Annotated in this window: 55 protein-coding genes and 6 tRNA genes (1 of these 61 cut by a window edge); 27 read left to right on the top strand and 34 right to left on the bottom strand. The window is 63.1% G+C overall.

Annotation, left to right across the window (positions count from 1 at the left end; genetic code table 11):
• Nucleotides 1–195: 195 nt before the first annotated feature.
• From GR158_RS19905 to GR158_RS19890, 4 genes are all read left to right on the top strand, one after another.
• Entirely contained in the window at nucleotides 196–1,842 is a 1,647-nt protein-coding gene (locus GR158_RS19905; protein WP_160872297.1) for a Na/Pi cotransporter family protein, read from the top strand.
• Nucleotides 1,843–1,920: 78 nt separating this feature from the next.
• Entirely contained in the window at nucleotides 1,921–3,300 is a 1,380-nt protein-coding gene (glmU, locus tag GR158_RS19900; protein WP_160872296.1) for a bifunctional UDP-N-acetylglucosamine diphosphorylase/glucosamine-1-phosphate N-acetyltransferase GlmU, read from the top strand.
• Between the two features lie 123 nt (nucleotides 3,301–3,423).
• Nucleotides 3,424–5,250, top strand: a complete 1,827-nt coding sequence (gene glmS / locus GR158_RS19895; RefSeq protein ID WP_160872295.1) for a glutamine--fructose-6-phosphate transaminase (isomerizing) — start codon at nucleotides 3,424–3,426, stop codon at nucleotides 5,248–5,250.
• Nucleotides 5,251–5,437: 187 nt separating this feature from the next.
• Nucleotides 5,438–6,142, top strand: a complete 705-nt coding sequence (locus tag GR158_RS19890; RefSeq protein WP_160872294.1) for a DUF502 domain-containing protein — start codon at nucleotides 5,438–5,440, stop codon at nucleotides 6,140–6,142.
• 125 nt (nucleotides 6,143–6,267) lie between these two features.
• Here the strand turns inward: GR158_RS19890 and GR158_RS19885 are convergent, their stop codons facing one another.
• Together GR158_RS19885 and recG are read right to left on the bottom strand one after the other, a co-directional pair.
• Nucleotides 6,268–6,480 carry a hypothetical protein gene (locus GR158_RS19885; protein WP_160872293.1) on the bottom strand — a complete coding sequence of 71 codons (213 nt, stop codon included), beginning with the start codon at nucleotides 6,478–6,480 and terminating at the stop codon, nucleotides 6,268–6,270.
• Between the two features lie 75 nt (nucleotides 6,481–6,555).
• Complete coding sequence (gene recG / locus GR158_RS19880; RefSeq protein WP_160872292.1) at nucleotides 6,556–8,661, bottom strand: ATP-dependent DNA helicase RecG; 2,106 nt, start codon at nucleotides 8,659–8,661, stop codon at nucleotides 6,556–6,558.
• Between the two features lie 109 nt (nucleotides 8,662–8,770).
• Between recG and GR158_RS19875 the strand changes: the two genes are divergently transcribed.
• The 3 genes from GR158_RS19875 to GR158_RS19865 are packed head-to-tail and all read left to right on the top strand — an operon-like array spanning nucleotide 8,771 to nucleotide 13,256.
• Complete coding sequence (locus tag GR158_RS19875) at nucleotides 8,771–9,079, top strand: succinate dehydrogenase assembly factor 2 (protein WP_134649161.1); 309 nt, start codon at nucleotides 8,771–8,773, stop codon at nucleotides 9,077–9,079.
• Nucleotides 9,076–12,591 (top strand): transcription-repair coupling factor, encoded by a 3,516-nt coding sequence (gene mfd, locus GR158_RS19870; RefSeq protein ID WP_160872291.1) that lies wholly within the window; start codon nucleotides 9,076–9,078, stop codon nucleotides 12,589–12,591. The genes GR158_RS19875 and mfd overlap by 4 nt, the downstream gene beginning before the upstream one ends.
• A gap of 23 nt (nucleotides 12,592–12,614) precedes the next feature.
• The gene (locus GR158_RS19865) at nucleotides 12,615–13,256 is read left to right on the top strand and encodes a glutathione S-transferase family protein (protein ID WP_160872312.1); all 642 of its coding nucleotides are present in this window, start codon (nucleotides 12,615–12,617) and stop codon (nucleotides 13,254–13,256) included.
• Between the two features lie 6 nt (nucleotides 13,257–13,262).
• On the opposite strand, the gene GR158_RS19860 is transcribed toward GR158_RS19865, so the two are convergent.
• Together GR158_RS19860 and GR158_RS19855 are read right to left on the bottom strand one after the other, a co-directional pair.
• Nucleotides 13,263–13,934, bottom strand: a complete 672-nt coding sequence (locus tag GR158_RS19860; protein ID WP_134649164.1) for a DsbA family oxidoreductase — start codon at nucleotides 13,932–13,934, stop codon at nucleotides 13,263–13,265.
• Between the two features lie 113 nt (nucleotides 13,935–14,047).
• Nucleotides 14,048–15,853, bottom strand: coding sequence for an extracellular solute-binding protein (locus tag GR158_RS19855; protein ID WP_371731767.1), 1,806 nt, complete (start codon nucleotides 15,851–15,853; stop codon nucleotides 14,048–14,050).
• A 285-nt stretch (nucleotides 15,854–16,138) separates the two neighbouring features.
• Here GR158_RS19855 and GR158_RS19850 point away from each other — a divergent pair, with 285 nt between their 5' ends.
• Nucleotides 16,139–16,765 (top strand): invasion associated locus B family protein, encoded by a 627-nt coding sequence (locus GR158_RS19850; protein WP_134649166.1) that lies wholly within the window; start codon nucleotides 16,139–16,141, stop codon nucleotides 16,763–16,765.
• Nucleotides 16,766–16,925: 160 nt separating this feature from the next.
• The gene (locus tag GR158_RS19845) at nucleotides 16,926–17,669 is read left to right on the top strand and encodes a FadR/GntR family transcriptional regulator (RefSeq protein WP_230640081.1); all 744 of its coding nucleotides are present in this window, start codon (nucleotides 16,926–16,928) and stop codon (nucleotides 17,667–17,669) included.
• Between the two features lie 70 nt (nucleotides 17,670–17,739).
• Here GR158_RS19845 and GR158_RS19840 read toward each other — a convergent pair whose 3' ends face one another.
• The 15 genes from GR158_RS19840 to phaC form a co-directional block, all read right to left on the bottom strand.
• On the bottom strand, nucleotides 17,740–18,111 hold the full coding sequence (locus GR158_RS19840; RefSeq protein ID WP_134649168.1) for a hypothetical protein: 372 nt from the start codon (nucleotides 18,109–18,111) through the stop codon (nucleotides 17,740–17,742).
• Nucleotides 18,111–18,371: a hypothetical protein gene (locus GR158_RS19835; protein ID WP_134649169.1), complete on the bottom strand. Its 261-nt coding sequence runs from the start codon at nucleotides 18,369–18,371 to the stop codon at nucleotides 18,111–18,113. The genes GR158_RS19840 and GR158_RS19835 overlap by 1 nt, the downstream gene beginning before the upstream one ends.
• 86 nt (nucleotides 18,372–18,457) lie before the next feature.
• Entirely contained in the window at nucleotides 18,458–18,982 is a 525-nt protein-coding gene (locus GR158_RS19830) for a DUF992 domain-containing protein (protein WP_134649170.1), read from the bottom strand.
• A 423-nt stretch (nucleotides 18,983–19,405) separates the two neighbouring features.
• Nucleotides 19,406–19,495 (bottom strand) — tRNA-Ser (locus tag GR158_RS19825).
• Between the two features lie 139 nt (nucleotides 19,496–19,634).
• Entirely contained in the window at nucleotides 19,635–19,811 is a 177-nt protein-coding gene (locus tag GR158_RS25200) for a hypothetical protein (protein ID WP_202402369.1), read from the bottom strand.
• A gap of 7 nt (nucleotides 19,812–19,818) precedes the next feature.
• On the bottom strand, nucleotides 19,819–19,944 hold the full coding sequence (locus GR158_RS25535) for a hypothetical protein (protein WP_256365823.1): 126 nt from the start codon (nucleotides 19,942–19,944) through the stop codon (nucleotides 19,819–19,821).
• Nucleotides 19,945–20,045: 101 nt separating this feature from the next.
• Nucleotides 20,046–20,309, bottom strand: coding sequence for a hypothetical protein (locus GR158_RS19820; protein WP_134649171.1), 264 nt, complete (start codon nucleotides 20,307–20,309; stop codon nucleotides 20,046–20,048).
• Between the two features lie 207 nt (nucleotides 20,310–20,516).
• Nucleotides 20,517–20,593 (bottom strand) — tRNA-Arg (locus GR158_RS19815).
• A 9-nt stretch (nucleotides 20,594–20,602) separates the two neighbouring features.
• Nucleotides 20,603–20,908, bottom strand: a complete 306-nt coding sequence (locus tag GR158_RS19810) for an ETC complex I subunit (RefSeq protein WP_134649172.1) — start codon at nucleotides 20,906–20,908, stop codon at nucleotides 20,603–20,605.
• Nucleotides 20,905–21,183: a hypothetical protein gene (locus tag GR158_RS19805; protein WP_160872289.1), complete on the bottom strand. Its 279-nt coding sequence runs from the start codon at nucleotides 21,181–21,183 to the stop codon at nucleotides 20,905–20,907. Before GR158_RS19805 ends, GR158_RS19810 begins: the two co-directional genes overlap by 4 nt.
• 66 nt (nucleotides 21,184–21,249) lie before the next feature.
• Nucleotides 21,250–22,656: a Si-specific NAD(P)(+) transhydrogenase gene (gene sthA / locus GR158_RS19800; protein WP_160872288.1), complete on the bottom strand. Its 1,407-nt coding sequence runs from the start codon at nucleotides 22,654–22,656 to the stop codon at nucleotides 21,250–21,252.
• A gap of 136 nt (nucleotides 22,657–22,792) precedes the next feature.
• Entirely contained in the window at nucleotides 22,793–23,602 is an 810-nt protein-coding gene (gene radC, locus GR158_RS19795; RefSeq protein WP_230640085.1) for a DNA repair protein RadC, read from the bottom strand.
• Between the two features lie 29 nt (nucleotides 23,603–23,631).
• Nucleotides 23,632–24,459, bottom strand: a complete 828-nt coding sequence (map, locus tag GR158_RS19790; RefSeq protein ID WP_134649175.1) for a type I methionyl aminopeptidase — start codon at nucleotides 24,457–24,459, stop codon at nucleotides 23,632–23,634.
• A 30-nt stretch (nucleotides 24,460–24,489) separates the two neighbouring features.
• Nucleotides 24,490–25,209, bottom strand: coding sequence for a DNA/RNA nuclease SfsA (gene sfsA, locus GR158_RS19785; protein ID WP_160872287.1), 720 nt, complete (start codon nucleotides 25,207–25,209; stop codon nucleotides 24,490–24,492).
• A 15-nt stretch (nucleotides 25,210–25,224) separates the two neighbouring features.
• Complete coding sequence (phaC, locus tag GR158_RS19780; protein ID WP_160872286.1) at nucleotides 25,225–27,081, bottom strand: poly(3-hydroxyalkanoate) polymerase subunit PhaC; 1,857 nt, start codon at nucleotides 27,079–27,081, stop codon at nucleotides 25,225–25,227.
• A gap of 126 nt (nucleotides 27,082–27,207) precedes the next feature.
• On the opposite strand from phaC, the gene GR158_RS19775 reads away from it, so the two are divergent.
• The 4 genes from GR158_RS19775 (at nucleotide 27,208) to recJ (ending at nucleotide 32,358) form a co-directional block, all read left to right on the top strand.
• The gene (locus tag GR158_RS19775; RefSeq protein WP_134649178.1) at nucleotides 27,208–27,546 is read left to right on the top strand and encodes a hypothetical protein; all 339 of its coding nucleotides are present in this window, start codon (nucleotides 27,208–27,210) and stop codon (nucleotides 27,544–27,546) included.
• A 274-nt stretch (nucleotides 27,547–27,820) separates the two neighbouring features.
• The gene (locus tag GR158_RS19770; RefSeq protein ID WP_160872285.1) at nucleotides 27,821–29,041 is read left to right on the top strand and encodes an LL-diaminopimelate aminotransferase; all 1,221 of its coding nucleotides are present in this window, start codon (nucleotides 27,821–27,823) and stop codon (nucleotides 29,039–29,041) included.
• A 54-nt stretch (nucleotides 29,042–29,095) separates the two neighbouring features.
• Nucleotides 29,096–30,418: a homoserine dehydrogenase gene (locus GR158_RS19765; protein WP_134649180.1), complete on the top strand. Its 1,323-nt coding sequence runs from the start codon at nucleotides 29,096–29,098 to the stop codon at nucleotides 30,416–30,418.
• A gap of 137 nt (nucleotides 30,419–30,555) precedes the next feature.
• Nucleotides 30,556–32,358, top strand: a complete 1,803-nt coding sequence (gene recJ / locus GR158_RS19760) for a single-stranded-DNA-specific exonuclease RecJ (RefSeq protein WP_160872311.1) — start codon at nucleotides 30,556–30,558, stop codon at nucleotides 32,356–32,358.
• 34 nt (nucleotides 32,359–32,392) lie between these two features.
• Here the strand turns inward: recJ and GR158_RS19755 are convergent.
• The 5 genes from GR158_RS19755 to GR158_RS19735 form a co-directional block, all read right to left on the bottom strand.
• Nucleotides 32,393–32,467: transfer RNA gene (locus tag GR158_RS19755), tRNA-Glu, on the bottom strand.
• 140 nt (nucleotides 32,468–32,607) lie between these two features.
• Nucleotides 32,608–32,682: transfer RNA gene (locus tag GR158_RS19750), tRNA-Glu, on the bottom strand.
• A 137-nt stretch (nucleotides 32,683–32,819) separates the two neighbouring features.
• Nucleotides 32,820–32,894: transfer RNA gene (locus GR158_RS19745), tRNA-Glu, on the bottom strand.
• Nucleotides 32,895–33,038: 144 nt separating this feature from the next.
• Entirely contained in the window at nucleotides 33,039–34,304 is a 1,266-nt protein-coding gene (locus tag GR158_RS19740) for a YcbK family protein (protein ID WP_160872284.1), read from the bottom strand.
• Nucleotides 34,305–34,642: 338 nt separating this feature from the next.
• Complete coding sequence (locus GR158_RS19735) at nucleotides 34,643–35,083, bottom strand: VOC family protein (RefSeq protein WP_134649183.1); 441 nt, start codon at nucleotides 35,081–35,083, stop codon at nucleotides 34,643–34,645.
• A 195-nt stretch (nucleotides 35,084–35,278) separates the two neighbouring features.
• Between GR158_RS19735 and GR158_RS19730 the strand changes: the two genes are divergently transcribed.
• From GR158_RS19730 to GR158_RS19680, 11 genes are all read left to right on the top strand, one after another.
• Entirely contained in the window at nucleotides 35,279–35,857 is a 579-nt protein-coding gene (locus tag GR158_RS19730) for a cold-shock protein (protein ID WP_134649184.1), read from the top strand.
• 17 nt (nucleotides 35,858–35,874) lie between these two features.
• Complete coding sequence (locus GR158_RS19725; RefSeq protein ID WP_160872283.1) at nucleotides 35,875–36,360, top strand: DUF192 domain-containing protein; 486 nt, start codon at nucleotides 35,875–35,877, stop codon at nucleotides 36,358–36,360.
• A 102-nt stretch (nucleotides 36,361–36,462) separates the two neighbouring features.
• Nucleotides 36,463–36,539 (top strand) — tRNA-Pro (locus GR158_RS19720).
• Nucleotides 36,540–36,949: 410 nt separating this feature from the next.
• A complete protein-coding gene (locus GR158_RS19715; RefSeq protein WP_160872282.1) occupies nucleotides 36,950–37,309 on the top strand; it encodes a hypothetical protein in 360 nt (119 codons plus the stop codon).
• Nucleotides 37,310–37,592: 283 nt separating this feature from the next.
• On the top strand, nucleotides 37,593–38,591 hold the full coding sequence (locus GR158_RS25575) for a septal ring lytic transglycosylase RlpA family protein (RefSeq protein WP_160872310.1): 999 nt from the start codon (nucleotides 37,593–37,595) through the stop codon (nucleotides 38,589–38,591).
• 71 nt (nucleotides 38,592–38,662) lie between these two features.
• Nucleotides 38,663–39,826 (top strand): D-alanyl-D-alanine carboxypeptidase family protein, encoded by a 1,164-nt coding sequence (locus GR158_RS19705; RefSeq protein ID WP_160872281.1) that lies wholly within the window; start codon nucleotides 38,663–38,665, stop codon nucleotides 39,824–39,826.
• A 128-nt stretch (nucleotides 39,827–39,954) separates the two neighbouring features.
• On the top strand, nucleotides 39,955–40,638 hold the full coding sequence (tmk, locus tag GR158_RS19700) for a dTMP kinase (RefSeq protein WP_160872280.1): 684 nt from the start codon (nucleotides 39,955–39,957) through the stop codon (nucleotides 40,636–40,638).
• The gene (locus GR158_RS19695) at nucleotides 40,635–41,666 is read left to right on the top strand and encodes a DNA polymerase III subunit delta' (RefSeq protein ID WP_160872279.1); all 1,032 of its coding nucleotides are present in this window, start codon (nucleotides 40,635–40,637) and stop codon (nucleotides 41,664–41,666) included. Before tmk ends, GR158_RS19695 begins: the two co-directional genes overlap by 4 nt.
• 80 nt (nucleotides 41,667–41,746) lie before the next feature.
• On the top strand, nucleotides 41,747–43,297 hold the full coding sequence (gene metG / locus GR158_RS19690) for a methionine--tRNA ligase (RefSeq protein WP_160872278.1): 1,551 nt from the start codon (nucleotides 41,747–41,749) through the stop codon (nucleotides 43,295–43,297).
• A gap of 7 nt (nucleotides 43,298–43,304) precedes the next feature.
• A complete protein-coding gene (locus tag GR158_RS19685) occupies nucleotides 43,305–44,084 on the top strand; it encodes a TatD family hydrolase (protein ID WP_160872277.1) in 780 nt (259 codons plus the stop codon).
• A gap of 2 nt (nucleotides 44,085–44,086) precedes the next feature.
• Nucleotides 44,087–44,914, top strand: coding sequence for an MBL fold metallo-hydrolase (locus GR158_RS19680; RefSeq protein WP_160872276.1), 828 nt, complete (start codon nucleotides 44,087–44,089; stop codon nucleotides 44,912–44,914).
• On the opposite strand, the gene GR158_RS19675 is transcribed toward GR158_RS19680, so the two are convergent.
• Both GR158_RS19675 and GR158_RS19670 read right to left on the bottom strand, forming a co-directional pair.
• The gene (locus tag GR158_RS19675) at nucleotides 44,902–45,846 is read right to left on the bottom strand and encodes a phosphoribosylaminoimidazolesuccinocarboxamide synthase (protein ID WP_160872309.1); all 945 of its coding nucleotides are present in this window, start codon (nucleotides 45,844–45,846) and stop codon (nucleotides 44,902–44,904) included. The genes GR158_RS19680 and GR158_RS19675 overlap by 13 nt on opposite strands.
• A gap of 172 nt (nucleotides 45,847–46,018) precedes the next feature.
• Nucleotides 46,019–46,417 carry a GFA family protein gene (locus GR158_RS19670; protein WP_160872275.1) on the bottom strand — a complete coding sequence of 133 codons (399 nt, stop codon included), beginning with the start codon at nucleotides 46,415–46,417 and terminating at the stop codon, nucleotides 46,019–46,021.
• A 271-nt stretch (nucleotides 46,418–46,688) separates the two neighbouring features.
• Here GR158_RS19670 and GR158_RS19665 point away from each other — a divergent pair, with 271 nt between their 5' ends.
• Nucleotides 46,689–47,111, top strand: a complete 423-nt coding sequence (locus GR158_RS19665; protein WP_160872274.1) for a DUF4864 domain-containing protein — start codon at nucleotides 46,689–46,691, stop codon at nucleotides 47,109–47,111.
• A gap of 12 nt (nucleotides 47,112–47,123) precedes the next feature.
• Here the strand turns inward: GR158_RS19665 and tgt are convergent, their stop codons facing one another.
• The 6 genes from tgt to coaD form a co-directional block, all read right to left on the bottom strand.
• Nucleotides 47,124–48,254: a tRNA guanosine(34) transglycosylase Tgt gene (gene tgt / locus GR158_RS19660; protein WP_160872273.1), complete on the bottom strand. Its 1,131-nt coding sequence runs from the start codon at nucleotides 48,252–48,254 to the stop codon at nucleotides 47,124–47,126.
• Nucleotides 48,251–49,309, bottom strand: coding sequence for a tRNA preQ1(34) S-adenosylmethionine ribosyltransferase-isomerase QueA (gene queA, locus GR158_RS19655; RefSeq protein WP_160872272.1), 1,059 nt, complete (start codon nucleotides 49,307–49,309; stop codon nucleotides 48,251–48,253). Before queA ends, tgt begins: the two co-directional genes overlap by 4 nt.
• A gap of 7 nt (nucleotides 49,310–49,316) precedes the next feature.
• Complete coding sequence (locus GR158_RS19650; RefSeq protein WP_134649197.1) at nucleotides 49,317–49,766, bottom strand: DMT family transporter; 450 nt, start codon at nucleotides 49,764–49,766, stop codon at nucleotides 49,317–49,319.
• A gap of 76 nt (nucleotides 49,767–49,842) precedes the next feature.
• Nucleotides 49,843–50,358 (bottom strand): peptidylprolyl isomerase, encoded by a 516-nt coding sequence (locus GR158_RS19645; protein WP_134649198.1) that lies wholly within the window; start codon nucleotides 50,356–50,358, stop codon nucleotides 49,843–49,845.
• 80 nt (nucleotides 50,359–50,438) lie between these two features.
• Entirely contained in the window at nucleotides 50,439–51,005 is a 567-nt protein-coding gene (locus GR158_RS19640) for a peptidylprolyl isomerase (RefSeq protein ID WP_160872271.1), read from the bottom strand.
• A gap of 33 nt (nucleotides 51,006–51,038) precedes the next feature.
• Entirely contained in the window at nucleotides 51,039–51,533 is a 495-nt protein-coding gene (coaD, locus tag GR158_RS19635) for a pantetheine-phosphate adenylyltransferase (protein ID WP_160872270.1), read from the bottom strand.
• A 372-nt stretch (nucleotides 51,534–51,905) separates the two neighbouring features.
• Between coaD and GR158_RS19630 the strand changes: the two genes are divergently transcribed.
• Nucleotides 51,906–52,070, top strand: a complete 165-nt coding sequence (locus tag GR158_RS19630) for a hypothetical protein (RefSeq protein ID WP_167719054.1) — start codon at nucleotides 51,906–51,908, stop codon at nucleotides 52,068–52,070.
• Nucleotides 52,071–52,193: 123 nt separating this feature from the next.
• Here the strand turns inward: GR158_RS19630 and gyrA are convergent, their stop codons facing one another.
• Nucleotides 52,194–54,983: a DNA gyrase subunit A gene (gyrA, locus tag GR158_RS19625; RefSeq protein ID WP_160872268.1), complete on the bottom strand. Its 2,790-nt coding sequence runs from the start codon at nucleotides 54,981–54,983 to the stop codon at nucleotides 52,194–52,196.
• Between the two features lie 238 nt (nucleotides 54,984–55,221).
• On the opposite strand from gyrA, the gene GR158_RS19620 reads away from it, so the two are divergent.
• Nucleotides 55,222–55,851 carry a MarC family protein gene (locus tag GR158_RS19620; protein WP_134649201.1) on the top strand — a complete coding sequence of 210 codons (630 nt, stop codon included), beginning with the start codon at nucleotides 55,222–55,224 and terminating at the stop codon, nucleotides 55,849–55,851.
• Between the two features lie 8 nt (nucleotides 55,852–55,859).
• Here the strand turns inward: GR158_RS19620 and GR158_RS19615 are convergent, their stop codons facing one another.
• Nucleotides 55,860–55,935: the 3' end of a GNAT family N-acetyltransferase gene (locus GR158_RS19615; protein WP_160872267.1), read on the bottom strand. The gene runs 491 nt beyond the window's last position; 76 of the gene's 567 nt are visible here — the last part of the coding sequence; its start codon lies beyond the right edge, outside the window; the stop codon is at nucleotides 55,860–55,862.

Here is a 55,935-nt window from a genome sequence, read left to right as displayed (position 1 = left end):
GCAATTCCAGGCAAAATCGACCGATGGCGCAAATCGGCGCGACACTGTCGATATTCTTCGCCGGCAAAATAAAATTTCCTGAAATTATTAGCGGATTCAGGCCGGATTGCGCTGTCATAATCGAAAGATTCGTGTTCGGATGCATGATCGGTCCGGCTATTCCCGCAATCCCCGGGCTGCAAGGAGACGGAAGACGTGGAATCCACGATCGTCATGATCAACCTTTTCGGCGCCGTCGCGCTGCTTCTCTTCGGCCTCGCTCTGGTCAAGGACGGCATGACGCGGGCGTTCGGCGTCAAGCTGCGCTCGGGGCTGGCGCTCGGCACGCGCGGTCCCTTCCGCTCCTTCTTCGCCGGTTTTGTGGCGACCGTCGCGCTGCAGAGTTCGACGGCGACGGCATTGATGATCGCCTCCTTTGTCGAGAAGAACCTGGTTCGCGCGCGCATGGCGCAGATCGTGCTGCTCGGCGCCAATGTCGGCACCGCCGTCACGGCCTGGCTGGTTGCGACCGGGATAGAGTCGATCTCGCCGCTGATCATTCTCGTCGGCGTCGTGTTCTACAAATCCACGGGATCGACGGCGCGGCAGGGCCTGGGATCGGCGCTGGTCGGCATCGGCCTCATGCTGCTGTCGCTCCATCTTCTCAGCCTTGCGACGGAGCCGATGCGCCAGTCGCCGGCGCTCGCGGCTTTCCTGACGCTGCTGGATGGTGCATGGCCCGCGGCGCTGGCATTCTCCACCGTGCTCGCGATCATTTCCTCCTCCAGCCTTGCGGTCGTCGTGCTCATCCTGTCGCTGGCGGCGATGGGCATCCTGTCGCCGGCACTGACGGTTATCCTCGTGCTGGGCGCCAATCTCGGCGGCGCCGTGCCGCCGGTCATCGCGACGCTGCGGGCTGCCGCCTCCGCACGGCGCGTGACGCTCGGGAACCTGCTGGTGCGCGGTGCGGGATGCCTCGTCGTCCTGCCGTTCGCCGGTCAGGTGGCGGATCTGCTTGCGCTGCTGCCCGTGCCGGCCGCCAAGTTGCCGGTGGACGTGCACCTTGCCTTCAACCTCGTCGTGGCGCTGGTGCTCTGGCCGCTGTCCGGACCGCTCTCGCGGCTGATGGAAAAGCTGGTGCCGGATGACAAGCCGGAGGAAAGCGGGCCGAAATATCTGGAGGATTCCGCGCTCTCCAGCCCGGTCGTCGCGCTGTCGGGCGCGACCCGCGAGGTGCTGCGTGTCGGCGACCTGATCGAGGCCATGCTGATCCGCACCATGCGCGCCTTCAACGATAACAATCTGGCGCCGCTCAAGGATATCGGCGACCTCGAACAGCAGGTCGACGGCCTCCAGCAGGAGGTGAAGATATACCTTTCCCGGCTCGGTCGTCAGGGTGTCGACGGCGAGTGCGCGGCGCGGTCGATCGTCATCATCGACTATGCGATCAATCTGGAACATGTCGGCGATATCATCGAGAAGGGATTGCAGGACCAGGTCCGCAAGAAGGTCGTCAACGGCCTGAAATTCTCCGAGGACGGCTACAAGGAACTGGCCAATCTCTTCAATCTGACCATCGAGAACCTGCGCATCGCCCAGACCATCTTCGTGACGCGCGATTCCGCGCTGGCGCGCCAGTTGGTCGAGGTCAAGGTCGATGTGCGCCGCATGGAAAAGCAGTCTTCCGAGCGCCATCTGGAGCGCCTGCGCGACGGCCGTCTCGACAGCCTCCAGACGAGTTCGCTGCATCTCGACATGCTGCGCGACCTCAAGCGCGTCAACGCGCACCTCGTTTCGGTCGCCTATCCGATCCTGGATGAAAACGGATTGCTGACGGAAAGCCGCCTGCGCAGCACCAGCTGATCGTGCGAAATCCTTTTGTGTCTTATCACCGCTTTTTGCTAAGGAACGCCATCGAAGACGCCTGAACGAGGGATTCCCATGACCGCAGACCGGACGAAGCGCACTTGCCTGGCCGTCATCCTGGCCGCCGGCGAAAGCACGAGGATGAAGTCCTCGAAGTCCAAGGTGCTGCATCCGGTCGCCAACCGCCCGATGATCGCCCATGTCGTTGACGCGCTCGCGCGGGCCGGGATCGCCGATATCGCGCTGGTGCTGGGCCGCGACGCGGAAAAGGTCGAGGCCGCGGCGAAGAACGCGGCGGTTAAAAGCACCGTGCATATCCAGACGGAGCGCCTCGGCACGGCACATGCCGTGCTGGCCGCCCGCGAGGCGATCGCACGCGGTTATGACGACCTGCTCGTCGTCTTCGGCGATACCCCGCTCATCACCGAAGCGCCGTTGATCGCGGCCCGGGAAGGGCTGGCCGACGGGGCCGATGTCGTCGTCATCGGTTTCGAAACCGCCGATCCGACAGGTTACGGCCGCCTCATCGTGGAAAACGGCGAATTGCTGGCGATCCGCGAACACAAGGATGCCAGCGAAGCCGAGCGCGCCATCACCTATTGCAACGGCGGCCTGATGGCGATCGACGGTCGCAAGGCGCTCGACCTGATCGGCCGCATCGGCAATGAAAACGCCAAGGGCGAGTACTACCTGACCGATATCGTGGAAGTCGCGCGTGCGTCCGGTGGCCGCGCCATCGCAGTGGCGGCGCCCGAGGAGGAACTGACCGGCTGCAATACCCGCGCCGAGCTTGCCGTCATCGAGCGGCTTTGGCAGCAGCGCCGCCGTCACGCCATGATGATCGAGGGCGTTTCGATGATCGCACCCGAAACGGTCTTCCTTTCCTATGACACCGAGATCGGCCGCGATGCGACCATCGAACCGAACGTCGTCTTCGGTCCGGGCGTGACGGTGGAGAGCGGCGCGGTCATCCATTCCTTCTCGCATCTCGAAGGCGCGCATGTCGGCGCGGATGCAGAGATCGGCCCCTATGCGCGCCTGCGGCCCGGCGCGAAGCTGGGAGATGGCTCCAAGGTCGGCAATTTCACCGAGATCAAGAAGGCCGAGGTCGGCGCGGGCGCCAAGGTCAATCACCTCAGCTATATCGGTGACGCCTTTATCGGCGCGCACACCAATGTCGGTGCCGGCACGATCACCTGTAACTATGACGGCATCAACAAGCACATCACGCGCATCGGTTCGGATGCCTTCATCGGCTCCAACACGTCGCTCGTCGCGCCCGTGACGGTCGGCAACGGCGCCTATATCGCGTCGGGCAGCGTCATCACCGCCGATGTGCCTGACGACGCTGTCGCCTTCGGCCGAGCGCGCCAGGAAAACAAGGAGGGCAGGGCCGTTCTGATCCGCGAGCGCAACCAGGCGATCAAGGACGCGAAGAAGAAGGACGCCCGCTGACGCGCATGTGGGCGCGCCCACATTAACGATTGCAATCGAAAGTGAGTGCGCGTCTGTTGCGCCGCGACGAAAAAACACTACGACAAGCGCAATCGAAGCATCTCTAGAACGCGGAGCGGGGCCATGTGCGGAATTGTCGGTATCGTCGGAAATCAGCCTGTCGCGGGCCGGCTGGTCGATGCCTTGAAGCGCCTTGAATACCGGGGTTACGATTCCGCCGGCGTTGCGACCATCGTCGATGGCGCGCTTGCCCGTCGCCGTGCCGAGGGCAAGCTGTTCAACCTGGAGAAGCGCCTTGCCGAGGAGCCGCTCGCCGGTACGATCGGCATCGCGCACACGCGCTGGGCCACGCATGGCGCGCCGACCGAAGGCAATGCCCATCCGCATTTCGTGGACGGCGTCGCGGTCGTCCATAACGGCATCATCGAAAACTTCTCGGAGCTCAAGGACGAGCTGATCGCCGACGGCGCGACCTTCTCCACGCAGACGGATACGGAAGTCGTCGCCCAGCTGCTGGCGAAGTATCGCCGCGACGGCCTTGGCCGCCGTGAGGCGATGCATGCCATGCTGCGACGGGTGACCGGCGCCTATGCCCTTGCCGTGATCTTCGCGGACGATCCGTCCACCATCATGGCGGCCCGCAGCGGCCCGCCGCTGGCGATCGGCCATGGCCATGGGGAGATGTTCCTGGGGTCCGACGCCATCGCGCTTGCCCCCTTCACCAACGAGATCAGCTATCTCGTCGATGGCGACTGGGCGATCCTCGGTCGGGACGGCGCCCACATCTTCGATATGGACGGCAACCGCGTCGAACGTCCGAAGCAGGTTTCCTCGGCGGCCGCTTATCTCATCGACAAGGGCAACCACCGCCACTTCATGGAGAAGGAGATCCATGAGCAGCCGGAGGCCATCTCGCACGCGCTCGGTCATTACGTCGATTTCCTGGAGCATGCGGTTCGCCCGGTGGCGGGCAGCATCGATTTCGCCAAGGTGCCGAGCCTTGCCATTTCCGCCTGCGGCACGGCCTATCTGGCAGGCCTCGTCGGCAAGTACTGGTTCGAGCGTTACGCGCGCCTGCCGGTCGAGATCGACGTCGCCTCGGAGTTCCGCTATCGCGAAATCCCGCTGAACCCGGCATCCGCCGCCCTCTTCATCTCGCAGTCCGGAGAGACCGCCGACACGCTCGCCTCGCTGCGTTACTGCAAGGAGCATGGCCTGAAGATCGGCGCGGTGGTGAATACGAGGGAATCGAGCATCGCCCGCGAATCGGACGCCGTGTTTCCGATCCTCGCCGGCCCGGAGATCGGCGTCGCCTCGACCAAGGCCTTCACCTGCCAGCTGACGGTGCTCGCCGCACTCGCGATCGGTGCCGGCAAGGCGCGCGGAACGCTCACGGCGGCCGACGAAAAGGCCCTCGTGCGCCACCTCGCCGAGATGCCGCGCGTCATGGCCGGCGTGCTCAACACCATCCAGCCGTCCATCGAACAGCTGGCGCGCGATCTCTCCAAGTGCAAGGACGTGCTCTATCTCGGCCGCGGCACCAGTTATCCGCTCGCCATGGAAGGCGCGCTGAAGCTCAAGGAAATCTCCTATATCCATGCCGAAGGCTATGCCGCGGGTGAGCTGAAGCATGGGCCGATCGCGCTGATCGACGAAAACATGCCCGTCATCGTCATCGCCCCGCACGACCGCTTCTTCGAGAAGACGGTGTCGAACATGCAGGAAGTGGCGGCCCGTGGCGGTCGCATCATCTTCATCACCGATGCGAAGGGGGCCGCGGCTTCCAAGCTGGAGACGATGGCGACGATCGTGCTGCCGGATGTGGACGAGGTGATCGCACCGATGATCTATTCGCTGCCTATCCAGCTGCTCGCCTACCACACGGCCGTCTTCATGGGGACGGATGTCGACCAGCCGCGCAACCTCGCCAAATCCGTGACGGTGGAATGACCGTCAGGCCGGAGCGGCCCGCCGATGTCGGCTTGGAGGCAGATCGCGCCTCGTGGCTCGATGGCGCGCCGCCCGAGTATTTCCTGCGTCCGGCGTTTTCACAGGTTTACGGAGGCGGAACGGTTTCCTATCATCCGGCATTCTATGGCTGAGCGGCCTCCCGCGCTCGCCACACGCTGGATATTCGATGACCGAACCCCTCCCGAGACCGTCGCTGCCCACGCGGCTGCGCAACAATTTCCTGACCGGCCTGGTCATCTGCGCGCCCATCGCCATCACCATATGGCTGACCTGGACGTTCATTCACTGGGCGGATAGTTGGGTCAAACCCTATATTCCCGCGCGCTACAATCCTGAAAGCTACCTTCAGTTCGCCATTCCCGGCTTCGGTCTGCTGATCGCGCTGGTACTGATCACGCTGATAGGCTTCCTCGGCAAGAACCTCATCGGGCGCTCCATCGTCGAGTTCGGCGACGGGCTGTTCAACCGCACGCCACTGGTGCGCACGGTCCACAAGAGCCTCAAGCAGATTTTCGAGACGGTTCTGAAGGACAAGGGCACATCCTTCAACAAGGCGGCGATGATCGAGTATCCGAGCGCGGGCCTCTGGTCGATCGTCTTCGTGGCCACGGATGCGCGCGGCGAGATCGCCACCAAGTTCCGCTCGATGGGCAAGGACATGGTGGCCTGCTTCCTGCCGCCGACCCCGTTCCCGACCGCCGGCTGGCTGGTTTACATTCCAAGAGAGAAGATCGTGCCGCTCGACATGAGCGCGGAGGACGCCGCAAAACTCGTCATCTCCGTCGGCCTTGTCACGCCGCCGGAAGGCGCATTGCTTCCGGCCGTGAAGCCGGAGAGCAAGACGAAGTCGAAGGATCGCAAGAAAGGCTGAGGCATGCGCCAGTCGACCTCAACCAATGGTCCGCGGCGTAACCGGATAGGCTTAAAGGCGACGATCGTGCCGGCCGGATGATACCGGCCGAACGCGGTCATCGTTTAAGCTGGCCCACGAAAAGCCTATTCCGTGGTCGCGTCCGTACGGTCTTCGACGCGGATCGTATCGGCATCCGCCGGAAGCCGGGATTGCTTTTCCGTCGTGGTGACGCTGGCGGTGGTGATCGTCGTGTCGACATCCGCCGCCGCGGTGGTTTTGTTGTGCCCGGCGCAATCCGCGAAGGCGGCGGATGCCGAAAGCCCGAGTACTGCTGCGACTGCGAGAACTGTCTTCATGGCATTTCTCCTTTTTCGCTTGTGCGGGAGAAGTATGCCCTCACGCGCTTTATCGGCGAAATCACGATTTTGTGGTCAGCCGGCCCTGAGGAAGCGGATCGCCTCGTCGCGACGGTAAAGGTAGAGCAGGGTGCGGATCGCTTCGCCCCGCTCGCTGGTCAGCTCCGGATCGCGCTCCAGGATATAGGCGGCGTCCTTTCGGGCGATCTCCAGGAGGTCGCCGTGGGCTTCCAGGCTCGCGACGATGAAGCCCGGCGTGCCGGACTGCCGTGTTCCCAGCAGTTCGCCTTCGCCGCGCAGCTTCAGGTCCTCCTCGGCGATGCGGAAACCGTCCTCCGTTTCGCGCAGGATGGAAAGCCGCGCCCGGCCATTCTCGCTGAGCGGGCCCTTGTAGAGCAGGATGCAGCTCGACGCCTCGTCGCCGCGGCCCACGCGCCCGCGCAACTGATGGAGCTGGGCGAGGCCGTAGCGTTCGGCATGCTCGATGACCATGATGGAGGCATCCGGCACGTCGACGCCGACTTCCACGACGGTCGTCGCCACCAGAAGACGTGTCTCGCCGCTCTTGAAGGCAAGCATGGCGGCGTCCTTTTCCGGCCCGCTCATGCGTCCATGCACGAGACCCGCCGCGTCGCCGAAGACGCTGGCGAGCGTCGCATGCCGCTCCTCGACGGACATGAGGTCGCTTTCTTCCGATTCCTCGACGAGCGGGCAGATCCAGTAGGCCTTCTTGCCTTCGGCAAGAGCGGCCCGCAGCCGGTCCACGATCTCGCCGACACGCTCCTGCGCGACGACGACGGTCTGGATGGGTTTTCGGCCGGCCGGTTTTTCCGTCAGCTTCGACACGTCCATGTCGCCGAACGCCGCCAGGACGAGCGTTCTGGGGATCGGCGTGGCCGTCATGACCAGCATATGCGGCGAGATGCCCTTGGCGGTCAGGCGCAGGCGCTGGTGCACGCCGAAGCGATGCTGCTCGTCCACGACGGCCAGGACAAGGTCCTTATAGGTGACATTGTCCTGAAAAAGGGCGTGCGTCCCGATGACGATCTGCGTTTCGCCCGAGGCGATGCGCTCCAGGATGGCATCGCGCTCGCGGCCCTTGGTGCGGCCTGTCAGCACGTCTATGGTCAGGCCGGCCGGTGCCGCCATTTTGGACAATGTCGCAAAATGCTGCCGCGCCAGGATTTCGGTCGGGGCCATCAGCACGGCCTGGCCGCCGGATTCGACGGCCGCGAGCATCGCCATCAGCGCCACCGCCGTCTTGCCGGCGCCGACATCGCCCTGCAGGAGCCGCAGCATGCGCTGCTCGCCGGCCATGTCCTTCAGCACCTCACCAATCGCCGCCTGCTGGCTGTTGGTCAGCGAGAAGGGCAGGGCGTCGATGACCGGGCGGCTGAGAGCGCCGGTCGCGATGACAGGCCGGCCCGCGACCTTGCGCAACTTCTGCCGCACCAGCGCGAGCGAAATCTGGCCGGCCAGGAATTCGTCATAGGCGAGCCTGCGGCGGGCCGGCGCCTGCGGGTCGAGGTCGGTTTCGTCGCGCGGGTCGTGCAGCTGGTGGATGGCATCGAAGGCACTGGGAAAATCCTGCCGCTGCGCGAGCGCGGGATCAATCCATTCGGGCAGGTGCGGCACGCGCGCCACCGCCGCCTCCACCGCCTTGCGCAGCACGCGGGAGGTAAGGCCGGCGGTGAGGCCATGCACCGGCTCGACCAAAGGCACGCTGTCGGCCTCGCCGAGCCGCGCCATATAGTCCGGATGCACCATGGAGGCGCGGCCGTTGAACCAGTCGACCTTGCCGCTGACCACGACGGTTTCATCGATCGGCAGCGATTTTTCCAGCCAGTTCCCCTTGGCGCGGAAGAAGGTGAGCGCCAGTTCACCGGTCTCGTCGTGCAGGAAGACGCGGTAAGGCATGTTGGATTTGCCCGGTGGCGGCGGTTGGTGGCGATCCACGCGGCCGGTGATCGTGACGATGACGCCTTGCTGCGCATTGGCGATACCCGGCTGGTTGCGCCGGTCGACGATGGAATGCGGGAAGTGGAAGACGAGGTCGACCACCCGGCAGTCCTCGATGCTTTCCTGCCCGAGCAGGCGCGCGAAGAGTTCGCCCAGCTTCGGCCCGATGCCGGGAAGCGTGGAGAGCGGTGCGAAGAGTGGATCGAGCAGGGCGGGTCTCATGGGGCGCCAAAATCGCCGGAGATGGTGTCTTTGGCAAGGCTGACAAGCGGCTTTTGCCGGTCTATAGAAGCGCGAAATTCTTTGCGATGTCAGAAAGGCGAGGACGATCATGACGGGAACGACGCGCTCGAGTGCCGATATCGACCCGCGCCGCAAGCGCATCCTCTTCCGCTGCTGGCATCGCGGTATCCGCGAAATGGATCTGGTGCTCGGCGCTTTCGCCGACGCGGAGATCGCGACGCTGTCCGATGTCGAGCTGGATGAGCTGGAGCGCATCATGGCCGAAGAAGACAACGACCTCATCAAGTGGGTCACAGGCGAAAGACCCGTGCCCGACGCCTTCCGCGACGGCCTCTTTCCGCGGATCGCCGCCTACCGCCCCGATTTTTCCCCGCTCTTCAAAGACGACCGCGCATGATCCCCGGCTTTTCTCCTGAACGCATCGCGGCTGCCGACAGGCCGCTGACGATCGGCGCGGTGCCATCGGGCGTCGAGCCTCTGATTCTGGCCGATCTGGCGCGCAAGTCCGGACCGCTCGCCTATGTGCTGTCGGATGGCCAGCGCATTTCCGATCTGGAGCAGATGCTGGGGTTTGCGGCGCCGGACATTCCGGTGCTCACGCTGCCCGGCTGGGACTGCCTGCCCTATGACCGCGTTTCGCCCAGTGCGGATGTTTCCGCCCGCCGCCTTTCGGCGCTTTCGGCGCTGATCGCCCACCAGAAGAAGCCGCATGCGGCGATCGTGCTCGTCACCGTCAATGCCATGTTGCAGAAGACGGCGCCGCGCGCGATCATCGAAAGCCTCGCCTTCTCCGCCAAGCCCGGTCAGCAGGTCCGCATGGACGACATCGCCGCGCGGCTGGAGCGCAACGGTTTCGACCGTGTCGCGACCGTGCGCGAGGTGGGCGAATTCGCCGTTCGCGGCGGCATCCTCGACGTTTTCGTGCCCGGCAGCCCGGAACCCGTGCGCCTCGATTTCTTCGGCGATACGCTCGAAAGCATCCGCTCCTTCGATCCGGCGAGCCAGCGCACGACGGGGCAGGCCCGCTCGCTCGACCTCAATCCCATGAGCGAAGTGACGCTGACGCCGGAGACGATTTCGCATTTCCGCAAGCAGTACCTGTCGTCCTTCGGTGCCGCCACGCGCGACGACGCGCTCTACCAGGCCGTATCCGAGGGCCGGCGTTATGCCGGCATGGAACACTGGCTGCCGCTGTTCTACGGCGAGCTGGAAACCACCTTCGACTATCTCGCCGGCTTCCGTATCGTCACGGACCACACCGTACGTGAGGCTGCCGTCGAGCGTTCGCGCCTCGTGCGCGATTATTACGATGCGCGCCTTGCCTCCGCCACGCCCGGCAAGGGGCAGGTGGCGCAGGCGACGCCCTACAAGCCGGTGCCGCCGGGCCAGCTCTATCTCGACGCCGAACGCTTTGCCCGCGAACTCGACGAGCGCGCCGCCATTCGTCTGTCGCCCTTCAACGAGCATGAAGGCGAGGCACGTCAGGTCGTGACCATCGAGGCCCGGCCCGGCCAGCGCTGGGCAAGGCCGGCCGGCAGCGAGGATGCCGACGGCGGTCGCGTCAACGTCTTCGACCAGGCTGTCAAACACATCGCCGACAGGCGCGCGTCCGGCGCCAAGGTGCTGGTCACCGGCTGGTCGGAAGGCTCGCTCGACCGCCTGCTGCAGGTCCTTGCCGAACACGGCCTTGGCAATGTCGTTCCGGTCGAAAAGTTTTCCGATCTGCGCAAGCTGAAGCCGGGCGAGGCGGCGTCGGCCGTTCTCAGCCTGGAAAGCGGCTTCGAAGCGGGCGACATCGTCGTTATCGGCGAGCAGGATATTCTGGGCGACCGCATGGTGCGGCGCGCCAAGCGGCGCAAGCGCGGCGCGGATTTCCTCACCGAGGTTGCCGGCCTCGACGAAGGCTCGATCGTCGTGCATGCCGAGCATGGCATCGGCCGGTTCGTGGGTCTTCGCACCATCGAGGCCGCCGGCGCGCCGCATGCCTGTCTCGAACTGGTCTATGCCGACGACGCGAAACTCTTCCTGCCCGTCGAAAACATCGATCTCCTGTCGCGCTATGGCGGCGAGGGTACCGATGCGCTGCTCGACAAGCTTGGCGGTGTCGCCTGGCAGGCGCGCAAGGCCAAGCTCAAGAAGCGTCTGCTCGATATGGCCGGCGGGCTCATCCAGATCGCCGCCGCGCGCCTCGTGCGCCATGCGCCGGTGCTGAGCACGCCCGAAGGTGTCTATGACGAGTTCGCCGCACGCTTCCCCTATGACGAGACCGACGATCAGGCGAACGCCATCGATGCCGTTCGCGACGATCTGGGCGCCGGCCGTCCCATGGATCGCCTCGTCTGCGGCGATGTCGGTTTCGGCAAGACCGAAGTGGCGCTGCGCGCGGCCTTCATCGCGGCCATGAACGGTGTGCAGGTTGCCGTCGTCGTGCCGACGACGCTGCTCGCCCGCCAGCACTTCAAGACCTTCTCCGATCGCTTCCGCGGTCTGCCTATCCGCGTGCAACAAGCTTCGCGCCTCGTCGGTTCCAAGGAGCTGGCCCTGACCAAGAAGGAACTCGCCGAGGGCAAGACGGATATCGTCGTCGGCACCCATGCGCTGCTCGGCTCGTCGATCAAGTTCGCCAATCTCGGCCTGCTGATCATCGACGAGGAGCAGCATTTCGGCGTGAAGCACAAGGAACGGCTGAAGGAGCTGAAGAGCGACGTGCATGTGCTGACGCTCTCCGCCACGCCGATCCCGCGCACCCTGCAGCTCGCCATGACGGGTGTTCGCGAGCTTTCGCTCATCACCACGCCGCCGGTCGACCGCATGGCCGTGCGCACCTTCATCTCGCCTTTCGATCCGCTCGTCATCCGCGAAACGCTGATGCGTGAGCATTACCGCGGCGGTCAGAGCTTCTATGTCTGCCCTCGCTTGAGCGACCTTTCGGAGATCCATGATTTCCTGCGCCAGGACGTGCCGGAGCTGAAGGTCGCGGTCGCGCATGGCCAGATGCCGGCCACCGAGCTCGAAGACATCATGAACGCCTTCTACGAAGGCCGCTATGACGTCCTGCTCTCAACGACCATCGTCGAGTCGGGCCTCGACGTGCCGACGGCGAACACGATGATCATCCATCGCGCCGACATGTTCGGCCTTGCCCAGCTCTACCAGCTGCGCGGCCGCGTCGGACGTTCCAAGGTGCGCGCCTTCGCTCTGCTTACGCTGCCGGTCAACCGCGCGCTGACGGGCACGGCGGAACGCCGCCTCAAGGTGCTGCAATCGCTGGATACGCTCGGCGCAGGCTTCCAGCTGGCCAGCCACGACCTCGACATCCGTGGCGCCGGAAACCTGCTCGGCGAGGAGCAGTCCGGCCATATCAAGGAAGTCGGCTTCGAGCTGTACCAGCAGATGCTCGAAGAGGCGGTCGCAGAGATCAAGGGGGACGAGGAGGTTGCCGACAGCGGTTGGTCACCGCAGATCTCCGTCGGCACACCCGTCATGATCCCGGACGATTACGTGCCGGACCTGCATCTGCGCCTCGGCCTGTATCGTCGCCTCGGCGAGATCACCGAGCTTGCCGATATCGATGCCTTCGGTGCGGAAATGATCGACCGTTTCGGTCCTCTGCCCATCGAGGTCCAGCACCTTCTGAAGATCGTCTACATCAAGTCGCTGTGCCGCGTGGCGAATGTCGAAAAGCTGGATGCCGGTCCCAAGGGCGTCGTCGTCCAGTTCCGCAACAAGGAGTTCCCGAACCCGGCGGCACTTGTCGGCTATATCGCCAAGCAGGGCACGCTTGCGAAGATCAGGCCGGACCAGAGCCTCTTCCTGTCGCGCGATTATCCGACTCCGGAACGGCGCCTCACGGGCGCCGCACAGGTCATGACGCAATTGGCCGGCCTCGCCAAACAGGGTGCGGCCTGACGAACGGGAGAGGAAGGCAGATGATGTCCGATATCGACAATAGCGTCGTCGTCTACGGCGCGGGCTACAGCGTCTATGTCAGGATCGTGCGCATCGTGCTGGCCGAGAAGGGCGTCTCCTATGAGCTCGTGCCGGTCGATGTCTTCGCGCAGGAAGGCCTGCCGGGGGATTATATCGCCCGCCATCCCTTCGGCCGCATCCCCGCTTTTTCCCATGGCGGTTTCGATCTCTACGAGACCACCGCCGTCACCCGCTATATCGACGAGAGCTTCGATGGCCCCGCGCTCCAGCCGCAGGCAACGCGTGAACGGGCGCGCATGAACCAGATCATCGCCATGCTGGACAACTATGCCTATGGCCCGATGGTCTGGGACGTCTACGTGCAGCGCGTGGAGCCGCCCGAAGGCCAGCACCCTGATGAGGCGAAAATCGCAGACGGCCTGGCGAAAACCCGTCGTTTCCTGATCGCTCTAACAGATCTCGTCGGAGACCGGCTTTGGCTGGCGGGCGACACGCCTTGTCTCGCCGATTTCCACGCTGCGCCGATCTTCGACCTGTTCCAACAGGCGCCGGAGGGCGCGGCCATGCTGGCGGAATTCCCGAGCCTGGTCGCCTGGTGGGAGCGCATCAAAGTCCGCCCCTCCGTGGTCGCCGCGCTGGCCTGAGCCGCGTCAATTCTTGCCGATACGCTCCTGCGCCTTCATCGCCGCGATTTCGCGGAAGGCATTTGTCAACACGTCGACGGACTGCGCGCCCATCACGGCGTATTTGTTGTCGATGATGAAGCAGGGCACGCCGGAGACGCCCATGTCGCGGGCCATGCCGATCTCCTCCTTGACGGAATCGACGTCGGCACCGGCGGAAAACAGGGCCGTCACGACCGCGCGGTCCATGCCGGCAGCTTCGGCCACATCGAGCAACACGGCGCGGTCCCCGACATCGCGGCCTTCCTCGAAATAGGCCTTGAAGAGGGCCAGCGCCACACGGTTCTGCACCTGCGGCCCCTCGATCATCGCCCAGCGCAGAAGGCGGTGCGCATCGAGCGTGTTGGGGCTGATCTTCACCGCCGGGAAATCGAAGGCGATACCGTCCTGCCGGCCAAGCTCCGTCAGCGTGTCATGCGCCCGCTCGACGGCCTCGGCGCCGCCGAGCTTTTCGGCAAGATGCGCCTTGTGATCGGCGCCTTCCGGCGGAAGGTCGGGATTGAGCTGATAGGGGCGGAAGGTCACGGCGACGCCGAGTTCGTCCCTGACGTTCTCGATCGCCTGGTCGAGCCGCTTCTTGCCGAGATAGCACCACGGGCAGACGACATCCGAGACGACATCGATTGTAATGGCTTCCATCCGGTTTTCCTTTCGAGACGCCGGAACGATCCGGTCATGCGCCGAGATAGGCTCACGCGCCGCTTCTTTCAACAGGTTACCGTGAGGGAACCCTAATTCTGGGGATCACCCCTTCATTGTGCGCGTGCGTCCCACCATGCGGGGAACTGGAAGCCGTAGAGCGGGGTCTTTTCCGGGCGCTGGATACGCTTGGAATGCGCAACCCACTGCTCGCCGAGATGGTAGAGCGGCACGACATAGTAGTTGGAAAGCAGCATCCTGTCGTGCAGGCGCACGGCCGAACGGAAATCCTCGGCGGAGCGCGCGTTCAGCATCGCATCGATGAAGCGGTCGACATCCAGATCGGCGACGCCCGCGAAATTCGAGCTTCCGGGAAAGTCGCTCATCGTCGAGCTCCAGTAGCTGATCTGGTCGCGCCCGGGCGAAAGCGAGGAGGGGAAGGACTTGATGATGACGTCGTAGTCGAAGGTCTGGCTGCGGCTCTGATACTGCGAATCATCCACCGTCCGGATGCCGACCTTCACCCCGAGCGCAGCAAGAAAACGCTGATAGGCGAGCGCGAGCTTTTCCTGATCGGCGTTCTGCGTCATGATCTCAAAGGCGAGCGGCTTGCCGTTCGCGTCGATCATCTGGCCGCCCTTGATGGCGTAGCCGGCCTTGATGAACGAATCCATCGCCAAGCGCAGCACCTTGCGATCCCGGCCCGAGCCATCCGTGGTGGGCAGGCGATGCGTGCCGGCGAGGATATCCGGCTCGATCCGCTCGAGCGCCGCGCCGGCCACGGCCCGTTCACGGGCATCCGCCGGCACGCCCATGGAGCTGAGCTCGGAGTTCTGCCAGAAGCTCTGCGTGCGCTTGTAGGCATTCTCGAAAAGGCTGCGGTTGACCCATTCGAAATCGAAGACCAGCGTCAGGGCCTTGCGCAGTTCCCGGTTCTGGAAGACCGGCCGGCGGGTGTTGAAGACGAAGCCGAACATGCCCGATGGGGTTTTGGGAGTGACCGCATCCTTCACGATGTCACCGGAGGCAATGGCGGGAAAATCGTAGTTCCGCACCCATTTCGTCGGGCTTCCCTCCTGGTAGAGGTCGATTTCGCCCTTCTTGAAGGCCTCGAACAGCGAATTGTCCTGCAGGAAGTACTCGACGGAAATTTCGTCGTAATTGTCGAAGCCGACCTTCGAGGGAAGATCCCTGGCCCAATAATCCGGATTCCGTTCGTAGACGATCCTTTCGCCCGGCCGGATCGCCTTCACTTTATAGGGTCCGGAGCCGAGCGGGAACGACAGCGACGTGCGGTCGAAGGTCTCGACGTCGATGGCATGTTTCGGCAGGATCGGTGAATAGCCGGCGATCAGCAGCGGCGTCTCGCGATCGGCCTTGTCGTTGAAGGTGAAGCGCACGCTGTTTTCGCCGACCTTCTCCATTTTCGCCACACCGTCGAGCCTGCGGTTGAAGGGTGTGCGGCCCTTGTCGCGCAGCAGTTCGAAGCTGAAGATCACGTCTTCCGCGGTGACCTTCTCGCCGTCCGCCCAGCGTGCCCTGGGGTTGAGGTTGAACTGGATGAAGGTCCGGTCGTCGTCCATCACCACGGTTTCGGCAAGCAGGCCATACATGGTGAAGGCCTCGTCGCGGGAGCGCTGCATCAGCGGTTCATAGACGAGGTTGCCGAATTCCGGATCCCACATGCCGCGTGCGGTCGTGCGCATGCTTTTGAGTATGAAGGGATTGAGATTGTCGAAGGTCCCGACGACGCCATAGGCAATGCGCCCGCCCTTCTTGACGGCAGGATTGACGTAAGGGAAGTGCGTGTAATCCGCCGGCAGGGCAGGTTCGCCATGCATTGCGATCGCATGCACGGGCGCGGCCTCGACGAGCGTTGCGGAAAGGCCGATCGTGCAGGCGGCAAGGGCAATGAGGATGAGGCGCACGCAGGACTCCCGTGATGTCAGCATGATTCTCCCTATTATACTGCCTGCGCACGCGGCAGCAGCATGGCGACAGCGCGAAATGGCGTGGTTTGCGGGATTTTCGCAAGGAAAGACTGGATATCCGGCGCGACGCGATGTAACAGGGTTCACCGAAGCGGGTCATGTAAATGCCTCATTTCGCCGACAGGAGAGCGCACGGCTGACCGAATGCCCGAGAGGGGCTTGCGGGAGGAGCGCAGTCGCTCCGGCACCGGATTTTCAGGAGACCGAAATCGTATGATCTTCACATCGAATCTCATCAAGCGGACCGTCTTTTCTGCCTTCGCCGCGTCCGTTGCGATGGCTGCCGCTCCGTCCGCGTCGCTGGCCCAGCAGCAGGCCGCTCCGCCGAAGGGCTGGTTCAAGGTCTGCACCAAGCAGGAAGACAATGACGTCTGCATCGTGCAGAACCTGCTGACCGCCAACAGCGGCCAGCTCATCACGGCGGTCGGCCTTATCACGGTTGCCGGCAAGGCCAACCGCAAGATCATGCAGGTCTCGGTTCCGAGCGCACGCCTGATCCCTGTCGGCGTTCAGATGCAGGTCGATGGCGGCAAGGCCCAGAAGCTCGACTACGCCATCTGCATGCCCGACAAGTGCGTCGCCGAAGTGCCGCTTACGGATCAGGTTCTGGCCAGCCTCAAGAAGGGCGGCGAGCTTGTCCTGACCTCGGTCAACTTCCAGCGCGCCCCGAACCCGATCAAGATCTCGCTCGAAGGCTTCACGGGCGTGTTCGATGGCGAGCCGATCGAACAGTCCCAGCTCGAAGAGCGTCAGCGCCTGCTGCAGGAAGAAATGCAGAAGAAGGCCGAGGAAGCCCGCAAGAAGCTGGAAGACGCCCAGAAGGCTGCCAAGAGCCAGTAAGGCTCGGCACCGCATATCCATTTCAGAAAACCCGGCGTCTCGCCGGGTTTTTTGTTGGCGCCTGCGGGGGCGGGATCGGGCTTTGCGAAATCGCCGCCGCGTTCTATACCATCGGGATGTTTCGCGGCCGATGACGCGTGCGGGGCGCAGGAGGGGACATTTGCAAAAGGGTTTGCTGGAGGCCGCCATATCGGGGGCGAATACGCGCACCAGCCATGCGCAGGTCGTCAACGAACTCGGGCGGGCGATTATCGCTGGCGAGTACCCCGTTGGCAGCACCCTGCCGGGCGACGTGGATCTCGCGGCGCGCTTCAAGGTTTCGCGAACCGTCTTGCGGGAAGCGATGAAGACGCTGGCAGCAAAGGGACTTGTCGTGCCACGCGCGCGAATCGGTACCCGCGTGACGCCGAATACCCAGTGGAATCTCTTCGACGGCGATATCCTCACCTGGCATTTCGCCGTGGGTATCAACGAGGAGTTCCTGACTCACCTCTCCGAGGTGCGTCTCGGTTTCGAGCCCCATGCGGCGGCCCTTGCGGCGCGCAACGCCACCGAGGCCGATATCAGCCAGATGATGCGGCTTGCCGTGGCGATGGGCGACCCCGAACACACGGCCGGCTCGATGGCCATGGCGGACCTGAAATTTCATCTGTCCGTTCTGGAAGCATCGGGCAATCCGTTCCTGCGCACGCTGGGCAGCCTCATCGAGGCCGGCCTCGTCGGCGCCTTCACGCTCAGCTCGCCGGCCGAGGATCGCAGCAAGATCAACGATGTCGCCGCCAACCACATCCGTATTGTCGAGGAAATCCACAAGCGGGACGAGGAGGGCGCACGAAGCGCCATGGAGAATGTCATTCGCCTGGGTCGCGAGCGGGTCGTCCAGGCCCTGCGCGATGTGACGTGATTGACGGACACGGGTACGCCGGCGTCGTCGCCAGAAGCGCCGGCCGCTTAACGTTTTCTACGACGTTGTATCAATCGTCGTTGCTGGCGTTGAGCTCTTCCGGCCGCTTGCCTTCGTCCGTGCTGCGGCTTGCAAGCTGTGCGGCGCCCATCGACTGGTAGAGATTGAACAATGCCTCGCTCGCACGCGCCGCCATCCGGAACCATTCCGGATTTCCGGCGATGGCGGGATGATGCAGCAACTGTTCGTCGACGAGATCGAGCACGATCGACGTGGTGTGCACCGCCTCATGGAAACCGAACGAGCCCGATTCGTAATGCGCCATCAATTCGGGCGCCGTCAGGTTGCGTTCTGCCGCGAGAATATCGAGCTGCTTCAGGCGCTCATCCTCGAGTTCGATATCCGAGCTTTCCAGCATGGCATTCTCCCGTTGTCCGTCCATCAGAACACCTCCACGCGCACATAACGGCGGACGATCGACAGCGACCGGTCCGGCTCGATGCGATAGGTCTCGAACACCTCGCGACCGCGGTCGTCGATGAACTGATGTTCGAACGTGCTGCCGACGGGGGCTTTCGTCAGCTTGGTGCGTGGCTGTGCGTGATAGGTGATGCTCCCCGGAATCGGTTCCAGCGTCATGCCGCCGGTCGTGCAACCGGCCAGAGCCAGGATAGCGAGAAGGGGAAGGGCAAAGCGTTTCATGACGGATCCTCTCGGCACCATCCTAGCAGATGGTGCAAAGGAAGAAACGGGCAACCGACATTGCCCGTTCCGATCGTAAGGTCTTATCAGCCCTGCGGCTGCAAGGTGACGGACGTGCCGGTCGCGGCGAGGTTCAGACCAAGCTGACCGCTGACGCTGATCGTCTGCAGCTGAATCGAACCCGACGTGCCGCCGACCAGGATATTGGTGCCGACACCCACGCCGACCGTCGCCTCGGCCGTTGCGCCCTGATACAGGCCACCGAGCGAACCCTGATGGTAGCCGGCGGTCGGCGCGAACACGGCCCAGATGATGCGGCCCTGCGTGGTGAAGCCGAGGTCGACGCCCATCTTGCGGATCACGCCCGAATAAACGTCCTGCTCGCCGTTGCTGGCTTTGAAAACGCAATCGACGCTCTTGGCCGAGCCGATGACATAACCGACACCACCGCCGACATCGCAGGTCAGCATGCCGATCTTCACACCGTCACGCGCGCCACGGTCGACATAGACCGGCGCATTGTCACGGCCGACCATGTCGGCTGCACCGGCGCTGGTGGCGACGACCTGTGCGAGCGTCAAGGCGAGAACCGTTCCAAGCTTCTTGTTCATTTGTGCACTCCTTCTGTCTGGCACGATAATGGCGAGCCCGGCGCATTGGTTCCCGGTCGCGACGCATCTCATGGCGAAGATCATGGCGGAGTGTGGGCGCGCGGGCCGCCGAACACAGGAAGCGGCAGCTGACGGAAGCGATTCATATATTTAGATTCGATGAAATACAGGCAACAAAAAAGGCCGGGGCGAAATCGCACCGACCTTCCTCATCATCGCCTGTTTCGCCAGTGCCAGTACATCCGTGGTCAAAAGCACCAGGCGATGGCGGCATCGCGAGCGGCAGAAGCGTTCCAGCGCTCATCAGCAATGCCGATGACGGAGATATAGGAGGCCATTGCGGCCAAAACAAGGGGTGGCCACGAAATCGTCCTGCCGAGCAGCGAAACGCCTCGCTCGCCGACAGTGGACGTCTTCGAGAAATGGCGGATGGGGTGGGATTCGAACCCACGGTAGGCTCTCACCTACGCCGGTTTTCAAGACCGGTGCCTTAAACCGCTCGGCCACCCATCCTTGCATGGGGCGTTCCCCGTCCAAGCGATGCGGCTTTGTAGCAGCTTTGCCCGGCGCGTCAACGGGAGGCGCGTGCGGTGGCTGCCTGAGGCGTGGCCTCAGGCAAGAAATATCACGGCACCGTGTTCAGAGATATAATTCAGTTTGCTGCGGTGAAAATTCCGTAGAGCACCGTGAAGGTGTAGAGCACGAAGGCTGCAACGCCGACGCCGCAGATCACCATGATGGCGCCCCGGCCGATCTGGAGCTTGCGCCTCTTCTCTTTTGGGGAAACCGCTGACGGTGCGAGACCAACAGGTGTCTCGTCTTTATCCATGTCGTCCTCATTCAGATTGATTGATCGCGTTCGGCAATGGAGGTCGCTCCATGGCGCCTGGCGTCCAGAACACGATGTAGAAGCCGGCCAGAAGCAGGGCGATCCCGAAGAGGATGACGACGAACCGGTACATTCCGGCCTTGGCTTTGCGTTCGGTGTCTTTCAGTCAGCCCGAACGACGGAGACTCGTGAATGTTCCAGACGCCGAGCGAGTCTGCCGGCCGGGGCTCCGCGCTACCGCAGGATTTTACCCCAGGACGGATCCCATTCCACGCCCTCCACGAGCTCCACATAGATCGGCGCCTCGCCCTCGCTGTGAGATGCGGCCAGCTGGAATGCCTTGGCCGGCTCCATTTCCTCGCCGGGAAATATCGTGTCGTTCTCGGCGGGATCGGCGATCTTGCGCACATAGCCCCTGATCTTGTCACCGGACGTGTAAAGCTTGACGACGATCGCGTCCGGCACGGATGTGTTGGGGTCGAAGGTTCTGTAATCCATGTCTGTTCTCCCTTGCGCGAGAAATCCGCGGCCGTCGGAGAAGTTCCAATTTGTCCCGTGATGAGGATGTTGGTGCAGCCAGGCGCGGAGAAGACAATCGCCGCGGCTAAGATGCGTCATCCAGGCAAAAGCGAAGCCCGTCACGGCCTTTTGCCGTGCGGGCGTCTTTGCAGACGAAATTTGTAAAGCTGAGTACGTTGATTTGAGTGGCGACCCCTGCAGGGCTCGAACCTGCGACATTCTGCTTAGAAGGCAGATGCTCTATCCAGCTGAGCTAAGGGGCCGTCGGGACCTCAGTGGGTCCAGGGCTGCATGCGGTTGAAGCGGAAATTGTCGGGATAGGCGACGCGCTTGCGGGTCGCTTCCTTCGGCTCGATCAGGCGATATTCGATGCCGTTGCGCTCGGCATAGGCGATCGCCTCCTCGCTGGTTTCGAAGGTCAGCTTGACCTGCTGGTACATGTCGCCCGAGCTGGTGTAGCCCATGATCGGATCGATCGTCCGCGGCTTCTCCGCATCGAACTCCAGAACCCAGAGATGGGTCTTGGCCTTGCCCGACTGCATCGCGGTCTTGGCGGGACGATAGATCTTGGCGGTCATCGACATGGCTCCAGAATTCGCGCATCGCGGCGCAACGATCCGCCGGCGAGCATGAGGAAATGCATGAACCGGTTTGATTGGGGAACAACAACCGGAGCGACAGACTGCGCCGAAATGCTCACTGCGGGGCAGGGCGAGGAGACCATTTCGAAGACGAACATGGGTTCGTTTCCAAAGACGATTCCACGCGCGTTGATGCCCGTGCGGTTGCCATTCAGACACGATTTGCAAGCGTTGATATAGCCGCGAATATAGGGGCTGACAACCTCGCTCACACCCAATCTTCGTCGCCTCTCCAGGCAATTGCGAGAGTGCCCGCCGGGCTTTTCGACATGCATGCATCAGCCTGCCTGCGAGAGGTCCCCCATGCGGTTCCAGGCGTCCAGACCGGCGATCTTGTAGGCTTCGGCGAGCGTGGGATAGTTGAAGGTGTTTTCGACGAAATATTCCACCGTGCCCTTCAGGTTCAGCACAGCCTGGCCGATATGGACCAGCTCGGTCGCGCCTTCGCCGACGATGTGCACGCCGAGCAGGCGGCGGGTCTTCAGCGAGAAGATCATCTTCAACAGGCCGGAATTCAGGCCCATGATATGCCCACGCGAGGTCTCGCGGAAGCGCGCCATGCCGCATTCATAGGGAATGCCGCGTTCCTTCACCTCTTCCTCGGTCAGCCCGCAGGTAGAGATTTCCGGCACGGCGTAGATGCCGTAGGGGAAGTATTTCGGCGGCTCCTTGGCGATGGCGCCGACGGCAACGCGCGCGGCGATGCGGCCCTGTTCCATCGACGTCGAGGCAAGTGCGGGAAAGCCGACCACGTCGCCGGCGGCGTAGATGTGCGGCACATCGGTCTGGAAGGTTTCCGGGTTGACGCTGAGGCGGCCGCGCGAATCGGCGGTAAGGCCGGCGGCGGCGAGGTTCAGGCTATCCGTCGCGCCGACGCGGCCGGCCGCATAGAGAACCATGTCACAGGTGACACGGCGGCCGTTGTCCAGCGTGATCTCGCATTTGCCGTTGGGCAGCTTTTCCACCTTGTCGGCCTTCTGGCCGAGGATCAGCTTCATATTGCGGTCGCGCAGGTCGTGGATGAACTCCTCGATGATCTCCTTGTCGATGAAATCGAGGATGGTCGACTTTGGGTCGATGACGGTGACCTGCGTGTCGAGCGCGGAAAAGATCGTGGCGTACTCGATGCCGATGACGCCCGCGCCGATCACGGCCATCGAGCGCGGCAGTTCCTGGATGTCGAGCAGTTCGTCGCTGTCGAGCACGCTTACGCCGTCGAAAGGGATGCTTTCCGGGCGATAGGGCTTCGTGCCGACGGCGAGCATGATGCTCTTGCCCTGGACATGGATGGTCTCGCCGTCGTCCTTGGCGATCTCCATCGTATCCGGTGTCAGGAACGTCGCCTTGCCGCGAATGTGCTGCACGCGGTTGCGGGCGAACTGGTGCTCCAGGACCTCGACCTCGTGGTCGAGCGTGATGAGCAGGCGGCGGCGCAGATCGTCCGCGCTGATCTCCTGCTTCACGCGGTAGGCCCGGCCGTAAAAGCCGCGCTCGCGCCAGCCCGAGAGGTTCAGTGCTGTCTCGCGCAGGGTTTTGGAGGGGATGGTGCCGGTGTGGACGGACACGCCGCCGACGCGTTTGCCCTGCTCGATGACGAGAACCTTGCGCCCGAGCTTGGCTGCCTGGATGGCGCCGCGGCGGCCGGCCGGGCCGCTGCCCACGACGACGAGATCATATTCCTGCATGTAAGATAGCCCCAGTCCTGTGCGGGAAGAATCATATTGCATCGCAGCAATTGTCTTCGCCCATCCAATTTCGTCAACCGAATGTGGCAGCAAACCGTTTCAATCGGATGAAAGACCGATCGTCCGATTTCGGAATTCACATAAGTCTCAAACCCTTGAGGCTGACATGTCCGTCCTTGCCGATGATGATATGGTCATGCACCGTGATACCGAGCGGGCGGGCGGTTTCGACGATCGTCTTCGTCATGTCGATGTCCGCCCGCGACGGGGTGGGGTCTCCCGACGGATGATTGTGGACCAGGATGATGGCGGTGGCGGAGAGCTCAAGCGCGCGGCGCACCACCTCGCGGGGATAGACGGGCGTGTGATCCACCGTGCCGCGGCCCTGCACCTCGTCGGCGATCAGTGTGTTGCGCTTGTCCAGAAAGAGGATGCGAAACTGCTCGCGCGGCTCGTGGGCCATGGCGGCATGACAGTACTGTATGACCGAGGACCAGGAGGCGAGCACCGTCTTGTCCCGGATCTCGCTCTTCAGCGTGCGCTGGGCGACGGCGGCGATCAGCTTGATATCGAGCGCGACGGTTTCTCCGATGCCGCTGACTTCCTGGAGCAGGGCTGGTGTCGCACCGAAGACCCCGGCAAGCGTGCCGAATTTGCTGAGCAGCGCTTTGGCGATCGGCTTGGTGTCGCGGCGGGGAATGAGGCGAAAGAGAAGGAGTTCGAGGATTTCATAGTCGGCGAGCGCCGTATCGCCGCTTTCACGAAAACGAAGACGCAGACGGTCACGGTGCCCGTGGTAGTGCTTCTCTTCAGGTTCGCTCGTGGCAATGGGAGCTGCGGTCCGCGCCGGCCGCTCCGCAAAATATCCGCGTTCGTCGGTTTCATGGAAAAGATCGCCGGCAGGCGGCGCGTTGTCCGCCTTGGCGGCGGACGAGGGCTGGTCGATACGGCCGCGCGATCCCTTCATGGCGATCCTTAAGTAGGCAAACCGGGGCGATCGAGGCCGCCGGGCGACAGCGTGAAGATTTCACATCCGTCGGCGGTGACGCCGACCGTGTGCTCGTACTGGGCCGAAAGCGAGCGATCACGCGTTACGGCCGTCCAACCATCGGAAAGCACCTTCACATGCGGGCGGCCGAGATTGATCATCGGTTCGATGGTGAAGATCATGCCTTCGCGAAGTTCCGGGCCTTCGTTCGCCCGCCCGTAATGGAGGATGTTCGGCGCATCGTGAAACAGCCGGCCGACGCCGTGGCCGCAGAAATCGCGCACTACCGAGCAGCGCTCGGCCTCGGCATAGGCCTGGATGGCTTCGCCGATGGCGCCGGTGCGCGCACCGGGCTTGACGGCGGCAATGCCGCGCATCAGGCATTCATGGGTGACTTCGAGCAGCCGCTCGGCGGCACGCTTGATCTCGCCGACGGGATACATGCGGCTGGAATCGCCATGCCAGCCATCGAGAATGTAGGTGACGTCGATGTTGACGACGTCGCCTTCGCGCAGCGGCTTGTCGTTGGGGATCCCATGGCAGACGACATGGTTGATCGAGGTGCAGGTCGATTTCGTATAGCCGCGATAGTTGAGCGTGGCGGGCAGGGCGCCATTGTCCATGCCGAACTCGAAGACGAAGCGGTCGATCACGTCGGTCGCGACACCGGGCTTCACGAGCGGATAGAGTTCGTCCAGGCAGCGGGCCGTCAGCTGACAGGCCTTTCGCATGCCCTCGAAGGCCTCCGCATCGTAAAGACGGATGACGCCCGTGTTCTTCAACGGCGCCGCCGACGCTTCAATATAAGTCACCATGGTCCAGCTTTCTTCATTCTCTAGCGACCGTCATAAAACAGCGGCACCGGGTTCGTCCATGGCGATCGATGCGACAGGCCGGATTTGCGACGGCGCAACGGCACATTTGACCGCATAGGCCTCCACGCCACGGGAAAGCGCCCGCCGGAACCCGGCCGCATAGAACGGATCGAGGTCGGCGCAGATGCGGAAGAGATCGCAATCCTCGCGCTGAACGAGATAGAGCATGATCGCGCGAAAACCGGCGTCAACCATATCGCCAAGCTCTTCGAGATGCTTTGCGCCCCGCGCCGTCACCGTATCCGGGAACTCGGCAAGCCCCGCGGTGCGGCGGAAATGCACATTCTTGACCTCCACATAGGCGGACGGCCGCGCATCGCCGGACAGGAGGATATCGATGCGCGAGTTGCGGCCGTACTTCTTCTCGCGTTCGACCAGCGGATAAGTCGCGAGGTCGGAAACGAGGCCGGCATGGATAGCCTCTTCCGCCAGACGGTTCGGCAGGCCGGTATTGATGCCGACCACGGTGTCATCCGCCTCGACAAGCTCCAGCCGGTAACGATGCTTTCGCGTGGGACTATCGCTCGTCGACATCCAGATGCGGGATCCGGGCGCGGTGAGGCCGCGCATCGAGCCGGTGTTCGGGCAGGAGCCGGTAATCGCCGACCCGTCGTCGAGGATCGCATCGAACAGGAAGCGCTTGTAGCGCTGCACGAGGGTGCCGGGGATAAGCGGCGGATCGAAGATCATCGCTGGATCAATTCGTCAGGCGCGCACGCGCACATAGGATCCGGGGGCTTCCTCGATGGAGTTCATGCTGCCGCCGGTCTTGCGGGCCGGCACCATCCGGTCGTCCTCGGCCTTGATCCAGGCATGCCAGTGCGGCCACCACGAGCCGGCGGTTTCCTTCGCCTTGCCGATCCAGGCCTCGAATTCGCCCTTTGCCGGGCCGCCGGTCCAGTACTGGTACTTGTTCTTATCCGGCGGGTTGACGACGCCGGCGATATGGCCGGAGCCGGCCATGACATAGGTGACCTTGCCGCCGAACAGCTGGCTGCCGACGAAAACCGACTTCGCCGGCGCGATATGGTCTTCCTTGGTGGCGAGATTGTAGATCGGAATTTTCACGTCCTTCAGGGAAAGCGTCTTGCCCGCGAGCACCATCTCGCCCTTGCTCAGCGTATTGTTGAGATAACAATTGCGGAGATAAAACGAGTGGTTGGCGGCAGGCATTCGCGTGGAGTCTGAATTCCAGTAGAGGAGGTCGAAGGGCATGGGATCCTGGCCCTTCAGATAGTTGTTCACGACGTAGGGCCAGATCAGTTCGGAGGCGCGCAGCATGTTGAATGCCGTCGCCATCTTGGAGCCGTCGAGGTAGCCCGTGGCCTGCATGCCGCGCTCGATGAGGTCGATCTGCTCCTCGTCCGCGAAGACCTTGAGGTCGCCGGCATAGGTGAAGTCGACCTGCGTCGTGAACAAGGTCGCGCTTCGGATGCGTTTGTCGCCCTCCTTGGCATGCAGCGCCAGCGTCGCCGCCAGCAGTGTCCCGCCCACACAATAGCCGATCGCGTTCACCTCGTCCTCGCCGGTCGCCTGCTTGATCGTGTCGAGCGCGAATTCAATGCCCTCGCGGGCATAGGCCTCCCAATCCTTGCCGGCATGCCGCTCGTCCGGGTTCACCCACGAGATGACGAAAACCGTATGGCCCTGGTCGACTGCCCATTTGATGAAGGATTTCGCGGGATTGAGGTCGAGAATGTAGAATTTGTTGATCCACGGCGGGCAAATGAGGAGAGGGCGTTTCAGAACCTCCGTGGTCGATGCGTCGTACTGGATGACCTGACAGACGTCGCTCTGCGCCAGAACCTTGCCTGGCGTCAGCGCCATGTTCTCGCCGATCGCGAACTTGCTGGTATCGGTCTGGCGCAGCTTCAGGTCGCCGCGGCCGGCCGCAATGTCCTCCGCCAGCATCTGCATGCCGCGCACCAGGTTCGCGCCGTTCGCAGCGACCGTTTCGCGATAGAGCTGCGGATTGGTGGTAACGAAGTTGGAGGGCGAAACCGCACTTGCGATCTGCTTCACGTAGAAGGCCGCCTTGTGGCGTGTGTGCTCGTCCAGGCCCTGGGCGTCGGTCACGAGTTTCTCGGCCCAGTCCGACGTCACGAAATAGGCCTGCCGCAGGAAATCGAAGAAGGGGTTCTTCACCCAGTCCTCATCGGCGAAACGCTTGTCCTTGGCGTGGGGATCGGGCGCGGAAGCCGCATCCTCGCCGCCCATCCGGCCGAGCGTGCGCGACCATATGTTGAAATAGCTGCCCAGCAGCATGGTCTGCGCTTCAAGTGTGCGGCGCGGATCGGCCATCCAGTATTCGGAAACCTTCGAGAGGGTCTTGACCATGTCGACCATCGGTTCGGAGACGGTATCGACCTTCGCGCCGCTTTCGCGCGGGGCAAGCCAGGCGGAGGCGGCCTTGCCGAGCTGCTCGACCATGCGGGCGATATTGACCGTCAGCGCCTCGGGGTCCTTCACGACATAGGGCTCGATCGTTGCGGGATCGAAGGGCTGGAAACCGGGCTTTTCGCCGGCGGCATCGCGTTCACCCGCTTTGCTGTCCTGCGCCATGCTTTCCTCCCGATTTTATTGTCTCGTTTTGCATTTTTACATTCTCTGCGAAACAGATTACAAGGGCCAGACAGCCTTTCGCGGCACGATCCGGAACCCGTCGTTTCGACAGGAGCATACAGCCATATGGCGTTCGAATTCAGGCGCTTGAGCGTCGTCCTTCTCATGGCCGCCCTGCCGGTGGCTTTCGGTTCCTGCAGCTCGACGCCGCGGGATCCCTCGGTCAATGCCGGTGCCAACCGCGCGGACGTCTATCCGGATATCACCGCCATCGTCAGCGCGGAGACGCAGCAGATGAGCGACGAGCAGGCGGCCGCCAACGGCGAGAGCCTGGCGGCGCTCGCGAAACGGCGCAGCGCCGGCCAGATTTCCGATGCGGAATACCGGCGCCAGCTCGCCGAATTGCAGGCGCTGCGCGAGAACCACGGCAAGGCAACGCTTTCGGAGATCGAAGGCACGAATTAACGCTTGCGTTTCTTGCCGTTTGGCAGCAAAGCGAAAGGCGGTCGAAGGGCCGCCGGCGCGGGCGAAGCGTGTTCATTTCGAACGTTTTCGCCGCTGCATGATTCCTTGAACCGGGCACGATCCAAGGACAAAATTATGCGGCAATTGAAATGCTACTGCACCGTCTGCGCGCCGATTGTGACGCGCAGACGGTGCAGTAGCGCCGGTTGATCGAATCGCGCGGGGTTTGCTCCGGCCAAGCCGGGATAGGGCGCCGCGCCCAACGGGGTTGAAGATGGAAGAGTTTCACAAGGTCCGGCGTCTGCCGCCATATGTTTTCGAACAGGTCAACCGTTTGAAAGCAAGCGCGCGAGCGGGTGGCGCCGACATCATCGACCTTGGCATGGGCAATCCTGATCTGCCGACCCCCAAGGCGATCGTCGACAAGCTCTGCGAAGTCGTCCAGGACCCGCGCACCCATCGCTACTCCTCCTCCAAGGGCATTCCGGGCCTTCGCCGCGCGCAGGCCGCCTATTACGCCCGCCGCTTCGGCGTGAAGCTGAACCCGGAGACGCAGGTCGTCGCCACGCTCGGCTCCAAGGAAGGCTTCGCCAATATGGCACAGGCGATCACGGCGCCCGGCGACGTGATTCTCTGCCCGAACCCGACCTATCCGATCCACGCCTTCGGTTTCCTGATGGCGGGCGGCGTCATCCGCTCCATGTCCGTCGAACCCGACGAAAGCTTCTTCCCGCCGCTCGAGCGCGCCGTGCGCCACTCGATCCCGAAGCCGCTGGCGCTGATCATCAACTACCCGTCGAACCCGACGGCACATGTGGCCACGCTCGATTTCTACAAGGATGTCATCGCGTTCGCGCGCAAACACGACATCATCGTGCTGTCCGACCTGGCCTATTCCGAAATCTACTTCGACGACAACGCGCCGCCGCCGTCCGTTCTGGAAGTGCCAGGCGCCATGGACGTGACGGTGGAGTTCACCTCCATGTCCAAGACCTTCTCCATGCCCGGCTGGCGCATGGGCTTTGCCGTCGGCAACGAGCGGCTGATCGCCGCGCTGACGCGCGTGAAGTCCTACCTCGATTACGGCGCCTTCACGCCGATCCAGGTCGCGGCCACGCACGCGCTGAACGGCGACGGCTCCGACATCGCCGAAGTGCGCAACGTCTACAAGCGTCGTCGCGATGTGATGGTCGACACGTTCGGCAAGGCCGGCTTCGAGGTTCCGCCGCCGGCGGCCACCATGTTCGCCTGGGCGAAGATCCCGGAAAAGTTCCGCCATCTCGGCTCGCTGGAATTCTCCAAGCTGCTCGTCGAAAAGGCGGATGTCGCGGTCGCCCCGGGCGTCGGCTTCGGCGAGATGGGGGACGATTATGTTCGCCTCGCGCTCGTCGAGAACGAACACCGCATCCGCCAGGCGGCGCGCAACATCAAGAAGTTCCTGTCGACGGCCGACGAGACGATGCACAACGTCATCTCGCTCAACGCCCATCGCTGAAATCCACCCTCCGCGGCCTGCGGAGGGTCTCTTCCAAAACGTTAGGACATGACCATGGCTGATGCCCTGAAGATCGGCATTGCGGGCTTGGGGACCGTTGGTGCCTCGCTCGCGAAGATTCTCGTCGAACGCAGGGATATGCTCACCACGACGTGCGGCCGGCCGATCGAGATCGTTGCAGTGACAGCCCGCACCAAGGGCCGCGACCGTGGAGTCGATCTGTCCGCCGCCGAATGGTTCGACGACCCGGCCGCCATGGCGCGCGATGCGACCATCGACGTCTTCGTCGAGCTGATGGGCGGGGCCGGCGATCCGGCACTCGCGGCGGTAAAGGCGGCGCTGTCGCGCGGCGTGCACGTCGTCACCGCGAACAAGGCTCTGCTCGCCGCCCATGGCGTCGAGCTTGCCGCCATCGCCGAGAAGAACGGCTGCATCCTCAACTATGAGGCGGCAGTCGCGGGCGGCATTCCGGTCATCAAGGCGCTCAGGGAATCGCTGACGGGCAATACGATCTCGCGCGTCTACGGCATCATGAACGGCACCTGCAACTACATCCTGACCAAGATGGAGAAGGAAGGCCTGTCCTTCGAGGTGTGCCTCAAGGAAGCCCAGCGCCTTGGCTATGCCGAGGCCGATCCGGCCTTCGACATCGAAGGCAACGACACCGCTCACAAGCTCTCGATCCTGACGACGCTCGCCTTCGGCACGAAGATCGCGGCCGATGACATCTATCTCGAGGGCATCACCAACATCTCCATCGACGACATCCGCGCGGCGGCCGATCTCGGCTATCGCATCAAGCTTCTGGGTGTTGCGCAGCGGACCGATACGGGCGTGGAGCAGCGCGTGCATCCGACCATGGTGCCGCTCGACAGCGTGATCGCGCAGGTGGACGGCGTGACGAATGCGGTAGCGATCGAATCGGACATCCTCGGTGAGCTGCTGATGGTCGGTCCGGGGGCGGGCGGCAACGCCACGGCCTCCGCGGTGCTGGGCGATATCGCCGATATCGCAAAGAGCCGTCCCGGTGCGCAGACCGTTCCCGCGCTCGGCCGTCCGGCTGCGGCACTTGCACCGTACAAGCGCGCGCAGATCCGCAAGCATCACGGCGGCTACTTCATCCGCCTCTCGGTCGAGGACCGCACCGGCGTCTTCGCCAGCATTGCCAAGCATATGGCGGAAAACGGCATCTCGCTCGAATCCATCGTACAGCGTGCCCAGTCCACGGCCGAATCGACGGATCCGAAGACCATCATCCTCGTGACCCATGCGACGATGGAGGATTCCGTCCGCAAGGCGGTGGCGTCCATCAAGGCCGAGGGATACCTGGTCGGCGAGCCGCAGGTGATTCGCATCGAGCGTCCCAAGACGGCGTGATTCGCGCTGACGGTATCGCGGCGCGGATCGGCCGTTCATCCTGACCTCTTCGCGCTCGCGCGTGGAGGGCGGCCGACGGGCCGGATGAGGGACGGCCTTCGGATGCAGGGGGTAAAACGACCGGAGTCGCGATGAGCATGTTGGAAAACGCCGATCCCGTCCCCCGCGCCTTTCTCGGCGTCGAGCGCTCCGCGACCGGGCAGCGCTGGATGGCGCGGCTCGATCAGGCAGGAGAGAACCGCGCGCTGGCGATGAGCCAGACCCACGGGCTGCCCGACCTGATTTCCCGGGTGCTTGCCGGGCGGGGCGTGCCGTTCGAAAACGCGCTCGAATTTCTGGATCCGACATTGCGCCGGCTGATGCCGGAACCCTACAGCCTGATGGACTGCGAAGCGGCCACCGAGCGGCTGGCGCGCGCTATCGCAAACCGCGAGCGCGTGGCCATCTTCGGCGATTACGATGTCGACGGCGCATCGTCATCCGCACTGCTTTATCGTTTCCTCGCGCATTTCGGCGTCGAGGCCGAAATCTACATTCCCGACCGGATCTTCGAAGGCTATGGGCCCAATCCGGCGGCGATCGGCCAGTTGATCGAGCGCGGTGCGCAACTGATCGTCACGGTTGATTGCGGCTCCACCAGCCACGAATCGCTTGCCGTGGCGCGCGAACGCGGCGTTGATGTCGTGGTGATCGACCACCATCAGGTCGGCGTGGACTTGCCGCCCGCGCTGGCCCTGGTCAATCCGAACCGTGAGGACGATCTTTCGGGGCAGGGGCATCTGTCGGCCGCCGGCGTCGTGTTCCTCGTGCTCGTGGCCCTGCAACGGCTCCTGCGCACGCGCGGCGATGCCCGAGCCGGCACGATCGATCTCCTGTCCATGCTCGATATCGTCGCGCTGTCGACGGTGTGCGATGTCGTGCCGCTCAAGGGCCTGAACCGCGCCTATGTCGTAAAAGGCCTCGTCGCCGCCCGTCATCTCGGCAATGCGGGATTGACGGCGTTGCTCAAGCAGGCAGGCATCGGCGGCCCCGTGACGCCCTATCACCTCGGCTTCCTCGTCGGGCCGCGCATCAATGCCGGCGGGCGCATCGGCGACGCGGCGCTCGGCAGCCGGCTTCTCACCATGGAAGAGCCCGGAGAGGCCGAGCGCATCGCCCGGCAACTGGACGAACTCAACCGCGAGCGGCAGGCGATGGAAGCGGCCATGCTGGCGGAGGCGGAAGCCGAGGCGCAGGCGGAATACGGCACAGGCGAGAACGCTTCCGTCATCATCACGGCCCGCGAGGGCTGGCATCCCGGCGTCGTCGGCCTGCTGGCCTCCCGTCTCAAGGATCGTTTCCGGCGGCCGGCCTTTGCCATCGCCTTCGATCCTTCCGGCAAGGGCACCGGCTCGGGCCGCTCGATCAGCGGGTTCGATCTCGGCCGCATGGTGCGTGCCGCGGTGGACGAAGGCATTCTCGTCAAGGGTGGCGGCCATGCCATGGCGGCCGGCCTCACGGTGGAGCGCGCCAACCTCGGCCGGCTGCGCAGCTTCTTCGAGGAGCGCGCCGAGCGTGTCGTGCGCGACCTCGTGGCGGTTGAAACGTTGAAGATCGACGGGGCGCTCAGCGCCAGCGGTGCGACGCTCGCGCTTGCCGACCAGCTTGAGCAGGCGGGCCCCTATGGTTCCGGCCATCCGCAGCCGATCTTCGCCCTGCCGGCGCACCGTGTGCGCGATGTGCGGCCTGTGGGTGCCAACCACCTGCGCGTCAACCTGGAAGGGCCGGACGGTGGCCGTCTCGACGCCATGGCGTTTCGCGCGGCCGAAGCCGATCTCGGCCTCTTCCTGATGAAGGAACGCGGTCAGGCGGTGCATTTCGCCGGCACGCTTTCCGCCGACAGCTGGCAGGGCAACAGGCGCATACAGTTTCGCATTCTCGATGCGGCAAAGGCATTCTGAGCGCGGCTGTCTGTCTGAACAGGGGAGAGAACCGTGGCACGCCCTAGGGGAGTCGAACCCCTCTTTTCAGAATGAAAATCTGACGTCCTAACCGATAGACGAAGGGCGCGTGCGGTGGGCGTCTTCTAATCAGGGCAGCGGATTCGTGCAAGCCCTAAATGCAGGATTTTTCTATTTTTCTTGCCCGCAAACAGAGTGCCCATCGGCACCGGTGGCGGGCGTATAAAAGCATTCGAGGGGAGAGAACCGTGGCACGCCCTAGGGGAGTCGAACCCCTCTTTTCAGAATGAAAATCTGACGTCCTAACCGATAGACGAAGGGCGCGTGCGGTGGGCGTCTTCTAATCAGGACCGGCCGGATGCGCAAGACGAAAAATGCCGTAAGTCGCAACTTTTTCAATGCCGAACGAACGGGTTCGGATGATTGCGCGATAACGATCGTGACCTGGGGGAGAGGGACCGTGGCACGCCCTAGGGGAGTCGAACCCCTCTTTTCAGAATGAAAATCTGACGTCCTAACCGATAGACGAAGGGCGCGTGCGGTGGGCGTCTTATAGAAGGGCGTTTTCGGTTCCGCAAGCGGGAAAAAGCCGTTGTGACAAAAAAATGAAAGGCCGCCTCAAGGGCGGCCTCAACATTTGGAAAACTGAAGTTTCCCAGATATTTACGGCTGAAGTCCGGCTACTTGCGGCGGCAGCGCCAGTTCCAGTCGCGCTCCGGTCCGATATCGATATGCACCGATTCCGTATGGCAATAGGTGCCCACGCCGCCGCGGCCGGGCATGCTGCGCAGATATTCGGCGAGCTCCCATTTGCTCACGCCGGCAATCTGGATATCGGCGGCTTCGCAACGCGTGTGCAGCGATTGTTTCGCCCGGTTCACCTTCACGTCGCGTAGGCCGGACGTGACGATGATGGGCTTGTCGTAGTGGTGCTCGATGTTCTTGAGAACCTGCAGCAGCTCCGGCTTGAAGCAACCCGTCTTCACCTTCTCGGTCTGCAGCCACAGTCCGTTCGGCGCGAGGCGCGCAAGGCCGGCGAGCGAGGCCACTTCCTTGAACTGCGGTGCGTCGTCCTCGACCTCATCGGATTCCGAATGGTTTGTGGAGAACATCGCATTGGCGGTGGAAACGCCGGGCAGGGTCCCCAGCGACGCCTTCTGCGTGGAGCCCGCGGTGTCGCGGTTCAACACCCGCCGCTCTCGCGTGGCAAAGCGCTCGCCGCTGAAATCGTCTTTCGCCGCATCCCGCTTGTTGGCGAAGAGCGAGGCGAGGGTGACCTGCTTGCGCTGTCCGGTCTGCGTCTCCGGCACACTTCCCACGGTCGCGCCGAGGGTGTTCTCACCGTCCTGGGCGGCAATCGCCAGTTCCGCGGGATTGGCGTTTTGCGTTTCCGCAACGAGCGCCGTGCGTGCCGTCTTCGGGATCGGTCCCGTCTCTGGCAGGGCGAGCGCCTGCTCGCCATCAGCCGACGGCTGCACGGACACGCCCACCTGCGGCATGTCCTCGACCGGCAGGCGGCCATCCTCCTCGGTCGTCTGCGCAGCACCTGTGGAATAGAGGCTTGTCGTTGCCGGATTGGTGCCGGTCCTCTCGGCAGCATAGGCCGCGCCCGACGGCGTCACCTGGCCGCCGTTGGAGTAGATGCTGGCCTTGTTGGCATCGAGCGACGCGGGCTGCATGACGAGGCCGGCCATCTCGGCCTTTTCCGTTTGCTGGCCGGTCGTCGCCGCATCGGCGGAGGCCTCGGCAGACGCCGTTTCGGCGACGACAGGCGTGGTCGTTTCCTCGCCGCTCGCGGCGACGGCATCGTCCTTGGCCCGGGCGGTCGCATTGTCCGCGCGCAAATCTGTAGAGACTGCGGAAACGCAGCCCGAGAGTGTGGCGACCGAGACGGCCAGCAGCAATCCATACCGCAGCGTCTTGAGGCCGGGCCACTTTCCTTGCATGTCCTGCAAAGGCTTTCCCCCGCTTTCGACGTTCGGGCCTCCGGTCTTGCCGCCGGAAAGGCCAATTCTTCAAACAGTCGCAACCGCAGTCGATGAAGCCGTGAGGCCGAGCTGCGGTTGCCGCGATGTTAGCGCTTGAGCCGATGGTGTAAAGGCCGGAGCGCCGGGTGCCGTGAGCGCAAACGAGCGCAATCCGGCCGAACAAAGGCCCGAATCGCCGCGTTACGCTTGAAGAACGGCCGGGAAAGCAAGAAATCCTGGCCGAATACGGCGAAACGATGGTTTGTCGCGTTCACCCTAGAGCCCGGGGTTTGCCCGGGGCTTGCGTTGCGGGCGAATTACCAGCTGCCGGTGTTCTGCATCGAGGCCCAGGGTTCGGCAGGCGCAAGGTTCTCGCCCTTCTGCAGGATCTCGATGGAAATGCCGTCCGGCGAGCGCACGAACGCCATGTGGCCGTCACGCGGCGGGCGGTTGATGACGACGCCGTTGTCCATCAGCTTCTGGCAGACGGCATAGATATCGTCGACCTCGTAGGCGAGGTGGCCGAAATTGCGGCCACCGGCATAATCCTCGGTGTCCCAATTATAGGTGAGTTCGAGGCAGGGTGCGGCGTTCGCGCGCGCCGCCTCGACATCCCCAGGGGCGGCCAGAAAGATCAGCGTGAAGCGGCCCTTCTCGTTCTCGTACCGGCGAACCTCCTCAAGGCCGAAGAGCGTGCAGTAGAAGTGAAGGGACTGGTCGACGTCTTTGACGCGAACCATCGTGTGAAGATAACGCATGAAAATATCCTCTGAACCCGGAATCAAGCGGAAGGTTATGGTTTTGTCAGCTTGAGGCAAGCCTTGAAGGCTACCAATGCAGCCGGCAAAAGTTTCAAGGGGGCTTGCGCAGTCGCATCGGGACAATGTTATTCTTATTCTCAAGAATCAGTTAACCGTAACTCATGTGACGCGTAAACGAGGGGCTGGCAGGTCATGGCAGACAGGGTGTCTTCAAAGGAAATCACGACACGTGATGACCAGAGCAATGACGCCGTTGATCTGATCGAGATCACCGGGGTCATCAAGTGGTTCGATGTCGCCAAGGGGTTCGGCTTCATCGTGCCCGACAACGGCATGCAGGACATCCTGCTGCACGTTACCTGTTTACGCCGCGATGGCTATCAGACGGTTCTGGAAGGCACGCGCGTCGTCGCGCTCGTACAGAAGCGTGAGCGTGGCCACCAGGCTTTCCGCATCCTGTCCATGGATCAGTCCACGGCGGTCCATCCCTCGCAGATGCCGCCGGTTCGCACTCACGTGCAGGTCACGCCGTCCAGCGGGCTCGAGCGCGTGCTGGTAAAATGGTTCAACCGAACCAAGGGCTTCGGTTTCCTGACGCGCGGCGAAGGCACCGAGGACATCTTCATTCACATGGAGACCCTGCGCCGCTTTGGCCTGACGGAGCTGCGGCCGGGCCAGGTCGTGCTGGTGCGCTTTGGCGACGGCGAAAAAGGCCTGATGGCAGCCGAAATCCACCCTGATCTTCCGGTCGCGGGCAACAGGCCGCATTGATGGCGGTCGGCGCGCGAATGGCAGGCCTTGTACGTCTGGCCGGGTTTTTCGCGGCATTCTTTTTCCTCACGTCTTTCGGTGCTTCCGCCGCTGAGACATTCGATACCCAATCGCTGACCATCGTCACCCGCGACGGCCGCAGCCATGCCTTCACGGTGGAGCTTGCCGTAACGCCGCGCCAGCGCGAGCAAGGGCTGATGCACCGCCGCGAGATGGCGCCCGATCACGGTATGCTCTTTGCTTTCGGCGAGACGCGTCAGGTCTTCATGTGGATGAAGAACACCTATATTCCGCTCGACATGCTGTTCATCGCCAAGGACGGCAAGATTACCGCGATCAAGGAAAATGCCGAGCCCCATTCCGAATCGATCATCGATTCCAAGGGCCCGATCGACTTTGTGCTGGAGCTCAACGGCGGCACGGTCAAACGCCTCGGCATCCGCACGGGCAACCGCATCCAGAACGAACTCGTGGAATCCATGCGCAAGGCGAAGCAGCCCTAAGGCGAAGTAGCTCTGGGCAATTCATTCACAAGCGCACGGAAAACAACCGTTTGCTGTTGCGGCAAAGACCGGATGCGTGTATCTCCCCATCGCCGGGACGGACGGAGTGTAGCGCAGTCTGGTAGCGCATCTGGTTTGGGACCAGAGGGTCGGGAGTTCGAATCTCTCCACTCCGACCACCGGCGAAGGCTTCAGAACCGGGAAATCCCGCAAGTTCAGTAGGTTCAGCTCAGCTTTCTGTTGCAAACCTCGTCACAAACGGGGCGCTAGCAGATGGCAGAAACAACAAATACCTCTTGAACTGCGTTGAACGCTATTTCGCCCGCGTCGTGAATCCCAAAGACCTTCGCCCCTTTCTCGACAAAGAAAAACCGAACTTCGGCGCTGACTGACGCACCCCGCGATCCCGGCTTCAACGACCGTCGCAGAGCTTCAGGTGCGCCTATGAGCCAGGAATGGCGAGCGGTGGTTCTGCACAGAAGAAAAGGCGAGGGCGGCAGGAGGGCGCAAAGCGCCAGTTGACCTGTGAGAAAGGCGATGGATTAAACCCTGGAAATCCCGATAACGTTGTCAAGGAGGTAGTTCAAGAATGACGGGCCGGAGAATAGGAGCTCTAAGCGCCTTGGTTGCGGTTTTGGTCGCTATTTACGCTTACTACGCTTACGAGGAGGCCCAATTCGAGGAATCTCAACTCAGAAAGCCGCTCGCCGCTGCCGAGATTGACGGGCTCGCTGCAATTAATGTGGGGCAGGGAGGATGCAGCCGGCCCTATGAACTAACACGCAAAGGCGAGCGGTTGGAACTCAGATTTCGCGCTGAACGAGAGAGGGATTCGACGATCCAAGCAAGGTTCATGGCAGCGCAAGAGAACTACCGGGGGCTTGATTCGGACGAGAAATGCACACTGTTGCGCAAGTTTTCTGACTTGGTTCAAGAATGGCGTGATTAGGCTTGCCAAGCCGTGGCATAGGGCGGATGTAAAGTACGGTTCTGTCGGCACTCTTAGTGCTGCTTCCCAGCGTATCCGCGCGTGCCGCCTCCATCAATATTAACCATGCATAAACCATAATTCGCGGAAGCTGGACCGGAGTTTGGCGTTCGCTCGCAATTTTGCCACGTTGCTGGCATGATTAACGCACTGTTATTTACTGAGTGGCATTGACGGTCGACTTGCAGGGGCAGGGTTAGGCTGGCACACCGTCGGGGACAATAGCGGCGTGGGACATAAAGACATCAAGAACACTGTGAACCGATTTGGCACGGCCCTCAGGTTCATCGCGATTCCGCTTGTATGCGCCGGCCTCGCTGCCTGCGCGACGACGTCGGCACCGACCAAGAAGAAGCCCCGCAGCAAGGAGTTCTTCTCCGAATCCGAATATGGCGTGAAGGCAAGCCCGCGCGTCGTGGAGGAAGGGCAGGCCGTTCCCAAGGGCGGCGGCCGCTATCAGGTCGGCAAGGCCTATCAGGTGCGCGGCAAGTGGTACCAGCCCAAGGAAGAGCTCGGTTACAACAAGACGGGTCTTGCCTCCTGGTACGGTTCCGCATTCCACGGCCGCCGCACGGCCAATGGCGAGGTCTACGACAAGTATCACCTGTCGGCCGCCCATCCGACCTTCCCGCTGCCCAGCTATGCGCGCGTCACGAACATGGAAAACGGCACGTCCGTCATCGTGCGCGTCAACGATCGCGGCCCGTTCCATGAGGGGCGCGTGATCGACGTGTCCTCCAAGACGGCCGACCTGCTCGACATGAAGCGCACGGGCACGGCGAAGGTCCGCGTGCAATATGTCGGCAAGGCGCCGCTCGAGGGCAACGACATGCCCTATCTCATGGCATCCTATGTCACCAAGGGCTCGCGCGTTCCCGCCGTCGATCCCGGCGGCCAGATCGCAACGGGCGTGATGGTGGCCTCCGCCGACAGTCGTTCGCTGCCGAGCGACGGTTCCGGCACGCTTTCTGCGCCGACGGGCAGTGCCATGACCGCGCTGGCCAACACGGCGGCCCAGGAAAACACGCCGTTCCAGGTCATGGAGCAGTTCGTTTCGCTGCCCGATATCGGCCCGATGCCGATGGAGCGGCCGAATTTCACGCCCCAGCTTTCCGCCGATCCGAGCTATGCGGCCGCCTATGCCGACGAGCGCGTGCGCGACGCGTCGGGCGCCTTCGACGCAATCCTCACCATCGACGGCAAACTGACGCCGCTGTCCGCACTCGCCGATAACGCCGGCTGACCCGTGGCGGCCGTCAAAGCCGTTTGCGATTGGCGCGGGCCTATGGGAGTGTGACGGCATCCGGAGTCGTCATGCATCATCGTCTGTTCATTCTCCTCGCTTTCCTCGTCTTGCTGCCGGGATTTGCGTCCGCCCAGTCTGCGGCGCCGCAGGCCGGTTTCGACGTGAAGGCCAAGCAGGTCTACCTCATCGAGGCCGAGACGGGCACGGTGCTGTTCGCGCGGGCGCAAGACGAGCTCGTGCCCGCTGCGTCGCTCGCCAAGCTCATGACCGTGGCGACGGTCTTCAAGGCCCTGGCCGCCGGCGAAACCACGCTGGAAACGCAATATCCCGTCAGCGAATACGCTTGGCGCACGGGCGGCGCGCCGTCGCGCACCTCCACGATGTTCGCCGCGCTGAAATCGAACATCCGCGTCGAGGACCTCATCCGCGGCATTGCCGTTCAGTTCGCCAACGATGCCTGCATCATCCTGGCCGAGGGCCTGGCCGGTTCGGAAAGCGCCTTCGCTGAACGCATGACGAAGGAGGCGAGGGCGCTCGGGCTGGAACGCTCGGTCTTTGCCAATGCCACCGGCCTGCCAAATCCCGACAACAAGGTGACGATGCGCGAGATGGTGGTTCTGGCCCGCCACCTCCAGACGACCTATCCCGAGCGGATGGGGTATTTTGTCGAGCCGGAGTTCGCGTGGAACAAGATCGCGCAGCGCAACCGCAATCCGCTTCTGGCACTCAATATCGGTGCGACCGGCTTTGTCACGGGCTTTTCCGAGGAGGGCGGTTATTCCATCGTCGCGTCGGTCAACCGCGACGGCAAACATCTGCTGCTGGCCATGAGCGGGCTGGAGAACGACAAGGTCCGCATCGAGGAATCGCGCCGGATCATCGAATGGGCGCTGTCGTCCTTCGAGCGGCGTACGCTCTTCCGTGAAGGCGAGACGATTGCCGATGCGAGCGTCTATGGCGGGGCGAGCGGCAAGGTGCCGCTGGTGGCCGGCGAGCAGGTCGATGTCTTCCTGCCGAAGGACAACTCGCAGCGCCTCGTCGCCCGCGTGGTCTACACCTGGCCGCTGCGGGCCCCTGTCCAGCCGGGGCAGGCCGTTGGCACGCTGCGCATATCCAATGAGAAGCAGCTCCTGCGCGAGGTCCCGGTAAAGACGGCGGGAACAGTGGAGGTGGGCACGCTGCGCGCGCGGGCGCTGGATGCGTTGGTCGAACTCTTCTTCTTCTGGATATGAACGGACAGGGCGGGGCGAAAAGCGTTTCGCCTGCCGGAAACATGGGGTAGTAGTGGTCCGATTCATCTCGGCCCTGCCGGATTTCGACTGAAGAGGCCGCGTTGCGGCCACAGCAACGGAAACAGGATTTGTCTGCCGCACCCGGTTTGTTTGTCACGTTCGAAGGCGGCGAGGGCGCCGGAAAGTCGACGCAGATCCAGCTTCTCGCACAGGCCTTGCGCGCGCGCGGCATGACGGTGCTCACGACGCGTGAACCGGGTGGCTCGAAGGGTGCGGAGGCCGTCCGTCACGTCCTTCTTTCCGGCGCTGCCGAACCGTACGGCATCCGCATGGAGGCGATCCTGTTTGCCGCCGCACGCAGCGATCATGTCGAACAGGTCATCCGTCCGGCGCTTGCGGCGGGCAGCGTCGTGCTGTGCGATCGCTTCATGGATTCCTCGCGCGTCTACCAGGGCATTACCGGCAATCTCGAACAGACCTTTATCGAGGCGCTGGAGCGGGTCGCGGTCAACGGCGTCGTGCCGGACTGTACGGTGATCTTCGACCTGCCGGCCGCCGTGGGGCTGGAGCGTGCCCGCAAGCGCGCCGCCGGGCCGAACGAACAGCCCGACCGTTTCGAAAAGGAAGAGCTGCAGACGCACGAGAAGCGGCGCGAGGCCTTTCTCGATATCGCCGAGCGCGAGCCGCTGCGCTGCCGGGTCGTCGATGCCACACGGACGCAGGAGGCGATTGCCGCGGACGTCCTGGCCATCGTCGAGCCGTTGCTGCCCATCGCTGCCGCCCGCAGGCAGGATCCGGAGCAGGTTTCGTGAGCGACGAGCGCCCGGGCATTCTGGATGGAGCGGTGCATCCCGCCGAGCAGACGAAGCTTTTCGGCCATGCCGAGGCGGAGGATTTCCTTGCGCGCTCCTATCGTTCGGGCAAGGGGCATCATGCCATCCTGATGGAGGGGCCGGAGGGGATCGGCAAGGCGACGCTCGCCTTCCGCTTCGCCAACCACGTGCTGCATAACCCCGATCCGTCCGCTGCGCCGGAGAGCCTCGCCGCGCCTTCGCTCGCCTCGCCGATCACCCGTCAGTTGGCGGCCGGCTCCTCCCACAATCTGCTGCACCTTACACGCCCGGTGGACGAGAAGAGCGGCAAGGTGAAATCCGCCATCACCGTGGACGAGGTGCGCAAGGCCGGAAAATTCCTGGCGCAGACCTCGGGCACCGGCAACTGGCGCATCGTCATCATCGATCCCGCGGATGATCTCAACCGCAACGCCGCCAACGCCATCCTGAAGATCCTGGAGGAGCCGCCGAAGCGGGCGCTCTTCCTTGTCCTGACCCATGCGCCCGGCAAGCTGCTGCCGACCATCCGCTCGCGCTGCATGCCGTTGGCGCTTGCGCCATTGTCGGATGCAGATCTCGTCTCGGCCCTGGACAGTCTCGGCGTCGCACCGTCAGGCGGACGGGCAGGGGCGCTGATCGAAGCAGCGCATGGCAGCGTCTCCGAGGCGCTGAAACTGGTCAACTACGGCGGTTTCGACATCGTGGAAGCATTCCGCGCCATCGTCGACGGACCGGCCGAACCCCCACGCCGCGACGTGCACAAGCTGGCCGATGTGCTCTCCGCGAAAGACAGCGACACCGTCTTCTCCTTCTTCTGCCAGCACGCGGCGGATTTCGTGACGGACAGCGCCCGCGCCGCGGCCCTCGCCGGCGACATCGCCCGCGCCGACCGCCTTGCCCAACTCTCGTCGCAACTCGGCGAGCGCATCGCCATCGCGCAGGGCTACAACCTCGATCGCAAGCAGACGATCATCACCGTGCTCGACGATATCCGGGCGGCGCTTTAAAGCAACTTGCTGTTTCCCTCTGCGGCGGCATGGTCTAATACCTTGCGGCAACGCACAACTGAAAACAGAACGTAGCTTTCATGACCGACACGTCCCGCTTTTACATCACGACCGCCATTTCCTATCCGAACGGCAAGCCGCATATCGGCCATGCCTATGAACTGATCGCCACGGATGCGATGGCGCGCTACCAGCGGCTGGACGGACGCGATGTCTTCTTTCTGACGGGCACCGACGAGCACGGCCAGAAGATGCAGCAGACCGCGCGGAAGGAAGGCATTACGCCGCGGGAATTGGCCGATCGGAATTCGAAAGAATTCAAGGATATGGCCGTTCTTCTTAATGCATCGAACGATGATTTCATCCGCACCACGGAACAGCGCCATTACGAAGCCTGCGCCGAGATCTGGCGCCGGATGGAAGCCAGTGGTGACATCTACAAGGGCGGTTATGCCGGATGGTATTCCGTCCGCGACGAAGCCTATTACCAGGAGAGCGAGACCGAGGAGCGCGACGACGGCGTTCGCTACGGCCCGCAAGGCACACCTGTCGAATGGGTGGAGGAGGAGAGCTACTTCTTCAAACTCTCGGCCTATCAGGACAAGCTCCTGAAGCACTATGAGGACAACCCCGATTTCATCGGCCCGGCCGAGCGCCGTAACGAGGTCATCTCCTTCGTCAAGTCCGGTCTCAAGGACCTGTCGGTCTCGCGCACGACCTTCGATTGGGGCATTCCGGTTCCGGGCGATCCGGATCATGTGATGTATGTCTGGGTGGATGCGCTGACCAACTACATCACCGCGACCGGCTACTTGACCGATCCCGAGGGACCGCGCGCAAAGTACTGGCCAGCGAATATCCACATCATCGGCAAGGACATCATCCGTTTCCACGCCGTCTACTGGCCGGCCTTCCTGATGTCGGCGGGCCTGCCCCTGCCGGAACGGGTCTTCGCGCATGGCTTCCTGCTCAACAAGGGCGAGAAGATGTCGAAGTCGCTCGGCAACGTCGTGGATCCGGTCAACCTTGTCAGCCATTTCGGCCTCGATCCGATCCGCTACTTCTTCCTGCGCGAAGTCTCCTTCGGCCAGGACGGAAGCTATAGCGAAGAGGGCATCGCGACCCGCATCAACTCGGATCTCGCCAACGGCATCGGCAATCTGGCCAGCCGTTCGCTGTCGATGATCGTCAAGAACTGCGACGGCAAGATACCCGAATGCGGTGAATTAACGGATGCCGACCGTGCGATGCTGGCCTCCGTCGACGCGCTGCATGCGATCACGCGCGAGGACATGGGCAAGCAGCAGATCCACAAGGCGCTCGCCGCGATCATCGCCGTCGTGTCCGAGGCCGACCGTTATTTCGCGGGCGAGGCGCCTTGGGCGCTCAAGAAGACCGATCCAGTCCGCATGGGCACCGTGCTTTACGTGACGGCGGAAGTCGTGCGCCAGATCGCCATCCTGCTTCAGCCCTTCATGCCGGAATCGGGCGGCAAGCTGCTGGATCTCGTCGGCGCGGGCGCAGACAAGCGGGATTTCGCAGCACTGGGCACCGCAGGCCGCCTGGTCAGCGGCACGCCGCTGGAAGCGCCCGCACCGGTCTTCCCGCGCTACGTGGCGCCCGAGGCGTAAGGTTGCCATGCTGATCGACACCCACTGCCATCTGGACTTTCCGGACTTCGCGGCGGAGCGGGACGATATCGTCGCGCGTGCGCACGCGGCCGGCGTGAAGCAGATGATCACCATCTCCACACGGGTGCGGAAGTTTCCGGACATACTGGCGATCGCCGAGACCTATCCGAGCGTGTTCTGCTCGGTCGGCACGCATCCGCACAATGCGGACGAGGAGCTGGATATCACCGTCGCGGAACTCGTGGCCTTGTCCCGACATCCGCGCGTGGTGGCGATCGGCGAGGCGGGTCTCGACTATTTCTACGACAACGCGCCGCGTGACGCGCAGGCGATCGGCCTGCGCAACCACATTGCCGCCGCCCGGGAAACCGGCCTGCCGCTCGTCATCCACAGCCGCTCGGCTGACGAGGACATGGCGGCGATCCTGACGGAGGAAACGGGGAAGGGCGCTTTCCCCTTCCTGCTGCACTGCTTTTCCTCAGGGCCGGATCTCGCCCGCGTCGGTGTGGAACTCGGCGGCTATATCTCCTTTTCAGGCATCCTGACGTTCCCGAAGTCGGAGGAGCTGCGCGAGATCGCCAAAACCGTGCCGCCGGAGCGCATGCTGGTGGAGACCGATGCGCCCTACCTTGCGCCGAAACCGTTCCGCGGCAAGCGCAACGAGCCGGCCTATGTCGCGCACACGGCGGCTGTGCTGGCCGAGACCATCGGCGTCAGCACCGAGGACATCGCGCGCATGACCACCGAGAACGCCTTCCGCATCTTCTCGAAGATGCCGCGGGTGTAGCCGTGGTCTATCGGCGGCGCTTTACCATACTCGGCTGCGGTTCGTCGCCCGGCGTGCCGCGCATCACCGGTGATTGGGGTGCCTGCGATCCGCAAAATCCGAAGAACCGGCGGACGCGCGCGTCCTTCCTGGTGGAGCAGTTCGGGCCGGATGGGGTCACGACCGTCGTCATCGATACGGGGCCCGATTTTCGCACCCAGATGATCGCAGCCGGCGTCGCCGAGATCGATGCCGTTCTTTATACGCATCCCCATGCCGATCATATCCACGGCATCGATGACATCAGGGGTTTCGTGCTGCAGAACCATCGTCAGGTGCCGATCTGGGCCGACGAGCCGACCATGGAGCGCATTCGCGAAGGCTTCGGCTACTGTCTCAAGACACCCGCCGGCAGCATGTATCCGCCGATCATCACGGAGAACCTGATCGAGCCCAAAGACGCGCCGGTGACGATCCACGGGCGAGGGGGCGCCATGACGTTCCAGCCTCACCTTCAGGTGCATGGCCAGATCCATTCGCTGGGCTTTCGCATCGGCGATGTGGCCTACTGCTCCGATGTCAGCGATTTCCCCGAGGAAACCCTTCCGCGTCTGCACGGCCTCGACGTGCTGATCATTGACGCGCTCCAGTATCGCTATCACGCCAGCCATCTCTCGATCAGCCAGGCGCTGGAATGGATCGAGCGATTGAAGCCGTCCCGCGCGATCCTGACCCACATGCACGTGCCGCTCGATTACGATACCGTGCAGCGGGAAACGCCGGATCACGTGGAGCCCGCCTATGACGGGCTGAGCTTCGAAATCAAGCTGGCCGGCGATCAGGTGAAGTAAGGCGCCAGATTCTTGCGGATTCGGTGGAGGACCGTATCCTCGGAAAGATCGGGAACGAACGTCTTTCCTGTAATCTGTTCAAAGGCCTGGATGTAGACCTTGGAGGTCTGCTCGACCAGGTCGCGCGGGATTTCCGGAATCGGATCCTTGTAGGGATCGCAGCGCTCGGTAACCCAGGCGCGCACGAAATCCTTGTCGAAGCTCGCCGGACGCCCGCCGGCGGCAAAACTTTTCTCGTAGCTGTCGGCAATCCAGTAACGGCTGGAATCCGGCGTATGGATCTCGTCCGCCAGCACGATGCGGCCGTCCTTGTCCGTCCCGAATTCGTACTTGGTATCGACGAGGATCAGCCCGCGTTCGGCTGCGCGCGCCTGTCCGCGTGCGAAGAGTGCCAGCGCATAGCGCGACACCGTTTCCCACTGTTCCGGCGTCAGCAGGCCCTGGGCGAGGATTTCTTCGCCCGACAGCGGTTCGTCATGGCCGCCGTCGAAAGCCTTGCTGGTGGGCGTGATGATCGGCTCGGGAAGCTTTTCGTTGTCCCTGAGGCCATCCGGCAGCGTGATGCCGTACATTTCGCGCTCGCCCTTGCGATACTTGGTCAGGATCGACGTGCTGGTCGTGCCGGCCAGATAGCCGCGCACCACGATCTCGACCGGCAGGATATCGAGCCGCGTGCCGATCACCACATTCGGATCCGGATAGGACTGGACGTGGTTCGGGCAAATGTCGGCGGTTTCCTCGAACCAGTAGCGCGCCGTCTGGGTCAGGACTTGGCCCTTGAACGGAATGGCGGTCAGGATAACGTCGAAAGCGCTGAGCCGGTCCGTCGCGATGATGATGCGGCGACCATCCGGCAGGTCATAATTCTCGCGAACCTTGCCATTGTAGCGGTTCGGCAGTTCCGGAATGTAGGCGTCGGAGAGAATGCGCAAATCGCTCATGAGCAAGGCTTTCGCTGTTGGTTCCGTCTGCCGTTTCGCTTAAGGCTGGGAGAGGTTCCGGGTCAAGGCGGAAACCGGTTTTCCAGCGTCTTTGGCGTATTTCGTCCGATGGTTAGTTCCATAATCTATCTTATCTGATTTAAATATGCAGCCCCCTAGTTCCTCAATCCCGGTCCTCGAAACGTCCCTCATTCTCCCGGTCGCGCTCGTAGAGCTTCTTGATTGGAAACGGCGGAAGCCAGGATTCCCGGCGGATGGTCCAGAGTTCGTAGGTCGGTACCAGCTGGTCGGGCGCGTCGAGCGCGCCGAGGTTCACCTCGATCTCGTCGTCGCTGCGGGAGAATACGGAGGAACCGCAACGCGGACAGAAGAAGCGGCTTTGATAGTCCCGCGTCTCTCCGTGCACCGTGACCGCATTGTCCGGGAAGATCGCCGAGGCATGGAAAAGCGCGCCATGGTGCTTGCGGCAATCCATGCAATGACACAGGCCGACGCGATACGGCGGCCCCGCCGCCTCGATGCGAACGGCACCGCAGAGACAACCACCTGTGAACCGCTGCATGGTCTGACCTCCTGCTCTTGCCGTGCCGCTCTGAAACTGAAAATGAGCTCGCCCAGCATTGACCACTTCTCTCACACGCAGGCGCGGCTGACAACGCAACGCGCAAATTCATAAACTTGCGCCAAGTAAGCGACATTAAAATACGGTGATATATATATGAAATAAAATAATAAAATACATGAGAGCGCGTAAGTGGGGTGGCAGCTCGATAAGCATGCGTTCTGCACGAAAACACGCTATTCTAACCGACGATCAGAGTGAGGAGCGTGCCATGAAACGTGCTGCCGCCATATCCCTCAGTGCATTGTTCGTGGCGGCCTTGCCGTCTGTGGCTGGCGCGGCTGAGCCTCTGGACACCGTCCAGGATATTATCGAACGTCAGATCGCCGCGTTCCTGGCTGACGATGCGGCAACCGCCTATGCCTTCGCCTCACCGGCCATCCGCGAAAAATTCGCGACCGAAGACGCGTTCTTCGACATGGTCAGAAAGAGCTACGCGCCGGTCTATCGCGCCGGCAACTTCGCCTTTGGCCGCTCGAAGATCGTTGGCGACATGGTGGTGCAGGAGGTGTTGATATCCGGGCTCGACGGAAAGGACTGGACGGCACTCTATCAACTCCTGCGGCAGCCCGACGGCAGCTACAGGATCAATGGCGTGCATATGGTGCGCACGGCGCCGGGGCCTGAAATCTGAACGTGCGAGCGGTCAGAGCGGGGCGAGATCGCCCCTCGCCCAATTTTCCTGCGTCTCCGCCATGAAGTCGGCGAAACGGCCCTCCTCGATCGCCTTGCGGATGCCGGCCATCAGGTCCTGGTAATAGGACAGATTGTTCCACGTCAGCAGCATGCCGCCGAGGGATTCGTTGGCGCGGATCAGATGATGCAGATAAGCGCGCGAGTAATCGCGGGCTGCCGGGCAGTTCGATTCCTCATCCAGCGGACGCATGTCCTCGGCATGGCGGGCATTGCGCAGGTTGATGCGGCCGCGCCGGGTGAAGGCCAGGCCGTGGCGGCCCGACCGGGTCGGCATCACGCAGTCGAACATATCGATGCCGCGGGCGACGGATTTCAGCATGTCGTCTGGCGTGCCGACGCCCATCAGGTAACGCGGCTTCTCAAAGGGCATGTGCGGAATGGTCGTGTCGATCATGTCGAGCATGACCTCCTGCGGTTCGCCCACCGCAAGGCCGCCGATGGCATAGCCCTTGAGATCCAGCCCGGCGAGCGCCTGCGCAGAGCGCACGCGCAGATGCGGGATATCGCCGCCCTGCACGATGCCGAACATCGCCTTGCCGGGCTGGTCGCCGAAGGCCGCCTTGCAGCGCTCGGCCCAGCGCAATGACATTTCCATGGCGCGCTCGATCTCCGTGGGCGATGCCGGCAGCGCCACGCATTCGTCGAGCTGCATCTGGATATCGCTGTCGAGCAGGCCCTGGATTTCGATGGAGCGTTCCGGCGACATGTGATGCAGCGCGCCGTCCACATGGCTCTTGAAGGTCACGCCCTGCTCGTCGAGCTTGCGCAGGCCCGAGAGCGACATGACCTGGAAGCCGCCCGAATCGGTGAGGATCGGGTGCGGCCAGCGGATGAGCTCATGCAGGCCGCCCAGGCGCGCGACGCGCTCCGGTCCGGGCCGCAGCATCAGGTGATAGGTATTGCCGAGAATGATATCCGCGCCAAGCTCGCGGACCTGGTCCAGATACATCGCCTTGACCGTGCCGACCGTGCCGACGGGCATGAAGGCGGGCGTGCGAATGGTGCCGCGCGGCATCGAGACCTCGCCGCGACGGGCCTTGCCATCCGTGGCGAGAAGCTTGAACTGGAAGGTTTCGGTCATGCGTGGTCCCGGAAAAGCAGGCTGGAATCGCCGTAGGAATAGAAGCGGTAGCCGGACGAAATGGCATGCGCATAGGCGCCGCGCATCGTCTCCAGGCCGGAAAAGGCCGAAACGAGCATGAACAGCGTCGACTTCGGCAGATGAAAGTTCGTCATCAGGATATCGGCCGTGCGGAAGCGGTAGCCGGGCGTGATGAAAATACCCGTCGCACCGGACCATGGCTTGATCGTGCCGTCCTCGTCGGCGGCACTTTCCAGAAGGCGTAGCGAGGTCGTGCCGACGGAGACGATGCGGCCGCCCCTCGCCTTCACGGCATTCAGCGCGGCGGCGGTTTCCTCGGAGACATAGCCGATCTCCTCGTGCATGACATGCTCGGTCGTGTCGTCGGCCTTGACCGGCAGGAAGGTGCCGGCGCCCACATGCAACGTCACGAAATGCCTGATGACGCCGAGCGCGTCGAGCTTCTCGAACAGCGCGTCGGTGAAGTGCAGGCCGGCGGTCGGCGCGGCGACGGCGCCCTCTTCGCGGGCATAGATCGTCTGGTAGTCCTTGCGGTCCGCCTCGTCTTCGGCGCGCTTGGAGGCGATATAGGGCGGCAGGGGGATATGGCCGACGGTCGCGATGGCGCGGTCGAGTTCGGGGCCGGACGCATCGAAATGCAGCGTGACCTCACCGCCCTCGCCCTTGTTTTCCACGGTCGCCCAGAGCGTGCCGAAGGCGATGCGGTCGCCCGGCTTGATGCGCTTGCCGGGCTTGGCGAAGGCCTTCCAGCGATCGCCGGCTATGCGCATGTGCAGTGTCGCCGACACCGCCTGCCCGCCCGCTCCTTCCCGATGGCGGATGCCTTCCAGTTGAGCGGGAATGACACGCGTATCGTTGAAGACAAGCGCATCCCCTGCCCGGAGCAGCGACGGCAGATCCCCGACGGTGAAATCCTCGTAGGGTGTCTCCGTGCCCGGACGCACCACGAGCAGCTTTGCCGCCTCGCGCGGGGTCACGGGGCGCAACGCGATGTTTTCTTCCGGCAGGTCGAAATCGAAAAGGTCGACGCGCATGGTTTTCTCAGAGGAAGCGGATCATAAGGGCGCCCGCGACGAGCAGGACGGCGCCGCCGATGCGCCCGACGGAGATTTCGCGAACGGCCATGCCGAGAAAACCGATGCGGTCGAGCAGGATGCCGGCGAGAAGCTGGCCGGAAACGGCAAAGGCCATGACAGCGGCCGCACCGATGCGCGGCGTGAGAAAGATCGCGGTCGTGACATAGACCGTGCCCAATGCGCCGCCGGCGATATAGAGCCAGAGGTCCGGGCCGCGCCAATCCGGCGAGCGCCCTTCAAAGGAAGAGGTCAGCAGAACGACAAGGGCGAGGATGGCGGCACCCGACAGGAATGACACGCAGGCGGCCGCGACCGGCATGCCGAGACCACGTCCGAGCATGGCGTTGATCGGGGCCTGAATTGCGATGCACGCGCCGGCCGCGATGCCGAGCAACGCCCAGAGGAAAGCAGCCATATCGCCGGTCCTTGAAAAGAAAACAAACAAAACCGCGCCCGCCGGGGCGGGCGCGGTCGAAAACGATCGGTTTCTATCAGGCCGCTACGTCGGCGGCAACCTTCATCGAAACGATGGTATCGGGATCGCGCACCGGCTCGCCGCGCTTGATCTTATCAATGTTGTCCATGCCTTCGATGACCTGGCCCCACACGGAATACTGCTTGTTCAGCCAGGGTGCGTCGGTGAAGCAGATGAAGAACTGCGAGTTGGCGGAGTTCGGCATCTGGCTGCGGGCCATCGAGCAGGTGCCGCGCACATGGCTCATATTAGAGAACTCGGCCTTGAGGTCCGGCTTGTCGGAGCCGCCCATGCCGGCGCGCGACGGATTGAAGTCCGCGCCGCCGGTCTTGCCGTACTGCACGTCGCCCGTCTGGGCCATGAAGTCCTCGATCACGCGATGGAAGACGACGCCGTCATAGGCACCTTCGCGCGTCAGTTCCTTGATGCGTGCCACGTGGCCCGGTGCGAGATCCGGAAGCAGCTGGATGACCACCTTGCCCTTCGTGGTCTCCATGATGATGGTGTTTTCCGGATCCTTGATCTCGGCCATGGTCTCTCTCCTTTAAAAGCCTGCCCCAGAGGTGTGTTCTTCCTTCGGGATTGCAACAGGCACCTCATCAAAAAATGGCGTTACTTGCCGACGGTGACCTTGATCATGCGGTCGGGATCGGTGACGGAGCCGTTGTTGGCGTCGTCGCCGCGCTTGATCTTGTCGACATTCTCCATGCCAGAGACGACCTTGCCAACGACCGTGTACTGGCCGTTCAGGAAGTCGCCAGGCGCGAACATGATGAAGAACTGCGAGTTGGCGGAATTCGGATCCTGCGCGCGCGCCATGCCGACGGTACCGCGCTCGAACGGGATATCCGAGAACTCGGCCGGCAGATCCGGCTGGCTGGAGCCGCCCGTGCCGGCTGCCTGCGGCTGATAGCCGTTCTCCATGTCGCCATACTGCACGTCACCCGTCTGGGCCATGAAACCGTCGATCACACGATGGAAGGCGACGTTGTCGTATTCGCCGGCCGCAGCAAGCGCCTTGATGCGCTCGGCGTGCTTCGGCGCCTTGTCGTTCAACTCGATGACGACGGGGCCGTCCTTGAGCTGGATCGTGATGAAATCGGCAGCCTGGGCCACGAAGGCGCCGGTTGCCGTCGCCAGGAACAGGGCGCCTGCGAAGGCGGTGCGGAGAATGTTCATGATAGCTCCCTTGATGGGTTCAGGATAATGGGCTCAGCCCTTCTGGCGGGCCTTGAGGGCCGCAAGGACGGGCGCCGGAACGAAAGCACTGACATCGCCGCCCATGGCCGCGATCTGACGGACCAATGTGGCGGTAATGGGCCGCGAAGCAGCGCCGGCCGGCAGAAACACCGTCTGGATATCCGGCGCCATCTGCCGGTTCATGCCGGCCATCTGCATCTCGTAGTCAAAATCCGTCCCGTCGCGCAGGCCGCGGATCAAGAGACGCGCGCCGTGTGCGCGCGCGGCATCCACCACGAGATTGGAGAAGGAGACGACGCTGACATCCCCTGCCCGTTCAGGCAGTACACCGGCGACCGACTGGCCAATGAGGTCGGCGCGCTCGTCAAAGGAGAAAAGCGGCGTCTTGCCGGGATGGACGCCGATCGCGACGATGACCCTGGACGCCACGTTCAACGCCTGGACGAGAACGTCGACGTGGCCGTTGGTGAACGGATCGAAAGAGCCAGGATAGAAGGCGACTGTCATCGGCGAGGTCCCGTTTGCCCGCCTTTTGTCACGGACAGCGGTGATCTGCAAGGGCACGGCCCGACGCGCCCGCGCCTATCCCCTGCGGCGATCATGAACAGCACATGAATGAACCGTTCAAGGTCATTTCAGGCGGGCCATGTCTAAATGACAGCATAAGGCCGGGAACAAAAGTCGTTGCGGGGCATTTTACCGACCGAATGAAGTGAATGAAGCATTGCGTTTCCTTAGAACGGAAAGGAACACCAAGATGGCACTCGCTCTACTTTGCATGGCAATGTTCATCGCGCTCAGCGTTGCGGCTTTCAATGCCCTTCGCGAAGAGGATCGCCCGGCTGCCGCTGAAGGTGCCGGTCGCGGGAAATGGCTGCGGTGAGCGAGTACGTGATCATGGCTTTGCTTACCATCATTTCCACGCTCTTCATCAGCGCGGTTTTCGTCGTGGACTTCGCGCGGACAATTCTTGATCTGAAACGAGATCGTGCGGCCCTGAAGAAAACAAGGCTGAAGACGGAAGCAGGCGGCTTCGGCGTATAGCGCCCCTTTGCCGCCGTTAGTGCGGGTGGCTTCCCTCCAGGCCGCCCGCCAACATTGAAAAGCCGGACGGTCGTTCCCTGCCCGTCCGGCTTTTTCACGTTTGCTGAGCTTTTCCGGCGAGGCTTACGCCTCGCCCTCGCCTTCACGATTGGCGTCGATCTCGCCATCCACGACGGCAGCCTCGCCCTCGCCCTCAATCTCGTCATCGCCTTCCGGCTCGCTGATGCGCTCCACGGAGACAACCTTCTCGTCCTTTGCGGTGGAGAAGATCGTGACGCCCTTCGTGGCGCGGCTGGCGATACGGATACCGTTGACCGGCACGCGGATCAGCTGGCCACCGTCGGACACGAGCATCAGTTGGTCCGTTTCCTCGACCGGGAACGCGGCGACGAGTTCCCCGATTTCGCTGGTCTTGGAGGTGTCCGTTGCGCGGATACCCTTGCCGCCGCGGCCGGAGGTGCGGAAGTCGTAGGACGACGACCGCTTGCCGAAGCCACGCTGCGACACCGTCAGCACGAACTGCTCGAGCGCCTTGAGTTCCTGGTAGCGCTCTTCCGAGAGGTCGCCGACTTCGCCGACATCCTCGCCGACCAGTGCGATCTCCTCTTCATCCGCGCCGCTTGCGCGCCGCTCGGCGGCGGACCGCTTGAGATAGGCGGCCCGTTCCCACGGCTCGGCGTCGACATGGCTGACGATCGTCATCGAGATGATGCGGTCGCCGGCGCCCAGATTGATGCCGCGCACGCCGACCGAATTGCGGCCGGCGAAGACACGCACATCATCGACCGGGAAGCGGATGCACTGGCCGAGCGCTGTCGTCAGCAACACGTCGTCACGATCCGTGCAAGTCTCGACATTGAGGATCTCGTCGCCGTCCTCCTCGAGCTTCATCGCGATCTTGCCGTTGCGGTTGACCTGGACGAAGTCGGAAAGCTTGTTGCGACGCACCGTTCCGCGTGTCGTCGAGAACATGACGTCGAGGTTTTCCCACGTCGTCTCGTCCTCCGGCAGCGGCATGATGGTGGTGATGCGCTCGCCGGGCTCGATCGGCAGCATGTTGATCAGCGCCTTGCCCTTGGACTGCGGCGTGCCGATCGGCAGGCGCCAGACCTTCTCCTTGTAGACGATGCCACGCGAGGAGAAGAACAGCACCGGCGTGTGCGTATTGGCGACGAACAGGCGGGTTGCGAAATCCTCGTCCTTCATGGCCATGCCGGAGCGGCCCTTGCCACCGCGGCGCTGGGCGCGATAGGTCGCCAGCGGCACGCGCTTGACGTAGCCGGCATGCGAGACGGTGACCACCATGTCCTCGCGGGCGATCAGGTCTTCGTCGTCCATGTCGGGACCACCTTCGGTGATCTCCGTGCGGCGCGGCGCGCCGAACTCGTCCCTGATGGCACCGAGCTCGTCCTTGACGATCGTCATGATGCGCAGGCGCGACGACAGGATGTCGAGGTAATCCTTGATCTCCTCGCCGATCTTGTTGAGCTCCTCGTCGATTTCGTCGCGGCCGAGCGCCGTTAGGCGGGCAAGACGCAGTTCGAGGATCGCGCGGGCCTGTTCCTCCGAGAGGTTGTAGGTCAGGTCCTCGTTGATGCGGTGGCGCGGGTCGTCGATGAGGCGGATCAGCGCCTCGACGTCCTTGGCCGGCCAGCGGCGCTCCATCAGCTGCTCGCGCGCCGTCTGCGGATCGGGCGCGCTGCGGATGAGCGCGATGACCTCGTCGATATTGGCGACCGCGATTGCGAGGCCCACCAAGACATGGGCGCGGTCGCGCGCCTTGCGCAGCAGGTACTTCGTGCGGCGGCTGACGACTTCCTCGCGGAAGGCGACGAAGGCGCGCAGCATGTCCAGCAGCGTCATCTGCTCCGGCTTGCCGCCATTGAGCGCCACCATGTTGCAGCCGAAGGAGGTCTGCAGCGGCGTGTAGCGGTAAAGCTGGTTCAGGATGACGTCGGCATTGGCGTCGCGCTTCAGCTCGATGACGACGCGGTAGCCGTCGCGGTCGGACTCGTCGCGAAGATCGGAAATGCCTTCGATACGCTTGTCGCGCACCAGCTCGGCCATCTTCTCGATCATCGTCGCCTTGTTCACCTGGAAGGGAACCTCGGTGATGATGATCTGTTCGCGGTCGCCGCGCATCGGTTCGATGGTGGCGCGGCCCCGCATGACGACGGAACCGCGGCCGGTCTCATAGGCCTGGCGAATGCCGGAACGGCCGAGGATCAGCGCACCGGTCGGAAAATCCGGGCCCGGAATATGCTGCATCAGCTCGATGAGATCGATCGCGGGATTGTCGATCAGCGCGATGCAGCCGTTGATCACTTCCGAAAGGTTGTGCGGCGGAATGTTCGTCGCCATGCCGACGGCAATGCCGCCTGCGCCGTTGACCAGCAGGTTCGGGAACTTCGCGGGCACCACGACGGGCTCGCTCATCGTGCCGTCGTAGTTGTCGCGGAAGTTGACGGTCTCCTTGTCGAGATCGTCGAGCAGCGAATGGGCGGCCTTTTCCAGGCGGCATTCCGTGTAGCGCTGGGCTGCCGGCGGGTCGCCGTCGATGGAGCCGAAGTTTCCCTGGCCGTCGATCAGCGGCAGGCGGAGCGACCAGTCCTGCGCCATGCGCGCCAGGGCGTCATAGATCGCCGAGTCGCCGTGCGGATGGTATTTACCCATCACGTCACCGGTGACGCGGGCCGACTTCACGTATTTCTTGTTCCAGTCGACGCCCATCTCGCTCATCGAGTAGAGAATGCGCCGGTGCACGGGCTTGAGACCGTCGCGCACGTCCGGCAGCGCACGGGACACGATCACGCTCATGGCGTAATCGAGATAGGACCGCTGCATTTCCTCGATGATGGAAATCGGCTCAATGCCAGGAGGGTTCTTTCCGCCGGGTGTCGTTTGTTCTGTCAATTTCGGTCACGATCGTTGTTCAGAATCAGATGCAATTTTATAGCCTACCGGCGCCGGAAGCGCCAATTTTGCCAAGGGTTTTGAACAGGCTTTTCCCGGGAAATCCGCGAATTTGCGCATTTTCATGGCCGGGCCGCCGCCGCTTTGCGCGCGCCCTTCCCTTCGGGCGCGCCCTCGCCTAACAATGTCGCTTCAAGGCCGCGTGGAACGGTCATGCAACGGCGAGGGAAACGACCGGATGCTCACCACGGACACTGTGATCAATGCGATCACGACGCTGCTCGTCACCATCGATCCGCCCGGCCTTGCGCCGATCTTTCTCGGGCTCACCGTCGGCATGACGCGTGCGCAGCGCAAGCAGGTAGCCTTGCGCGGCTCGCTCATCGCTTTCTGCATCCTCGCCGTCTTCGTGGTCACCGGGTCAAGCGTGCTGTCTCTGCTCGGCATCTCCATCGGCGCCTTCCGCATTGCCGGCGGCCTGCTCCTCTTCTGGATCGCCTTCGAGATGATCTTCGAGCGCCGCAACGAGCGCAAGGAGAAGACGAGCGAGGTGGCGATCACCCGCGACCACATCCACAACATCGCGGTCTTCCCGCTCGCCCTGCCGCTGATTGCCGGTCCGGGCGCCATTTCGGCCGCGATCCTGTTGTCCGGTTCATTTCCCTCGGCGCTGGAGCGAAGCGCGCTCATCGGCGTGCTGGCGCTCTGCATCGCCATCCTCTTCCTCGCCCTCGTCATCGCCGACCGCATCGACCGCTTCCTCGGCAACACCGGCCGCGCCATCCTCACCCGCCTGCTCGGCGTCATCCTCGCGGCGCTCGCGGTGCAGTTCGTGGTCGATGGCGTGAAGTCGGTGTTTATCCTCTGATGCAGCGGTCACGCGCGGCGCACCGCCTTCCACTCCCTTGCCAGGGCGGCATAGATAAACTCGTCGCCCCAGACGCCATTGAAC

This window comes from Shinella sp. AETb1-6, from assembly GCF_009826875.1.
Taxonomy (GTDB): domain Bacteria; phylum Pseudomonadota; class Alphaproteobacteria; order Rhizobiales; family Rhizobiaceae; genus Shinella; species Shinella sumterensis.
This window is presented reverse-complemented; position numbering and strand designations above follow the sequence as displayed.

Bases quoted from the DNA above. Each gene is read 5' to 3' on its own strand.
- glmU (WP_160872296.1), top strand. From the start codon at position 1,921: ATGACCGCAGACCGGACGAAGCGCACTTGCCTGGCCGTCATCCTGGCC.
- glmS (WP_160872295.1), top strand. From the start codon at position 3,424: ATGTGCGGAATTGTCGGTATCGTCGGAAATCAGCCTGTCGCGGGCCGG.
- GR158_RS19890 (WP_160872294.1), top strand. From the start codon at position 5,438: ATGACCGAACCCCTCCCGAGACCGTCGCTGCCCACGCGGCTGCGCAAC.
- GR158_RS19885 (WP_160872293.1), bottom strand. From the start codon at position 6,480: ATGAAGACAGTTCTCGCAGTCGCAGCAGTACTCGGGCTTTCGGCATCC.
- recG (WP_160872292.1), bottom strand. From the start codon at position 8,661: ATGAGACCCGCCCTGCTCGATCCACTCTTCGCACCGCTCTCCACGCTT.
- GR158_RS19875 (WP_134649161.1), top strand. From the start codon at position 8,771: ATGACGGGAACGACGCGCTCGAGTGCCGATATCGACCCGCGCCGCAAG.
- mfd (WP_160872291.1), top strand. From the start codon at position 9,076: ATGATCCCCGGCTTTTCTCCTGAACGCATCGCGGCTGCCGACAGGCCG.
- GR158_RS19865 (WP_160872312.1), top strand. From the start codon at position 12,615: ATGTCCGATATCGACAATAGCGTCGTCGTCTACGGCGCGGGCTACAGC.
- GR158_RS19860 (WP_134649164.1), bottom strand. From the start codon at position 13,934: ATGGAAGCCATTACAATCGATGTCGTCTCGGATGTCGTCTGCCCGTGG.
- GR158_RS19850 (WP_134649166.1), top strand. From the start codon at position 16,139: ATGATCTTCACATCGAATCTCATCAAGCGGACCGTCTTTTCTGCCTTC.
- GR158_RS19840 (WP_134649168.1), bottom strand. From the start codon at position 18,111: ATGGACGGACAACGGGAGAATGCCATGCTGGAAAGCTCGGATATCGAA.
- GR158_RS19835 (WP_134649169.1), bottom strand. From the start codon at position 18,371: ATGAAACGCTTTGCCCTTCCCCTTCTCGCTATCCTGGCTCTGGCCGGT.
- GR158_RS19830 (WP_134649170.1), bottom strand. From the start codon at position 18,982: ATGAACAAGAAGCTTGGAACGGTTCTCGCCTTGACGCTCGCACAGGTC.
- GR158_RS25200 (WP_202402369.1), bottom strand. From the start codon at position 19,811: ATGGATAAAGACGAGACACCTGTTGGTCTCGCACCGTCAGCGGTTTCC.
- GR158_RS25535 (WP_256365823.1), bottom strand. From the start codon at position 19,944: ATGTACCGGTTCGTCGTCATCCTCTTCGGGATCGCCCTGCTTCTGGCC.
- GR158_RS19820 (WP_134649171.1), bottom strand. From the start codon at position 20,309: ATGGATTACAGAACCTTCGACCCCAACACATCCGTGCCGGACGCGATC.
- GR158_RS19810 (WP_134649172.1), bottom strand. From the start codon at position 20,908: ATGACCGCCAAGATCTATCGTCCCGCCAAGACCGCGATGCAGTCGGGC.
- sthA (WP_160872288.1), bottom strand. From the start codon at position 22,656: ATGCAGGAATATGATCTCGTCGTCGTGGGCAGCGGCCCGGCCGGCCGC.
- map (WP_134649175.1), bottom strand. From the start codon at position 24,459: ATGGTGACTTATATTGAAGCGTCGGCGGCGCCGTTGAAGAACACGGGC.
- sfsA (WP_160872287.1), bottom strand. From the start codon at position 25,209: ATGATCTTCGATCCGCCGCTTATCCCCGGCACCCTCGTGCAGCGCTAC.
- phaC (WP_160872286.1), bottom strand. From the start codon at position 27,081: ATGGCGCAGGACAGCAAAGCGGGTGAACGCGATGCCGCCGGCGAAAAG.
- GR158_RS19775 (WP_134649178.1), top strand. From the start codon at position 27,208: ATGGCGTTCGAATTCAGGCGCTTGAGCGTCGTCCTTCTCATGGCCGCC.
- GR158_RS19770 (WP_160872285.1), top strand. From the start codon at position 27,821: ATGGAAGAGTTTCACAAGGTCCGGCGTCTGCCGCCATATGTTTTCGAA.
- GR158_RS19765 (WP_134649180.1), top strand. From the start codon at position 29,096: ATGGCTGATGCCCTGAAGATCGGCATTGCGGGCTTGGGGACCGTTGGT.
- recJ (WP_160872311.1), top strand. From the start codon at position 30,556: ATGTTGGAAAACGCCGATCCCGTCCCCCGCGCCTTTCTCGGCGTCGAG.
- GR158_RS19740 (WP_160872284.1), bottom strand. From the start codon at position 34,304: ATGCAAGGAAAGTGGCCCGGCCTCAAGACGCTGCGGTATGGATTGCTG.
- GR158_RS19735 (WP_134649183.1), bottom strand. From the start codon at position 35,083: ATGCGTTATCTTCACACGATGGTTCGCGTCAAAGACGTCGACCAGTCC.
- GR158_RS19730 (WP_134649184.1), top strand. From the start codon at position 35,279: ATGGCAGACAGGGTGTCTTCAAAGGAAATCACGACACGTGATGACCAG.
- GR158_RS19725 (WP_160872283.1), top strand. From the start codon at position 35,875: ATGGCAGGCCTTGTACGTCTGGCCGGGTTTTTCGCGGCATTCTTTTTC.
- GR158_RS19715 (WP_160872282.1), top strand. From the start codon at position 36,950: ATGACGGGCCGGAGAATAGGAGCTCTAAGCGCCTTGGTTGCGGTTTTG.
- GR158_RS19705 (WP_160872281.1), top strand. From the start codon at position 38,663: ATGCATCATCGTCTGTTCATTCTCCTCGCTTTCCTCGTCTTGCTGCCG.
- metG (WP_160872278.1), top strand. From the start codon at position 41,747: ATGACCGACACGTCCCGCTTTTACATCACGACCGCCATTTCCTATCCG.
- GR158_RS19685 (WP_160872277.1), top strand. From the start codon at position 43,305: ATGCTGATCGACACCCACTGCCATCTGGACTTTCCGGACTTCGCGGCG.
- GR158_RS19670 (WP_160872275.1), bottom strand. From the start codon at position 46,417: ATGCAGCGGTTCACAGGTGGTTGTCTCTGCGGTGCCGTTCGCATCGAG.
- GR158_RS19665 (WP_160872274.1), top strand. From the start codon at position 46,689: ATGAAACGTGCTGCCGCCATATCCCTCAGTGCATTGTTCGTGGCGGCC.
- tgt (WP_160872273.1), bottom strand. From the start codon at position 48,254: ATGACCGAAACCTTCCAGTTCAAGCTTCTCGCCACGGATGGCAAGGCC.
- queA (WP_160872272.1), bottom strand. From the start codon at position 49,309: ATGCGCGTCGACCTTTTCGATTTCGACCTGCCGGAAGAAAACATCGCG.
- GR158_RS19650 (WP_134649197.1), bottom strand. From the start codon at position 49,766: ATGGCTGCTTTCCTCTGGGCGTTGCTCGGCATCGCGGCCGGCGCGTGC.
- GR158_RS19645 (WP_134649198.1), bottom strand. From the start codon at position 50,358: ATGGCCGAGATCAAGGATCCGGAAAACACCATCATCATGGAGACCACG.
- GR158_RS19640 (WP_160872271.1), bottom strand. From the start codon at position 51,005: ATGAACATTCTCCGCACCGCCTTCGCAGGCGCCCTGTTCCTGGCGACG.
- coaD (WP_160872270.1), bottom strand. From the start codon at position 51,533: ATGACAGTCGCCTTCTATCCTGGCTCTTTCGATCCGTTCACCAACGGC.
- GR158_RS19620 (WP_134649201.1), top strand. From the start codon at position 55,222: ATGCTCACCACGGACACTGTGATCAATGCGATCACGACGCTGCTCGTC.